This window comes from Xenorhabdus sp. NBAII XenSa04, assembly GCF_963866145.1.
In the GTDB taxonomy this organism is placed as follows: domain Bacteria; phylum Pseudomonadota; class Gammaproteobacteria; order Enterobacterales; family Enterobacteriaceae; genus Xenorhabdus; species Xenorhabdus indica.
The window spans coordinates 1-41,082 of the sequence record NZ_CAWMEB010000422.1; the positions used below are offsets into that span (position 1 = coordinate 1).

34 protein-coding genes and 1 tRNA gene are annotated in these 41,082 nt (G+C 43.9%); 20 read left to right on the top strand and 15 right to left on the bottom strand.

The window, feature by feature from the left end:
- Positions 1–18 precede the first annotated feature (18 nt).
- Positions 19–94 (top strand) — tRNA-Trp (locus tag AAC147_RS17445).
- A 161-nt stretch (positions 95–255) separates the two neighbouring features.
- On the opposite strand, the gene hdfR is transcribed toward AAC147_RS17445, so the two are convergent.
- Positions 256–1,092 carry an HTH-type transcriptional regulator HdfR gene (gene hdfR, locus AAC147_RS17450; protein ID WP_047683228.1) on the bottom strand — a complete coding sequence of 279 codons (837 nt, stop codon included), beginning with the start codon at positions 1,090–1,092 and terminating at the stop codon, positions 256–258.
- Positions 1,093–1,208: 116 nt separating this feature from the next.
- Here hdfR and AAC147_RS17455 point away from each other — a divergent pair, with 116 nt between their 5' ends.
- Entirely contained in the window at positions 1,209–1,547 is a 339-nt protein-coding gene (locus AAC147_RS17455; protein WP_047683230.1) for a DUF413 domain-containing protein, read from the top strand.
- Positions 1,548–1,603: 56 nt separating this feature from the next.
- On the opposite strand, the gene AAC147_RS17460 is transcribed toward AAC147_RS17455, so the two are convergent.
- Complete coding sequence (locus AAC147_RS17460; protein WP_047683232.1) at positions 1,604–3,130, bottom strand: YifB family Mg chelatase-like AAA ATPase; 1,527 nt, start codon at positions 3,128–3,130, stop codon at positions 1,604–1,606.
- Between the two features lie 563 nt (positions 3,131–3,693).
- Here AAC147_RS17460 and AAC147_RS20220 point away from each other — a divergent pair.
- The 6 genes from AAC147_RS20220 (at position 3,694) to ilvA (ending at position 10,275) form a co-directional block, all read left to right on the top strand.
- Positions 3,694–3,786: an IlvGEDA operon leader peptide gene (locus AAC147_RS20220; protein ID WP_145956602.1), complete on the top strand. Its 93-nt coding sequence runs from the start codon at positions 3,694–3,696 to the stop codon at positions 3,784–3,786.
- A 139-nt stretch (positions 3,787–3,925) separates the two neighbouring features.
- A complete protein-coding gene (gene ilvG, locus AAC147_RS17465; RefSeq protein WP_047683234.1) occupies positions 3,926–5,572 on the top strand; it encodes an acetolactate synthase 2 catalytic subunit in 1,647 nt (548 codons plus the stop codon).
- Positions 5,569–5,826: an acetolactate synthase 2 small subunit gene (ilvM, locus tag AAC147_RS17470; protein ID WP_038268543.1), complete on the top strand. Its 258-nt coding sequence runs from the start codon at positions 5,569–5,571 to the stop codon at positions 5,824–5,826. The genes ilvG and ilvM overlap by 4 nt, the downstream gene beginning before the upstream one ends.
- A gap of 24 nt (positions 5,827–5,850) precedes the next feature.
- Positions 5,851–6,777, top strand: a complete 927-nt coding sequence (locus tag AAC147_RS17475) for a branched-chain amino acid transaminase (protein WP_047683236.1) — start codon at positions 5,851–5,853, stop codon at positions 6,775–6,777.
- Between the two features lie 97 nt (positions 6,778–6,874).
- Positions 6,875–8,725 carry a dihydroxy-acid dehydratase gene (ilvD, locus tag AAC147_RS17480; protein ID WP_047683238.1) on the top strand — a complete coding sequence of 617 codons (1,851 nt, stop codon included), beginning with the start codon at positions 6,875–6,877 and terminating at the stop codon, positions 8,723–8,725.
- A gap of 2 nt (positions 8,726–8,727) precedes the next feature.
- On the top strand, positions 8,728–10,275 hold the full coding sequence (ilvA, locus tag AAC147_RS17485) for a threonine ammonia-lyase, biosynthetic (RefSeq protein WP_081989072.1): 1,548 nt from the start codon (positions 8,728–8,730) through the stop codon (positions 10,273–10,275).
- Positions 10,276–10,331: 56 nt separating this feature from the next.
- Here ilvA and ilvY read toward each other — a convergent pair whose 3' ends face one another.
- Positions 10,332–11,228, bottom strand: coding sequence for an HTH-type transcriptional activator IlvY (ilvY, locus tag AAC147_RS17490; RefSeq protein ID WP_047683240.1), 897 nt, complete (start codon positions 11,226–11,228; stop codon positions 10,332–10,334).
- Positions 11,229–11,413: 185 nt separating this feature from the next.
- Between ilvY and ilvC the strand changes: the two genes are divergently transcribed.
- Complete coding sequence (gene ilvC / locus AAC147_RS17495; protein WP_047683242.1) at positions 11,414–12,892, top strand: ketol-acid reductoisomerase; 1,479 nt, start codon at positions 11,414–11,416, stop codon at positions 12,890–12,892.
- A gap of 49 nt (positions 12,893–12,941) precedes the next feature.
- Here the strand turns inward: ilvC and AAC147_RS17500 are convergent, their stop codons facing one another.
- Positions 12,942–14,057 carry a class II histone deacetylase gene (locus tag AAC147_RS17500; RefSeq protein ID WP_047683244.1) on the bottom strand — a complete coding sequence of 372 codons (1,116 nt, stop codon included), beginning with the start codon at positions 14,055–14,057 and terminating at the stop codon, positions 12,942–12,944.
- Between the two features lie 725 nt (positions 14,058–14,782).
- Between AAC147_RS17500 and AAC147_RS17505 the strand changes: the two genes are divergently transcribed.
- The 4 genes from AAC147_RS17505 (at position 14,783) to AAC147_RS17520 (ending at position 22,272) form a co-directional block, all read left to right on the top strand.
- The gene (locus AAC147_RS17505) at positions 14,783–16,687 is read left to right on the top strand and encodes a type VI secretion system Vgr family protein (RefSeq protein ID WP_047683246.1); all 1,905 of its coding nucleotides are present in this window, start codon (positions 14,783–14,785) and stop codon (positions 16,685–16,687) included.
- 72 nt (positions 16,688–16,759) lie between these two features.
- A complete protein-coding gene (locus AAC147_RS17510; RefSeq protein WP_047683248.1) occupies positions 16,760–17,179 on the top strand; it encodes a DUF1795 domain-containing protein in 420 nt (139 codons plus the stop codon).
- Between the two features lie 13 nt (positions 17,180–17,192).
- Complete coding sequence (locus AAC147_RS17515; protein ID WP_081989074.1) at positions 17,193–21,674, top strand: RHS repeat-associated core domain-containing protein; 4,482 nt, start codon at positions 17,193–17,195, stop codon at positions 21,672–21,674.
- 7 nt (positions 21,675–21,681) lie between these two features.
- Positions 21,682–22,272: a hypothetical protein gene (locus AAC147_RS17520; RefSeq protein WP_047683250.1), complete on the top strand. Its 591-nt coding sequence runs from the start codon at positions 21,682–21,684 to the stop codon at positions 22,270–22,272.
- A 36-nt stretch (positions 22,273–22,308) separates the two neighbouring features.
- On the opposite strand, the gene AAC147_RS17525 is transcribed toward AAC147_RS17520, so the two are convergent.
- Entirely contained in the window at positions 22,309–22,569 is a 261-nt protein-coding gene (locus AAC147_RS17525; protein ID WP_047683252.1) for a SymE family type I addiction module toxin, read from the bottom strand.
- On the opposite strand from AAC147_RS17525, the gene AAC147_RS17530 reads away from it, so the two are divergent.
- Positions 22,544–23,521, top strand: coding sequence for a hypothetical protein (locus tag AAC147_RS17530; RefSeq protein ID WP_156115381.1), 978 nt, complete (start codon positions 22,544–22,546; stop codon positions 23,519–23,521). The two genes, AAC147_RS17525 and AAC147_RS17530, sit on opposite strands and share 26 nt — an antisense overlap.
- Positions 23,522–23,823: 302 nt before the next feature.
- Positions 23,824–24,714 (top strand): EamA family transporter RarD, encoded by an 891-nt coding sequence (rarD, locus tag AAC147_RS17535; RefSeq protein ID WP_047683256.1) that lies wholly within the window; start codon positions 23,824–23,826, stop codon positions 24,712–24,714.
- 83 nt (positions 24,715–24,797) lie between these two features.
- On the opposite strand, the gene AAC147_RS17540 is transcribed toward rarD, so the two are convergent.
- From AAC147_RS17540 to lptM, 9 genes are all read right to left on the bottom strand, one after another.
- Positions 24,798–25,223 carry a type II toxin-antitoxin system VapC family toxin gene (locus AAC147_RS17540; protein WP_047683257.1) on the bottom strand — a complete coding sequence of 142 codons (426 nt, stop codon included), beginning with the start codon at positions 25,221–25,223 and terminating at the stop codon, positions 24,798–24,800.
- Positions 25,220–25,447 carry a type II toxin-antitoxin system VapB family antitoxin gene (gene vapB / locus AAC147_RS17545; RefSeq protein ID WP_047683259.1) on the bottom strand — a complete coding sequence of 76 codons (228 nt, stop codon included), beginning with the start codon at positions 25,445–25,447 and terminating at the stop codon, positions 25,220–25,222. Before vapB ends, AAC147_RS17540 begins: the two co-directional genes overlap by 4 nt.
- Before the next feature lie 207 nt (positions 25,448–25,654).
- A complete protein-coding gene (corA, locus tag AAC147_RS17550; protein ID WP_047683261.1) occupies positions 25,655–26,605 on the bottom strand; it encodes a magnesium/cobalt transporter CorA in 951 nt (316 codons plus the stop codon).
- Between the two features lie 91 nt (positions 26,606–26,696).
- A complete protein-coding gene (uvrD, locus tag AAC147_RS17555; protein WP_047683263.1) occupies positions 26,697–28,862 on the bottom strand; it encodes a DNA helicase II in 2,166 nt (721 codons plus the stop codon).
- 65 nt (positions 28,863–28,927) lie between these two features.
- Positions 28,928–29,644 (bottom strand): 5-amino-6-(5-phospho-D-ribitylamino)uracil phosphatase YigB, encoded by a 717-nt coding sequence (yigB, locus tag AAC147_RS17560; protein WP_047683265.1) that lies wholly within the window; start codon positions 29,642–29,644, stop codon positions 28,928–28,930.
- The gene (xerC, locus tag AAC147_RS17565; RefSeq protein WP_047683267.1) at positions 29,644–30,558 is read right to left on the bottom strand and encodes a tyrosine recombinase XerC; all 915 of its coding nucleotides are present in this window, start codon (positions 30,556–30,558) and stop codon (positions 29,644–29,646) included. Before xerC ends, yigB begins: the two co-directional genes overlap by 1 nt.
- Entirely contained in the window at positions 30,555–31,259 is a 705-nt protein-coding gene (locus AAC147_RS17570) for a DUF484 domain-containing protein (RefSeq protein WP_047683293.1), read from the bottom strand. The genes xerC and AAC147_RS17570 overlap by 4 nt, the downstream gene beginning before the upstream one ends.
- Positions 31,260–31,322: 63 nt before the next feature.
- Positions 31,323–32,147 carry a diaminopimelate epimerase gene (dapF, locus tag AAC147_RS17575; RefSeq protein ID WP_047683269.1) on the bottom strand — a complete coding sequence of 275 codons (825 nt, stop codon included), beginning with the start codon at positions 32,145–32,147 and terminating at the stop codon, positions 31,323–31,325.
- A 40-nt stretch (positions 32,148–32,187) separates the two neighbouring features.
- Entirely contained in the window at positions 32,188–32,397 is a 210-nt protein-coding gene (gene lptM, locus AAC147_RS17580; protein ID WP_072032533.1) for an LPS translocon maturation chaperone LptM, read from the bottom strand.
- Positions 32,398–32,473: 76 nt separating this feature from the next.
- Here lptM and cyaY point away from each other — a divergent pair, with 76 nt between their 5' ends.
- Positions 32,474–32,791, top strand: a complete 318-nt coding sequence (gene cyaY / locus AAC147_RS17585) for an iron donor protein CyaY (protein WP_047683271.1) — start codon at positions 32,474–32,476, stop codon at positions 32,789–32,791.
- A 114-nt stretch (positions 32,792–32,905) separates the two neighbouring features.
- Here the strand turns inward: cyaY and AAC147_RS17590 are convergent, their stop codons facing one another.
- A complete protein-coding gene (locus AAC147_RS17590) occupies positions 32,906–35,497 on the bottom strand; it encodes a class I adenylate cyclase (RefSeq protein ID WP_047683273.1) in 2,592 nt (863 codons plus the stop codon).
- Between the two features lie 670 nt (positions 35,498–36,167).
- Here AAC147_RS17590 and hemC point away from each other — a divergent pair.
- The 4 genes from hemC to hemY are packed head-to-tail and all read left to right on the top strand — an operon-like array spanning position 36,168 to position 40,298.
- Positions 36,168–37,109: a hydroxymethylbilane synthase gene (gene hemC, locus AAC147_RS17595; RefSeq protein ID WP_047683275.1), complete on the top strand. Its 942-nt coding sequence runs from the start codon at positions 36,168–36,170 to the stop codon at positions 37,107–37,109.
- Positions 37,106–37,882, top strand: coding sequence for a uroporphyrinogen-III synthase (gene hemD / locus AAC147_RS17600; protein WP_047683277.1), 777 nt, complete (start codon positions 37,106–37,108; stop codon positions 37,880–37,882). The genes hemC and hemD overlap by 4 nt, the downstream gene beginning before the upstream one ends.
- Before the next feature lie 20 nt (positions 37,883–37,902).
- Complete coding sequence (gene hemX / locus AAC147_RS17605; protein WP_047683279.1) at positions 37,903–39,090, top strand: uroporphyrinogen-III C-methyltransferase; 1,188 nt, start codon at positions 37,903–37,905, stop codon at positions 39,088–39,090.
- Between the two features lie 2 nt (positions 39,091–39,092).
- On the top strand, positions 39,093–40,298 hold the full coding sequence (gene hemY, locus AAC147_RS17610) for a protoheme IX biogenesis protein HemY (RefSeq protein WP_047683282.1): 1,206 nt from the start codon (positions 39,093–39,095) through the stop codon (positions 40,296–40,298).
- The last annotated feature ends 784 nt before the right edge of the window (positions 40,299–41,082 follow it).

Consider the following 41,082-nt stretch of genomic DNA (forward strand, 5'->3'; position numbering starts at 1 on the left):
CGCACCGCCACCGTATTTAGGGGCGTAGTTCAATTGGTAGAGCACCGGTCTCCAAAACCGGGTGTTGGGAGTTCGAGCCTCTCCGCCCCTGCCAGTTAATAACTAGTAATAATTGAATAGTTTTCAGATTAATAGCCCAGCTAATTTTAGCTGGGTTTTTCTTTTTTATTCGTCGCATTATCAAAATCAGATCGCTATACACATCCGCTTAGATCTCCGGTACACACTATCCTTAAGACTTTTCGTAGAACGCTATCAGCTTGTTGCAGGTGCTTTTTCAACAGGTATTTTTAATAACTGTTGGATGAATGCATGCTGGTCACTATTTTGCAGCCAGACGGCATATAGAGGCCGTTTGATTGGCTCATTATTGGGAGCCGTGATGAGATTAGGGTAATCATCAAGCCAGTGTATGGGCAAGAATGTGGCAGCATTTACACTATCTAATAATTCTCTGGCGATATGGGCCGAAGTGGTTGTAATGATTGGTGGATGATCATTTTTCAAAATCTGTTGTTCTTGCTGGTGAAAATCAGCTCCCCACTCGAGTTTGATGTAATTTTCTATGCCTTGTTCGAGATTATGTTGTGTTGTTAATAAAACAAGTTGAATACTACCGATCACCTGACTTTGGAATTCGTCCATTTTTGGGGGTTCTGTCGTGATTAAAAGATCTAATTCACGCGAGTGCAGTTGTTTGACCAGAGACTGACGTGTAGAGACTCTTGATTCGATTCTCATTCCTTGGTTATCCCGATAAAACATATTTAACCAAGGAGTTAGGTAGGCTTCCCATAGGGATGCTGTAGCACCGATAGAGAGCTTTGTATGTTGTGAGACGTAGTTGATCTCTTTCTTTGCTAACTGCCAAGTATTCATTAACGATTCTGCATAGGGGACAAGGCGCTCGCCAGCCGCAGTCAGGCGAATATTATTGCGATGTCGTGTGAATAAATTAGCACCTAACTGATTTTCTAGTTGTCGGATCCGAAAGCTAACGGCGGATTGTGTTAGATAGAGTGATTCAGCTGCCCGACCAAAGTGACGAGTCTTACTGACTTCCAAAAAGGTTTTCAGTAATTCGGTGTCCACATGCATCTCCAATAGTTTTTGTCGTTAAGATTTAAATATTTTGTTTTACAGAATGTCAAGCCTCCCTAATACTCCGCGCCATAATTAGTATGACTGTAGAGTTAGGAGTGTGTCAGATGGCTGAAAGCTTCATCACGACTAATCGTTTTTTTGATAATAAAAATTATCCACGCGGGTTTTCTCGTCACGGGGATTTCACCATCAAAGAGGCCCAATTGTTAGAACGTCATGGTCATGCGTTCAATGAATTGGATCTTGGCAAACGTGAACCACAAACAGACGAAGAAAAATTGTTTGTCGCCGTTTGCCGTGGTGAGCGTCTCCCTGTAACAACAGAGGAAAAAGTATGGGCTAAGTATTTGGCGAAAATTAGCCGTCCAAAACGTTTCCATACTCTTTCCGGTGGAAAACCACAGTTAGATCCTTCTGAGGACTATACTGATTCTGATGATTAATATCATCATTGGGATGATGGGTCCATCAAGAGGGGCGAATTAGCCCCTCTTCTACGTCATCCAATCTGCTTTTGCAACTGAATAAGTAACCTATCCATACTTCGGTAACTAAGAGCTTCCATAATATCCGGCCTTTCTATCCTCTTTTGCTCTTTCAAATCTGCAATCGTACGTGAAACCTTTAATATCCGGTGCCAGGCACGTACAGACAGTCCTAACTTTAGTAAAGTGTTTTCCAGAAAAACGGCATCTTCCATTTTTAGTTTACAAACACATTCAGTTTGTTGACGATTAAGATGTGCATTTACATGCTCACACCGCTCTATTTGTATGTTTCTGGCATTTTGTACTCTCTTTTTGACTTCATGGCTACTTTCACCATGTTTTGTTGATGATTGACTCAAGATACCCGGCGGGAGTAGAGGAACTTCAATGGAGAGGTCAAAACGATCTAAAAAAGGACCTGAAAGCTTGGAAAGATAGCGCAATATTTGTTGTGGACTACTGCGATTGTGTAATCCCTGATGATATCCTGTCGGGCTTGGATTCATGGCCGCAATCAATTGGACTTGGGCAGGAAAACAAACTTTTGCCTTTGCACGAGATATGATAATTTCGCCAGATTCTAGTGGCTCACGTAATGCATCAAGGACACTCCGGTTAAACTCAGGCAATTCATCCAAGAATAAAACGCCATTGTGTGCAAGTGAAATTTCTCCGGGTTTAGGGATTGAGCCTCCACCAACGAGAGCGGCCATTGATGAACTATGATGAGGCGCTCTAAACGGTCGTATATGCCATTTTTTGGGATTAATTGACTGACCGACCAGACTATTGATAGCCGCGACTTCCAGTGCTTCCTGATGCGTTAGAGACGGTAATAGGTCGCATAACCGACTGGCTAGCATTGTTTTACCTGTACCGGGGGGACCAAGTAGCAGAAGATTGTGGCCACCTGCGGCAGTGATCTCCAGAGCACGCTTGGCTTGCTCTTGTCCAATAATGTCTCGTAGATCTAACAGTGGTGGCTCATTTTGTGGAGCAACAGGGGAGGGAGAAGATAATATTGCTTTTTCGCCATGTAAAAAATGGCAAACTTGTAGTAAGTGATTGGCTAATAACGTTTCACTTTGGGATAAGATAGCTAATTCTGTTTGATTTTCTGTGGATAAAATCAATTGTCTACCTGCATTTTTGGCACTGAGTGCTGCGGGAATGGCTCCCATAACTCTACGTATCTCACCTGAAAGCGCTAACTCTCCCAAAAACTCATAATTATGCAATTCATTTGGCGGAATTTGCTCAGAAGCGGCCAAAATTGCAATAGCAATAGGTAAATCATATCTCCCTCCTTCTTTGGGAAGGTCTGCCGGAGCCAGGTTAACTGTGATTCTTTTTGGCGGATAGGTAAAACCGCTATTGATCAAAGCACTTCTGACACGATCTCTGGCTTCTTTAACTGTCGTTTCCGGCAAACCAACCAGTGTTAAACCAGGTAAACCGTTACTGATGTGTGCTTCTATTGTGACGATGGGAGAATCAATACCTATTGTTGCCCGTGTATAGATGATTGCGAGTGTCATGTGCTCTCCTTAGCAAGAAAGCAATTATCATGAATTGATAAAAAATAATAAAAAGTCTCCTTTTGTTATTTTGCGAAGGTACTCGAAAATATATTTATTTTTTATTGTTTCTTTAAACTTACTTATTCTCAATATATTGTTATTTATGGTTTTTTGTTTGGAAATGATCTTTGTGGGATATGTGAAATAAGTTCATAAGGTATTATCATTTAGTTGATTATTTTATTCATTAGATGAACTAATTAGTTGTTTTTATTTTTTGTTTATAATGATACTGTCGCATAAAAATGTCTCTTTTGACACTTTTGTTTTGCAATTAGCTGATTAAATTGTATTTGTGTAATTTATCTTATTAATTATTTTATGAAACATATAGATAGTAATTTTTTATCTTCATTAAAGGAATGAGCGCTGTTAACTTTGCTGGACTTTTAGTTATCCACATGAAAAATATGAATAAAATTATTTTTCAAATAAAAAATTAAAATAATGATTGTCAACAATTATAGAAAGTGATACTTGTAAAATATACATCGAACATATGAATGAGAACGAAAAGAATTATGAGTAAATTTGTTCTAGTGATTAGCCTAATTATTAGCGTGGTAGTGATTATTCTACCGTGCGGGGCTGCACTTGAACGAAGGAAGGCGTAGACAGAAAGATAGCCAGATTTCACGAAGAAGCCCCCGCACCGAAAAGGAGCGGGGGCTTTTTTTTACACATACCAAAAAACGAACATAAAACAACATCACAACACTGGTACTGACAGAGTAAACGCAATAGGAGGATGGTATGAACGGGGCTCAATGGGTCGTACAAGCATTACGAAAGCAGGGAGTTGAGAAAGTTTTCGGTTATCCAGGCGGAGCTATTATGCCTGTGTATGATGCTTTGTATGATGGCGGTATTGAACATTTGTTGTGCCGCCATGAACAAGGAGCGGTTATGGCTGCCATTGGCTATGCAAGGGCAAGTGGTAAGCCTGGAGTTTGTATCGCGACATCAGGGCCTGGCGCAACAAATTTGATTACCGGGTTAGCTGATGCTTTGTTGGATTCTGTTCCCGTCGTTGCTATTACTGGTCAAGTAAGTTCTGAAGTTATTGGTACAGATGCTTTTCAAGAAATCGATATGTTGGGACTTTCTCTTGCCTGTACCAAACACAGTTTTCTGGTGGAATCGCTGGAAAAATTGCCTCAAGTTATGGCCGAAGCCTTTGCCATTGCCACGGAAGGCCGTCCTGGCCCCGTTTTGGTGGATTTACCGAAAGATATTCAGTTAAAACAAGGCGAATTCGCACCTTACTTAATGCCTGTCGTTGCCCTATCTTCTCTGCCTGAGCGTGAATTGGAACAAGCTCGCCATATGATGGCTTGTTCCAAAAAACCTATTTTGTATATCGGGGGAGGCGTTGGAATGTCAGATGCGGTGCCTGAATTACGCCGTTTAGTGACAGAAACGGGGCTGCCTGTTGTCTCTACACTCAAAGGATTGGGGGCTGCGGATGCTGAGCATGAATGTTATTTGGGAATGTTGGGAATGCATGGCACAAAGGCTGCCAATTTCGCGGTTCAATCCTGTGATTTGCTTATTGCTGCCGGAGCTCGTTTTGATGACCGGGTAACCGGGAAACTGAACACCTTTGCTCCGTACGCCAAAGTCATCCATTTAGATATCGACCCTGTTGAATTAAACAAGTTGCGTCAGGCAAATGTTTCATTATTGGGAAATTTAAAAACGTTATTGCCTCATTTACAGCAACCTTTGTCGATCAAGGCATGGCAACAAGAAGTGAAACAGTTAAAAAATGAATATGCATGGCGCTATGACCATCAGGGGGACAGTATTTATGCTCCCGCATTGTTAAAACAGATATCTGAGCGCAAGCCAACCAATACTGTTGTGACCACCGATGTGGGACAGCATCAGATGTGGACTGCCCAACATATGACATTCGATGGGCCTGAGAATTTCATTACTTCCAGTGGGTTGGGCACGATGGGATTTGGTATCCCGGCAGCGATTGGTGCACAAATGGTTCGTCCAGAGGATATGGTCATTTGTATATCCGGTGATGGCTCTTTCATGATGAATGTTCAGGAATTAGGCACTATCAGACGCAAAAAATTACCTATCAAGATGGTCTTGCTGGATAACCAGCGTCTGGGGATGGTTAAGCAATGGCAGGAATTATTTTTTGATAAACGCTATAGCGAAACTATCTTAACCGATAATCCTGATTTTATTACCTTGGCAAAATCCTTTGATATTCCAGGCCAACACATTACAGACAAGTCGCAAATTAATACAGCGCTAGATGCTCTTTTCAACAGTGAAGGTCCCTATTTACTACATGTATCCATTAATGAATTAGAAAATGTTTGGCCATTGGTTCCACCTGGCGCAAGTAACGCAAATATGTTGGAGAGATCATTATGATGCAGCATCAACTTGCTATTCAGGCACGATTTTGTCCTGAAATTCTTGAAAGAATTCTGAGGGTTACCCGCCATCGTGGTTTTCAGATATGCGCATTGAATATGGATCATACAATAGATAGTGATAATGTAAGTATTGAACTCACTGTCGCCAGTCAGCGTCCTGTGAATTTGCTTTTTTCCCAGTTGATGAAGCTGGTTGATGTTGCTGATGTTGAGATACAACACAAAAAATCACAATTGATAAGCGCATAGTGCGCATTTGAAGGAAACAAAAGAATGACAAAGCAAGCTGATTATATTTGGTTCAATGGGGAAATGGTTCCTTGGGCTGATGCAAAAATACACGTTATGTCCCATGCCCTGCATTACGGAACGTCAGTATTTGAAGGTGTCCGTTGTTACAACTCGCACAAAGGGCCTGTTATTTTTCGTCATCGTGAACACATGCAGCGCTTGCATGACTCAGCCAAGATTTACCGTATGCCCGTGAGCCAGAGTGTCGATGAATTAATGGAAGCTTGTCGTGAAACACTCCGCAAGAACAAATTAATCAGCGCTTACATTCGCCCATTGGTTTTTATTGGTGATGTGGGAATGGGGGTAAATCCTCCTGCGGGTTATGAAACAGATGTCATTATTGCCGCTTTTCCGTGGGGAGCGTATCTTGGAGAGGAAGCACTAGAACAAGGCATTGATGCGATGGTTTCTTCATGGAACCGTGCTGCGGCAAACACAATTCCAACAGCGGCAAAAGCGGGGGGTAATTACTTATCTTCTTTGCTGGTGGGGAGTGAAGCCCGGCGCCATGGTTATCAGGAAGGGATTGCTTTGGATGTTCATGGCTATATTTCAGAAGGTGCGGGTGAAAACCTATTTGAAGTCAAAAATGGTGTTTTGTTCACCCCGCCATTCACTTCTGCTGCGTTACCGGGGATCACTCGAGATGCCATTATCAAGTTGGCACAGGATCTCGGTCTGGAAGTTCGTGAGCAGACCCTTTCCCGCGAATCACTCTATCTGGCTGATGAAGTCTTTATGACCGGAACAGCAGCAGAAATTACTCCAGTCCGTAGTGTAGATGGTATTCAGGTTGGAATTGGTAAATGTGGGCCTGTCACCAAAAAAATTCAGAGTGCATTCTTCGGCCTATTTGATGGTTCGACAGAAGATAAATGGGGCTGGTTAGATCCAGTGAATCCTTAATAACCTGATTCCTTTATAACGAAGATAAAATTTAACAGGCGGCTCGTTCCCCGCCTGTTTTCTGATGCTGATTGGATAGACATGGGAGTGAAAAATAATGCCTAAATATCGTTCTGCCACGACAACTCATGGCCGCAATATGGCAGGGGCTCGTGCTTTATGGCGTGCTACGGGGATGACTGATGCGGACTTTGGTAAGCCTATTATCGCCGTTGTGAACTCATTTACTCAATTCGTGCCCGGGCATGTTCATTTGCGGGATTTGGGCAAGCTGGTGGCTGAACAGATTGAGGCATCTGGTGGAGTTGCAAAAGAATTTAACACCATCGCAGTTGATGATGGCATCGCAATGGGGCATGGAGGAATGCTTTATTCTCTGCCTTCTCGTGAGCTGATTGCCGATTCGGTCGAATATATGGTGAATGCACACTGTGCGGATGCGATGGTATGTATTTCCAACTGTGACAAGATCACACCGGGCATGTTGATGGCATCACTGCGTTTGAATATTCCGGTTATTTTTGTTTCAGGAGGCCCGATGGAAGCGGGTAAAACGCGGTTATCCGATCAGATCATCAAGTTGGATCTGGTTGATGCGATGATCCAGGGGGCTAATCCGAATATCAGTGATGAACAAAGTGAGCAAATCGAACGTTCTGCCTGCCCGACCTGTGGTTCTTGTTCCGGCATGTTTACCGCGAATTCAATGAACTGTTTGACAGAAGCACTGGGGCTTTCGCAACCGGGTAATGGATCGCTACTTGCTACACATGCAGATCGTAAGACCCTATTTATCAATGCGGGTAAGCGCATTGTTGAATTAACCAAACGTTACTATGAACAAAATGATGGCAGCGCTTTGCCACGTAATATTGCGACCAAAGCTGCATTTGAGAATGCCATGACATTGGATATTGCGATGGGAGGGTCGACAAACACTGTTCTGCACTTATTGGCAGCCGCTCAGGAGGGAGAAGTTGATTTCACTATGGCAGATATTGATCGTCTGTCTCGTCAAGTGCCCCATTTATGCAAGGTGGCGCCAAGTACTCAAAAATACCATATGGAAGACGTACATCGAGCAGGTGGAGTAATTGGTATTCTTGGTGAACTGGATCGTGCTGGATTGTTGCAGCGAAATGTGAAAAACATTCTGGGTTTGGACTTGCCACAAACGTTGGCTCAGTACGACATCATGCTGACAGGAGATGACGATGTTAAGAGCATGTACGCGGCGGGGCCAGCAGGAATTCGTACTACCCAAGCTTTCTCGCAGGATTGTCGTTGGCCATCTTTGGACACAGACCGGAAAGAAGGGTGTATTCGTGAACGTGCGCATGCTTACAGCCAAGATGGGGGACTGGCTGTTTTGTATGGTAACGTTGCCGCGGATGGTTGTATCGTGAAAACCGCAGGAGTGGATGAAAGTATTCTCACTTTCCGTGGCCCTGCTAAAGTTTATGAAAGTCAGGAGGAGGCAGTAGACGCGATTTTGGGCGGAAAAGTTGTTGCGGGGGACGTTGTGGTTATTCGTTATGAAGGCCCGAAAGGTGGTCCTGGTATGCAGGAAATGCTCTATCCAACCACTTACCTAAAATCAATGGGATTGGGGAAAAGTTGCGCTTTGATCACTGATGGACGTTTTTCAGGAGGTACATCTGGGTTATCGATTGGACATGTTTCTCCTGAAGCAGCTAATGGTGGCTTGATTGGATTGGTTCATGACGGCGATATCATCAATATTGATATTCCAAACCGTAAAATCCAGTTGGATGTCAGCGAAAAAGAGCTGACTGAACGGGAACAAGCTGAATTATCGCGTGGCGATAATATGTGGACACCTAAATCCCGAAAGCGTCAGGTCTCTTTTGCATTGCGAGCTTATGCTTCATTAGCGACCAGTGCTGATAAAGGAGCTGTACGTGATAAGACTAAGTTGGGGAGTTGATTGTGGCGGTTTATCCTCTTAATACTGAACCTAACGGAGCGGAATATCTCAAAGCCGCACTGAGTGCACCAGTTTATGATGTTGCTCAAGTCACCCCATTACAGGAAATGAAAAAAATCTCTGCTCGTTTAGAGAACACTATCTTGGTTAAACGAGAAGATCGTCAGTTGGTACACAGCTTCAAATTGCGTGGTGCATACGCGATGATTGCCCGCTTAACGGAAGAGCAAAGAGCTAAGGGTGTGATCACCGCATCTGCGGGCAATCATGCACAAGGTGTTGCATTATCGGCCAGTAAGGTTGGCGTTAAAGCCACTATAGTGATGCCGATAGCTACAGCAGATATTAAAGTTGATGCAGTACGCAGTTTTGGTGGTGAAGTGCTATTACATGGTGCAAATTTCGATGAAGCGAAAGCAAAAGCGATTGAGATGTCAAAAGAACATAGTTACACCTTCGTACCACCCTTTGATCACCCTGCTGTGATTGCTGGTCAGGCAACTTTGGCGATGGAGCTTTTACAGCAAGATGTTCATCTTGATCGCATTTTTGTTCCTGTTGGTGGGGGTGGATTGATTGCTGGTATTGCAGTGCTCATCAAACAACTCGTACCAGAAATGAAAGTTATTGGTGTGGAGGCTGAGGATTCTGCCTGTTTGAAAGCCGCGCTGGATGCTGGACATCCCGTTGATTTATCGAGAGTCGGGTTATTTGCGGAAGGTGTTGCCGTTAAACGTATTGGTAATGAAACATTCCGTTTATGTCAGCAATATGTTGATGATGTGATTACGGTAGATAGTGATGCCATTTGTGCAGCCATGAAAGATATTTTCGAAGATGTCAGAGCGATTGCAGAGCCTTCCGGAGCTTTGGCGCTGGCGGGGTTGAAGAAATATGTCCAGCAGCACCAGATTAAGGGGGAGCGACTCGCACATATTCTTTCTGGCGCTAATGTGAATTTTCATGGTTTACGTTATGTCTCCGAACGTTGTGAGCTAGGGGAGCAGCGTGAAGCTTTGCTGGCGGTAACTATTCCTGAGCAAAAAGGCAGTTTCCTGAATTTCTGCCAGATACTGGGTGCCCGCTTTGTGACAGAATTCAGTTACCGTTATTCAGATGCTACCGCCCCAGATAAAGCCTGTATTTTTGTTGGGATACGATTGGGACGTGGAAATGCTGAACGTATTGAAATCATTGAAGAACTAAAAACTGCGGGATATCAGGTATCTGATTTTACTGATGATGAAATGGCGAAACTGCATGTTCGTTATATGATCGGTGGAAGACCACCCAGACTATTGCAGGAGCGGTTATTTAGCTTTGCTTTTCCCGAATCACCGGGAGCATTGTTGAAATTTTTGCAAACATTAGGAGCACACTGGAATATCACACTATTTCATTACCGTAGTCATGGCACAGATTACGGACGTGTACTGGCCGCTTTTGAATTGTCAGGTTCGGAAATCTGTTTTGATCGCCATTTAGATGAGTTGGGTTATGAATACCATGATGAGACTGATAATCCTTCGTTTAATCTGTTGTTGAAATAGAAACAGTTAATATTATGAGAAATAGCACCTTTTAGAGTGCTATTTTTTTCATGGGATCACGTTATTTCATAAGATAATAATCCCCAAAATGCCTTTATCAGTGGTTCATGTAGCCGCTTGCCAAGAGCACAAACCCCTAATTCGAATGGTTCCACCAACGAAATATTTTCCAACAATAATATACGGTTGCGTACCGGCTCCGGGCTATTTTCAACGACAACCGCAGGGATTAACGCAATACCACAACCTAAAGCAACCATAGAAACAATCGCTTCATGACCAGAAACTGTAGCATAAATCTGTGGATGGTTAATTTTGTGCCGGCGGAACCAAAGCTCAATACGCTTACGGGAAGGGCCGTGTTCCGGCAAAATAAATGGGATTGCATTCCAGTCTGGTTGCTCTTGTGTAGCAAACGTTCGTACTGCACAAGGCAAAGAAGGTGCGATCAGTACTAGCGGAATTTCACCAATCTTGGTAAAGCGGACATTATCAGGCAGTTTTTCTGGTTTACCTGCAATGCCCAAATCTGCTTCTTCAGATTGCACCTTATAAACAGCGTCTGCGGCATCCCCCGTTGTCAGTTTAATTTCCACCAAAGGATGTTCGGCCCGAAATTTATCCAGAACTTGTGGCAGATGGCTATAAGCGGCAGTGACCGAACAGAAAAGGCGTAATTCTCCCGTTAAAGATGGGCTTTGGTGATTCAGTGAATGGAGTAATTGCTGATATTGCAGCAGAGTTTGTTGGGCAAATTGCTTTAACTGCTCGCCTGCGAAGGTCAGTTTTACTGTCCGATTATCTCGCAGAAATAGTGAGTGCCCCAATTGTTCTTCAATACGCTGAACTTGGCGTGAAAGCGTGGATGGACTGACATGCATAGCTTTGGCTGTACGACCAAAATGACAACTTTCTGTAAGATGCAAAAACAGTTTTAGATCACGTAAGTCCATCGTTCTTTTGCCTTTTTCTGGGTTTTTTCGCTATATATTCGTCGTATGGTGGAAGATTGTTACAAAAAAGACATGTTGCATAAATTGCAATATAGTGTTGTCAATATATCAATTTAAGCAATGGATTTCATGTCATATATTGACTTTATGCAAATAACATCACACCTCATTATATCGGAGTCACCATGGCTAATTATTTTGATACATTGAACTTACGCCAGAAATTGGCGCAGTTAGGCAAATGTCGTTTTATGACACGGGAAGAATTTGCTGACGAGGCAGGGTATTTAAAAGGCAAGAAAGTGGTGATTGTCGGCTGTGGTGCTCAAGGGTTGAATCAGGGGCTGAATATGCGTGATTCTGGCCTGGATATTGCGTATGCTCTGCGTAAAGAAGCCATTACAGAGAAACGTGCATCATGGCGTAAGGCAACTGAAAATGGTTTCAACGTTGGCACATATGAGGAATTGATCCCACAAGCTGATTTGGTCATTAACCTGACCCCAGACAAACAGCACTCTGCGGTTGTACAGGCCGTTCAGCCGTTAATGAAAGCCGGTGCGGCTTTGGGGTATTCTCATGGTTTTAATATTGTCGAAGTGGGGGAACAGATCCGTAAAGACATCACGGTTGTGATGGTTGCTCCGAAGTGCCCAGGAACGGAAGTGCGTGAAGAATATAAGCGTGGCTTTGGTGTTCCAACTCTGATTGCTATCCATCCGGAAAACGATGCAAAAGGCGAAGGCATGGCAATTGCGAAAGCATGGGCAGCCGCAACTGGAGGTCATCGTGCAGGAGTTCTGGAATCCTCTTTTGTGGCAGAAGTGAAATCTGATTTGATGGGTGAGCAAACGATTCTGTGTGGGATGTTACAGGCAGGTTCCCTGTTGTGTTATGACAAGCTGGTGGCTGATGGCGCAGATCCGGGTTATGCGGGTAAATTGATCCAGTTTGGTTGGGAAACTATCACAGAAGCCCTGAAACAAGGTGGCATTACCTTGATGATGGACAGGCTCTCTAATCCAGCAAAACTGCGTGCTTATGCCCTTTCTGAACAGTTGAAAACCATTTTAACTCCACTGTTCCAAAAACATATGGATGACATTATTTCTGGTAAATTCTCTTCCACTATGATGACTGACTGGGCGAATGATGACAAAGATCTGCTGACCTGGCGTGCAGAAACAGGTCAAACGCCATTCGAGAACTATCCTGATTACAACGGTCATATTAGCGAGCAAGAATACTTTGATCATGGCGTCCTGATGGTTGCTATGGTTAAAGCCGGGGTAGAACTGGCATTTGACACAATGGTCGATTCAGGCATTATTGAAGAGTCCGCTTATTATGAATCACTACATGAACTGCCATTAATTGCGAATACCATTGCCCGGAAGCGTCTCTATGAAATGAACGTAGTGATTTCTGATACGGCAGAATATGGTAACTACTTGTTCTCTTATGTTGCGGTGCCATTATTGCAGGAAAAATTCATGCCAACCCTACAGACCGGGGATTTAGGCAAGGCCGCTGTCGATAAAGGTATCGATAATGCCCAATTACGCGATGTTAATGACGCTATTCGTAACCACCCAATTGAGGTTGTAGGCCGGACTTTACGTGGTTATATGACAGATATGAAACGTATTGCTGTCGGCGGATAATGCCAATCTATTGTATGCCCGATATATTGTGTATCGGGCATAATTTCAGTTACAGGTTAAATCTTTGCTTCAGTTCATCAATTTCCTGGCGCTGGAATGTATCAAAATGCTCTCTCGGTTGTTGAGCCTTAATCATATTCAGTAAAGGATCCTGAACTTTAGTGCGGACACCGCTCAATTCTTCCAGTACGGCCAAGCCACAGAACGGCACATAGAGTTCGGAATAACCACCTTCATGTACGACAACCAGTTTTCCATCGCATAATGCATCTGCTGCCTGCTGTATTTTACGCGTCATTTCCCGGAAACTCTCACTATGGAGCTGCATTCTGGCAAGTGGATCGAAGGAGTTGGCATCATATCCACAGGCGACAATAATCAATTCGGGTTGATAATGCTGTAATGCGGGAAGAACGATTTGATCCATAGCATACATGTAACTATTGTGCCCGGCTCCTGCCATGAGTGGAATATTGATATTGAAGCCTTCTCCTTTACCTGCCCCGATATCATCTTCACCACTGTACCCTTCGGGGTAACAACCATCCTGATGCAATGAAATTGTCAAAACATCAGCACGTTCCCAAAAGATATGTTGTGTTCCGTTACCGTGATGAACATCCCAGTCAACGACTGCGACCCGGCCAAGCCCAAACTGCTTTTTGGCCCGCTCAATGGCAAGGGAGATATTGGCAAGGTAACAAAATCCCATGGCTTTATCTGGTAGACAATGGTGTCCGGGCGGGCGGGACAGACTATAAGCGTTGTCCAGTTCACCGTGCAGGACGGCTTCCACTGCCGCACAGGCTAATCCGGCAGATAATTTGGCGATTTCATAACTGCCTGGTCCTACAGAGGCTTCAGAACCAAGCATACCTGTACCATAGTCGCTCAGCGACTTAAAATTCTGTAAATACGCTTCTGGATGGATAAGCCTTAAGGTTGTTTCATCAATAGGATCAGCCCCTAACAGTTGTAATGAGTGGCTTAAGCCAGAAACATCCATTAAATTTTTCATTCTGCGCTTAGTTTCTGGTGATTCGGCATGACCTGGTCCGGATGGTGGTTGTACCCATCCGCCAACTGGAAGCGTTACGACATGTTGTAATCCGGTAGTGTGCCAGAAACAGCTTTCATCAAAGAAAAAACCTGTTTTACGTAACATATTGTATCCTCTTTGGCTGACGATTATAAAAATAAAATATTTATTATTGCTATACCAATCAAACAGATGAAATGGATGTTATTTTTACAATGTATTGATAGCCACTATTACATATAGAAAAGTAATAAATCTATGGAAGAACAGTGAATCTGATAACTACTAAAATAATTATTTTTGATTGATGGATATCATGATTAATGACCAATTGAGAAAAGCTAAGGTAATTAATTGGATAGGTTTTTTATTTATTGTTAACTCATTTTAAAATAAGACTATTTATTATTTTGGGGGAAGTATTTCCATTGAAATGGGGGTCGCTGTACTTTTATTTCTGTTATTTTAATATATCTTTTACGCGTACTTCCATCTTGTGAAAATAGCTAACTGAAGTAAATGATTATTTTATTTAGATACTCGTTTCATTCGCTACCCACAGATAAGCATCTTGATTTTCAACCCCATGTTCTGTTTTTAATCATTTGATTTATATAAATTATTGAGTGATTACAATCACATTATAATGACTGTTTTTTATACTAAATAAAAACCTATTATATCTTGTCGATTATTATCTGAGCGAAAAAAATTTAAACAATACCATTCCTGATCGCCCTTAATATTCCCACATTAAATATTCCCGGCGAATCGTTGGTTAAAAGAGAAATTAAGGATAACAGCTACCCAAATATCGCACTAATAGCGACATTAAATAAGGACGAATAATTATGTCACTGAAAAAGAGCATTATTTCTCAGAATAGCCGTAAAACTGGCGGTCATTCATCCGGCGGACTTTTATTTACTCTGACAGCAGGCAGCCTGCCGCCCCAAACTTTTGTTGTCACTGATTTCGCACTGACAGAAGGTTTTTCACAGCCTTTTCAACTTGATATTGGGTTGGCAAGTGCTAATCCCTCTATCGATTTTTCTACTGTGCTCGATCACACTGCCACACTCACGATTTTGCAGGGAGAAACCGAACAACGAAGCATCAGTGGTATGGTATCCAGCTTTGAACAAGGGAATACCGGACTACATCAAACCACCTACCAGATGACTATCCGTCCTGACTTGTGGCGTACAACACTACGCCAAAATTCACGCATCTTCCAACAGCGGGATATCGTTACCATTATCACCACTATTTTAAAGGAACACGGCATTCGTGACGTGGTATTTAGTTTGCGCCAGCCACACCCAGAACGTGAATTTTGTGTGCAATATCAGGAAAGTGACTTCACTTTCATCCAGCGTTTGACCGCAGAAGAAGGCATTTTTTATTTTTTTGAGTGTGGCAACGGGCGTAATACGCTGGTCTTTGCCGATGATGCTGGTTCAGTACCGTTGGGTATCGAACTTCCTTACCAACCCAGTGAACAAAGTCCTACAGGTGATGTTTCTGTTAGTCACATCACTAACCGCGCACAGGTCCGGCCGGCACAGGTACAACTTAAGGATTACACTTTTAAGAATCCGGCCTGGGCAGCAGAATTCAGCCAGCAAATGAAAGAGGACAATCTCCAAAAGCTCTATTACGAGCATTACGATTATCCCGGACGTTTCAAAGATGAACAACATGGTACTGCTTTTACCCGCTACCGGCTCGAAGCACTACGTAATGATGCGCTGACAGGACATGGCAACGGTTATGCCATCGCCATCCAACCGGGGCGGCTATTCACCCTGACCAACCATCCGCGTGAAGAGTGGAATCAACCGTGGCAGGTGATTTCCGCCAGCCATACGGGTTATCAACCACAAGCGTTAGAACAGGAAATCAGTGGCAGCGGTACGACACTAAACAGCCAATTTAGCTTTATTCGCCAAACCCAGACCTGGCGTCCTTCTCCATTGCCTAAACCGATCGTTGATGGGCCACAAATTGCCAAAGTCGTCGGCCCTGCCGGAGAAGAAATTTTTTGTGACCAATATGGTCGTGTTCGACTCCAGTTTCCGTGGGATCGCTATGGCCGCAGTGACGATCAAAGCTCTTGCTGGATACGGGTTACTCATCCGTGGGCGGGACAAGGCTGGGGAATGCTCGCTATTCCCCGTGTCGGCCAAGAGGTTGTAGTTGACTTCTTACATGGCGATCCAGATCAACCCATCGTTATCGGCAGAACCTATCACGCCAGCAACATTCCTCCCGGCGGCTTGCCGGGCAGCAAAACCCAAATGGCGTTTCGTTCCAAAACCCATAAGGGAGAAGGCTATAACCAAATGTTGTTTGAGGATGCGAAAGGCAGTGAACAACTCGCTCTTCATGCCCAGAAAGATATGAATACCACCGTTCTGAATGATATGAACACCACTGTCCTCAAAGACCGTACCACACAGGTGATGCACGACCACACCGAAAACATCGGCAACAATCAGGTGATATCCGTCCGTAAAGATCGCATCAAAGAAGTGACCGGCGAGGAGACCAGTACTATTCACGGTAATCGGCAAGTTACAGTGGAGAAAAAAAGTAAGCTCAGCGCCAAAGAAGACATTGCTATCCAGTCTGTCAACGGTGGCATCCAAATCAGCGTAGGCGGTGCCAGTATCACACTGGACAAAGAGGGCAATATCCATATTTCCGGCAGAAATATCATCATCAACGGCAAGGAACAGGTTCAACTGAACTAGCCGAGCCAATCAAAACACACGTGGAACACGATAGCTACATAGACCAAAAAAGAGTGATAAAGGAAGACACCCATGAATAAACAACCCTATCAAATGAATGAAGGAACCTTAACTATTCCATCTGACTGGCGTGATGAATCGATGCAGGTATTTGTCCTGCCGGATGACAGTGGCGTTAATTTGGTGATTAACCGTACACCCGTACCGATGGGTTCCGACCATACCGCCTACTACGCCCAAACATTAACTCAGTTTGAAACCCATCTCCCCGGTTATAAAGAGCACCAAAGGCTGGAGATGAAACTGAGCGGTGCACCCGCCTGGCGGCTGGACTACCAATGGCAAAGCCCGGAAGGTGAGATGCACCAGACTGTTGTGCTGCAAATATGGGGGAATTTGCTGTTGGCTTTTAACCTGACTTCTCCACAGCCGTTTGAGGAAGGGCAGCGTAACGCTCTGCTGGCAATCGTCAGTAGTTTTCAGGCGACATGACAGGAGGTCAGTTATGGGATTAATGGATGAAATTGTCCTTCGTACTGCAAGAGTGGGCGCAACTCATGCAAGCCAACAGCCCCAACCGGCAGCACGAGAGCCAGGCCCGGCGGCGGCACGTAAAGGAGACCCCATTCAGCATAAAAGTTTTTTAGGGGCACTTGCGGGGGCGGTTGTAGGTGCATTGCTCGGTGCAGCAGTATTTGGCGCGGCTGCACTTCTGATAGGTGCAACCGGGGGGCTGGCTACATTTGCAATTATGGCTGTCGGCACGATGTGGACTATGGCGCTAGGTGATGTGATAAGTAAAGCCAGCTCAGCGGTTACGGACGCCATTGATAGTTGTAACCCGCCAGCCGGTGTGATCGCCACGGGTTCACCTAATGTCTTTATCGAAGGCAAGCCCGCCGCGCGGGTGGAGTTAGACACAGCAGCTTGCAAAAATCATCCCGCGCCACGCATCGCTCAGGGCAGTGAAAGCGTCTTTATCAACGAAAAGCCCGCCGCGCGGATTAAGGATAAACTGGAGTGTGGCTCAACTATCAAAGGCGGTGCCAGCAAAGTCTTTATCGGCTCAGGTCAAGAAACCTATCTTGAGATACAGGAAGAGTTTTCAGCCTGGCAGCGGGCATTGCTCGTTGCCGTGGAGTTTCTCGTCCCGCCATCACGAGGAGCCGTAAAAGGCATTGCAAAACTAACTACCAAAGCAGGCCGGAAAGCTGCTATCAACGGAGCTAAAAAAGGTGCCGAAATGGCCGCTAAAAAAATCAAAAATGTCCCCGGAAAAATCAAAGAAATCGTCACACTCAAAACCATCAGTTGTGCCAAACACGCTTTCAAACATAATAAAGGCCTGAAGCGTTATACGGAAAGTGTCAAAAGATTCTTTACGGGAGACCCGATAGACGTTACCACCGGCGCTCTGTTTGATCAGCGTATCGATATCGAGTTAGGGCAGACGATACCACTGCAATTTATCCGTAGTTGGTCACCCGGTCATCGCGGATTGCTAGGGGAAAACTGGCTGGATAACTTCTCCGAATGTGTCCTTGTTACAGGGGATCGAATAGAAATTCTGACAACCGAAGGTGCCTCACTCTTTTTCGCCCTGCCAGCCAGTTACGATCACAGCATCAACCCTGAACACCCCAATTTCAGACTGAGCCGGTATAAGCAAGGCCTTATCCTGAGTGATCGCGACAGTTTAATCAGTAAATATTTTACCTTCCCCGCGACTGTCTTTCCTACAACGGTCTTCCCTACAACCACGGAGGCTGACCCAGACAAAGAGAGCACCCAACGTTTGTGGCTGACCGAATACCGCGACAATAACGATAACACCATCCAGTTTCATTACAGTGAACAGCAGCAACTGGTTAAGGTTACCCATAGCGATGGCCCAGAATTAGTGTTGCTATACCGCGCAAATGGATTACTGGAAGAGATCCGTCGTACCGATAATGGCCTGAATGAAATGCTGGCGCGTTACGGTTATCACGATAACGACTGGCTGGCTGATGCAGACAGTACACAAACCTATCACCTGTTTTATGAATACAACGAACAAGGCTTAATAAGCCAGTGGTCTGATCATGATCAAACTGCGGTGGATTACGTTTATGATGAGCAGGGGCGCTGTATTTATAGCGTCGGATCTGGGGGTTTCTATCCGGTTCATCTCTCCTATGAACCAGGCATCACCCATTCAACCACGCCACAAGGCCATACGACGACCTGGCATTACAATGATGAGCAACAAGTCACGCAGGTGGAAACACCATGCGGTAGTGTCACGCGCTATGAATACGATGAATGGGGAAATTTGCGCCGCCAGATTTTACCAAAAGGCGAAATTATTACCCTTGATTACCTCGCAGATACCGGATTAGTGACCGCTTTTACTAATGCCATCGGGGCAACATGGCGTTATCACTATGATGATGCCGATCGCCTTATCAGCATGACAGACCCACTCGGACGAGTTTGGTGGCAACAATTCGACAATAAAGGTAATCCTGAATGTTTTATCGCACCAGATGGGCATAAGACCACTCTGACCCGTAACGAGTTTGGCTTGATCACCGCCGTAGAAGACAGTGATGGCAATAAGCGCAGTTGGGAGTATGACCGTCATCAACGCCTGACTAAGTTGTTTGATGAAGAAAACCGCAGTCTGCAACTGGGTTATGACAGCCAGGATCGTCTGCGCCGAATGACGACTAGCGGTGGTGCCCTTTGGCGTTGGGATTATGATCGTCATCACCGCATTTCTTTAAGTGACCGACCCAATAACAGTATTGAGCGTTTCCGCCATGATCGTCACGGCAATCTGACCGAATGGACAGATGCTCATGGCGTAAAATGGCAGATTGAATACGGGCCATTTGATTTACCTCTCGCACGTGTGGATGGAGAAGGAAACCGCTGGCAGTACCGTTATGACTCTGACAGTCTGCAATTGTTGGAAGTGATCACGCCACAAGGGGAAAGCTACCGCTATACACTGGATGCAGACGGGCAGGTGATTACTGAAACCGACTATGCGGATACCCAATGGCATTACGCTTATGACCTTAACGGAAACTGCATTGAAAAGCGTGATGCACCAGGCAATATCACTCGCTACGAATACGATGCCGCACAACGACTGACAGCCGTACATACACCGGAAGGAACCACCAACTACAGCTATGACCTCATCGGACGTCTGCTGGAAATCACCGCGCCTGACACTACTCCTTTAACATTCGAATACGATGAGCAAGGCCGTATTATCCGGGAAACCCAACCACACGGGGAAATTCGCCGCGAATATCCTGATAACACCACAACAGAAAGGCAGCTTCATACACACGACGGCCGACTCTGGCAGGCAAAAACCGCTGTTAATAAGGTTGGAGAACTGAATTTACTGGCAATCAATGGTGATCATTCTCTGACCTTCGAGCGGGATAAGGATGGTAACGAATGGCATCGCCAGTCTGATAAGGGCTTTATCCTGCGTCAGGAGCACTCGTTAATGGGGCTGCTCACTTCCCAGCGTGCCGGACGTAATACTGAGTTTTTTGCCGCCCATGAAGTGGCGGATCTCCCGCAACCGACATTAGCAGGATTAGATCGTGAATATCGTTATGACGATGCACTTAATTTAGTAGCGGCGAATGATGAACGGCAGTGGCTACGTTATGTAGTCAATGGTAATGGACAAGTGACCTCAGTCAGTGATGGTGATCGGCTGCGGGAACATTATCAATATGACTCCTGCGGTTATCCATCCCGCCGTTTCGACGGCATCAATGACATTGACGGAGAACGGCTTTATCAAAAAGGACATCGATTGAGACACTTGGGTCAGCATCTATTTGAATATGACGATGCTGGCCGAATGACGGCGATGCAGTTATGGCAAGAAGGCCATCGCCCGCAGCTCACCAAATTCCGCTGGAACAGCCAAAATCAGTTAATTGGCGTACTAACACCGGGTGGTCAGCAATGGGACTATCGCTATGATGCCTTTGGGCGGCGTACTGAGAAAATTTGCCAGCAAGCCGGAATGCGCACAACATATTTGTGGGATGGCGATGTGCCGGCGGAAATCCGCGAGTATCGGCACAACCGCCTGCACTGCATCCGCCATCTGGTGTTCGACGGCTGGCAGTTACTGGCGCAGCAGGTTCAGTTTTTCACGCCTGATCCAGAAAACCGTGATGAATTGATTGCAGGTGAAATCCAGACTCACTATGCAGTCTGTGCCCCAACGGGGGAGCCACTGGCATTGTTTGATTCGCAAGGGCATCGAGTCTGGCGCCAACCTGTGCATTCTTTGTATGGAATGCGCCTTGGAGTAGCGGGAGAAAATTCACAATTTGATCCAGGACTAAAATTCGCCGGCCAGTGGCTGGATGAAGAGAGCGGGCTGGTCTACAATCGGTTCAGGTATTACTCGGCGGTAGCGGGATGTTATTTGACGCCGGATCCCATAGGATTAATAGGCGGATTAAATCTCTACCAATATGCACCAAATCCTCTTAAGCATATTGATCCATTAGGATTGAGTCGTCGTGGTAATGCTGCAACAAGAACTCATATGGAGAAGATTAGAGATCAAATATTGACTGAAAATCCTGGTATTCAGCATATGCAAGGCGGACGCGAAAAAAACTCTAACCCGGTTAGAGAATTAAGAGAAACGTATTTAAAACCCCTTTCTGGTAATACAGGTCGTAAGGGAGGATCATATACAGATATGACATTTGTGGATGCTAATCAGCGTACTATTTATGTTCAAACGGTAGACACGGGAAATATACAGGGAATGTCTCAACGTGAGTGGAATAATGCGGTGCGTATTACTCATCAAGATCCAAGCGCAATCGTGATTACTGTTCGTAAGGAAAATACACCTCCACCAGGGAGTCTTAGAATATCAGTACCGTGTCCGAAATGCGGGAAGCCTGTACAAGCGATGTTTCCTGGTCAGGTTACAATAAGGTAAATATGACATGTCTAATAAAACACCGGGAATAGAATTGTTTATGACCTCAACTGACGAGGAGCAATTTTCTATTGCCTTGAAAAATAAAATAGATTCAATAAAATTTATAGAGCAATATGTATGGGATGATAATACGTTGCCTATTTCTGATATATTAAAGTTTGGTGAAACAATAGATAAATCAAATTTTAGCATTATAAATACTAAAATTCTTAGTGTTGAAATGTATAAAAATCAGTATATTACACCACATCCATCAGGGATGGGTTATATTGGTGGGTGGGTTGGGAAAGGATTAATTCAGTTTTTACGCTCTAAGACAGCTAATTATGCAACTAACTGCTTAAGAAATGGAACTCTGTCTGCATCATACGACCCTATCCAGGATCCAGAAACCGATTTATTTGTAAAAACAGTCTGGAAAATATTTAAAAAAGGTGCACAAAAAGTTTATTTAATTGATCGAGAGACTGGTAAAGTAGCAAATAAATCAGAGACTAAATTTTTTGCTTGGCCAGATGCAGCAGAGAAGTACAACGGTAAAAATGAAAATTATCTGACTAATAACGCTTTTTCTTATTTTATTGCAAAGAAATAATTATGTTATTCGAGTATATCTGAGCCGAGATATAAATTATTTCGGCTTTTTATCATTATCCTGCCTGATAATCTCCCGCACTCTCAATTTAATATCACTGAGCTGGTCTTGCTGGCGCTGGTACTGTTGCTTGATGTTGCGAGTGTCGTCGCTGTCAGGGATCAGCACCAAGCAGCCGTCCATAATCTTGACTGTCAGCGTGCAACCTTTATCGAACTCTGCCGCCTTAAGCCACTGGCCTTTAAGGTGGATTGCAGGTGGGGCACTGATCTTGTTATTTTGCGGCACGTATCTCATCTGTGGTAGTTCCCCCAATCACCTATTAACATACCACCACTCTGGGTATATGATACCTTTACTTAATAAACAAACTGTACTGTATCAGTCATTACACCGAGCTCATCTTAACAACCACCAATTTCGGCAATACCAAAAAGTCGCAACAAATTGTCTTATAAAGTTATTAATTGAATCATTAATCAATAAACCAGCCAGAGAACCAACCATGACCCCAAGAACCAAAGCAGAACAAAAAATACTCGCAGGAACCCCTGTCTCTGCCGTTGTCTATATTTGGTATCCCTGCCACAGTTTTGTTGCAGGGCATGCCTCTGTTTATATCGGTGGAATGCCAAAATGCCCCTGGCCAATTGGGGTTACGGAACCCTCAACACCGACCAATTCCACACCAGCAAGCCCCTTACCTCCAAATGAAAGGAGACGTTCAGCTTCTTCCATTTTTTCAAGACATGAAAGAAGCCCTTCAACATCCATACAGCATCCACCATCTCCAACAGATAATAATTATGTCAGTTTCTATTCTGACCCCGACATGCCTCGAGGAGGTTTATCATTTGCAGGAACCTTCGGTAAAATTCAGACAGATTTTATCTTACAACCCCATCTGGAATATTTGCTTATCAACTTAGATATTGAAAAAATGCAGAAAAAAAAGGATGAAATCTATATTGGAAAAACATATGGCAACTATCATGTGAGCCATAGTTATAGTACTTTCAGTAAAAATTGCGCCACAATAGTTGCCAGAATATTAAAAGCAGGTGGTGTGGAAAGTTTATTAAACCCAATTCAGAGAATAGGATATGGAAAAAACATTTATTGGACTCCGAAAGACATTGCACAACTATGTAATGAGTTGAGAAATAACGATCTTGCGGTCAAAATACGAGGACTGGATTGCCCTGATAAATCTGAATTACCAATTAGAACGATGATGGGATTCAGATAATTTGATGATGTAAATGTGTAAACTTCACTTACCAGCTTAGAACATTTTTATATCCTATCTGACGTCCAAATTATTTATGTAATAAACACATCACCAGGCTAAATGCAGGATATTATTTTAAAAACAAACACTGATATAGCATATAAAACCAACAATACAGGCGGAAAGTTTTTCTTTCTTATTTACGCCATTAATTTCTTGTAAATTACTTAACCCAGTGACACATTGTATGGCTCTATGGGCTAACATCTAACAAGCTCTTCTCATTTTTTCTGAACACTCTCTGAACATTCAAGGATATTATGAACAAACCACAGACAGCCAAAGGTATCCTGTATGCCTTAGGTGCCTACCTGATTTGGGGGTTAGCTCCTATCTACTTCAAAAGCATACAATATGTTCCCCCCGATGAAATCGTATCGCACCGTGTTATATGGTCTGTATTTTTTATGGTGCTGATGTTAACAGTAACTCGTCACTGGCGTCAGGCCTGGGTCGTTGTCCGTCAACCCAAGATCTTGCTACTGTTAGGTTTTACTGCCTTCACAATTACCAGTAACTGGCTGACTTATATCTGGGCCGTCAATAATAACCATCTCATTGAAGCAAGTCTGGGGTATTTCATTAACCCTTTAGTGAGTGTGTTACTTGGTATGCTATTCCTCGGTGAGCGGTTCCGGCGTATGCAGTGGGTTGCCGTGGCTTTAGCCTTTACAGGCGTACTCATTCAAGTCGTGCAGTTTGGCTCTGTACCTGTGATTGGCCTGTACTTAGCGACAACATTTGCCGTCTACAGTTTGATCCGCAAAAAGCTAGGGGTGGATGCACAAACAGGCATGTTAATTGAGACAGTCTGGGTATTTCCTGTCGCGCTGAGTTACCTGCTGTTCTTCACCGACAGCCCGACCAGCAATATGTTGGATAATACCTATTCCTTGAATCTGATGCTGATTGCCGCCGGTATTATTACGACGGTGCCACTGTTGCTTTTTACCGCAGCGGCGGCACATCTACGTTTGTCCACGCTAGGATTCTTTCAGTATCTTGGTCCAACCATAATGTTCTTGTTAGCAACACTGGTTTATGGTGAGAAGATTGGGCCAGATCGTTTGATCACTTTTGGTTTTATCTGGGCTGCATTGATTCTATTTACGCTGGATGCGCTTTATACGCAACGTCGTTTGCGGAAGTAGTCCATTATCTTCAATCATTTTAGAACTGACCCAATACCTTATCGAAAATTCGGGTCAGTTTTTTGATTAATTTATCCACAATTTTATTGATATATTTCAGTCCAATCTTCTAATGGCAATCCAATTACACGCGAAAATTCACGGGTATTATTTGTGACTAATATAGCTCCCACAGACAGGGCGTGCCCTGCAATGGCGGTATCATTATGTCCGATTGATGTGCCCGCAGAAGTCAAAGCAACTTTTACTTTTGTTGTTGCGTCCACCGCAGATTTATCCCACGGTAAGATCCCATCCAAACGTTTACAAAATTCGTCCACTAATACACCATGTTTCGGAGAAGCTTTTTTCCCAATTGCCCCGAAACGTATTTCCGAATAAGTAATAGCAGATACCACAATTGGATAGTTATTCATTACACATTTCTGTAATTGGTTTATCACCGCAATAGGCTGCTCACGCATAATGAATGAACAAATGTTAGTATCCAACATGTAAAGCTTTTTCATAACGTAAAACGTCCTTCCTCAATAATATCCGGTCGTTCAGATAGAAAATCTTCGTCCGCCTTATCCTCTGATAAAAATGAATGCCAGCTAGGTTTTACTGGGCGTAATATAATGGTCTCTCCTTCTCGGATAATCTCCAATTCATTAACGCCCTCAAAATCCAGATCTTTAGGTAAACGGATAGCACGATTATTACCATTTTTAAAAACAGCCACAGTTCTCATATGAGATCTCCTACACTGGAAAACATATGCATAGCATATGTTAACAATCAAAGCAGGTCAATATACGAACAAATGCGAGTACGAGAATATACTTTTTCAGGTTGTAGTATAACGAGAGACAGCCCCCAGAAATATAGCTGACTATGTAACTGGAGGGTCTTTAGAAATAGCCAGCAAAGCGGCTATAAAGCATGGAGATCGGAATGATTACAGCCAGTTTTTTCGCTTAAAGTAAAGGTAAGGTGCCAATCCTGCGGCAATCATCAACCCAATGGCCGCAGGGTAGCCGAATGTCCAATTCAGCTCCGGCATAAATTTGAAGTTCATTCCATAGCTGGAAGCCACCAGCGTTGGCGGCAGAAATACCACGGAAACAACGGAGAAGATTTTGATAATCCGGCTCTGTTCGATGTTGATAAAACCCATCGCCGCCTGCATCAGGAAGTTAACTTTCTGGAATAAGGATTCGTTATGTGGCAACAAGGATTCGATATCCCGCAGGATCTCACGTGCCTGTTCTAACTGGTTGGCAGGCAAACGGGCACGGCGCACAAGAAAGTTCAGGGCGCGCTGGCTATCCATTAAACAAAGGCGCACTTTCCAGCCAATATCTTCCTGCTCAGCAAGATTCGATAGAGCGGAATCGAATTCATCCCCTTGTTTACCGTTCATAATCACCCGGCTCAGGGATTCCAGTACGCTATAGATATTTTCAATCACATCTGCCAACTGTTCGATCTTGGTTTCGAACAAATCCATCAGCAGCTCATAGGCATTTCCGTCAACCATCGTCTGGTTACGGGCGCGCATTCGGTATAATCGAAATGCAGGGAGTTCACGCTCTCGCAGTGTGTAGAGACGACCGTCACGAATGGTAAAAGCGACTGTCGAGTTGCCAGCATGGTCTTCAGCGTCTTCAAAATAGAAGAATGAGTGGACGTGCATACCGTCTTCATCTTCAAAAAAACGGGCCGAAGCCTCGATATCATCCAATTCAGTGCGGGTCGCCAGAGCTTGTCCTAATTCGTTCTGGACTCGGAGCCGATCATTATCTCCCAGTCCAACCAAATCTACCCACATAGAGTCGGATAACTTATCACCTTCTTCAAGTTCGAGACGGAGCAGGCGATTATTCTCTAATTTAAATGCGTTCAGCATGTACCATAAGTCTCCTTATACTCCCTACGTTTATCGTAAGGCGCGAATGTTACGCTTAGAAGAAAAAGCCTGTCAACATTCGACCGGATTATTATTGGCCGGTTTCAAGCCTGGCATAAGCAGCCACCAGCCACTTGATGCCTTCACCCTGAAACGCGATTTGCAAACGGCAATGTTCCCCACTGCCTTCAATATTGATAATTGTCCCCTCACCAAATTTAGGATGGCGGACACGTTGTCCCAGGGCATAACCGCTATCATTAGTGCTGATCGGTGTTCCCAGTCGTTTATGATTCACCGGACGGGACACTGTTGCCCGCAGACGCACCTCAGTGACACATTCTTCCGGTAACTCCCCGATAAAACGAGACGGGCGATGATACACTTCTTTCCCATACAGGCGACGACTTTCGGCATAGGTCAGGGTCAGTTTTTCCATCGCCCTTGTCACCCCCACATAAGCCAGCCGGCGCTCTTCTTCCAAACGCCCCCCTTCCTCAATGGACATTTGGCTTGGGAACATCCCCTCTTCCATACCGACAATAAAAACTTGCGGGAATTCCAACCCTTTCGCCGCATGCAGAGTCATCAACTGGGCAGAATCCTGATAGGCATCGGCCTGCCCTTCACCCGCTTCAAGCGCAGCATGAGATAAGAAAGCCTGCAATGGCATCAAATCTTCGTCTTCATCCTGATAGCTGAATTGGCGGGTCGCCGTGACTAATTCCTCAAGGTTTTCGATACGCGCCTGCGCTTTTTCGCCTTTTTCCTGCTGATACATCGCCCACAAGCCAGAATCACGGATAATCCGATCCGTCTGTATATGGAGTGGCATCTCTTGTGTTTCAGTTTCTAGTGCATCAATTAACTCAATAAAACGCTGTAAGGCAGATGCGGCCCGCCCTGCCAGCACTTTTTCCTGGATCAGCATCAGACTGCTTTCCCACAGTGTTTTCTGTTGATCTCGCGCCATCTGACGCACAACATCTAATGTTCTGTCTCCAATTCCCCGCGTAGGTGTATTGACCACGCGTTCAAAGGCAGAATCATCATTACGGTTTGCGACCAGACGCAGATAAGATAAAGCGTCTTTGATTTCCTGACGTTCAAAGAAGCGTTGGCCGCCATAAATACGGTAAGGTATGGAAGCCTGCAACAAGGCTTCTTCCAATACGCGGGACTGGGCATTACTGCGGTACAGGATCGCACACTCTTTTAATGCTCCGCCATTGTCCAGCCAATGCTTGATGCGGCTAACAACATAACGTGCTTCATCCAATTCATTAAAAGCAGAGTAAAGTGAGATCGGTTCTCCTTCGCTGCCTTCTGTCCATAAGTTTTTGCCCAACCGGTCATTGTTATGAGCAATCAGGGCATTAGCTGCCTTAAGGATATTGCTGGTGGAACGGTAATTCTGTTCCAGACGAATCGTCTTCGCAGCCGGGAAATCTTTGAGGAAACGCTGAATGTTTTCTACTTGCGCTCCCCGCCAACCGTAAATAGATTGATCATCGTCCCCGACAATCATCACCTTACCGGAATCGCCGGCTAACAAGCGGATCCAAGCATATTGAATGCTGTTGGTATCCTGAAACTCATCTACCAAAATATTAGTAAAACGATCACGATAATGTTGCAATATTTGCGGTTTGTTCAACCACAGTTCATGAGCACGCAACAATAACTCAGCAAAATCCACCAATCCGGCACGATCACAAGCTTCCTGATAGGCCTGATAAATTCTCAGCCATGTTGCTTCCACCGGATTGCCGTAACTTTCAATATGCTGAGGGCGTAATCCTTCATCTTTTTTGCCGTTGATGTACCACATACCCTGACGTGCAGGCCACTGTTTGTCATCCAGATTCATCGCCTTGACGATACGTTTAATCAGACGGTGCTGATCTTCACTGTCCAGGATCTGGAAATCCTGCGGTAAGTTGGCATCAAGATGATGGGCACGCAGTAAACGATGAGCCAGACTATGAAATGTTCCAATCCACATGCCCCCCTGACTAGTACCAATCAGATTTTCAATGCGGTGGCGCATCTCTGCTGCTGCTTTATTGGTAAATGTTACTGCCATAACAGAGAAAGGTGAGGCATGTTCAACTGACAGTAACCAGGCGATACGGTGCACCAATACGCGAGTCTTACCGCTGCCAGCACCTGCCAGTACCAGCATATTGGTACGGGGTACAGCAACAGCTTCACGTTGTTTATCATTCAAGCTTTCGAGCAGATAAGAGACGTCCATAATTACCATCAGTTGTTAACAATGACTTTTGTCACTGTTTTTTTATACAGAATTACAGTTTGAAATTATATCAGTGCGATCAAAGAATCCAAGTCAGAAATCTCAATATGTGGAACCCGCCGCCCTTCAGGCTCTTGCATCAGATTTTTATTTTCAACATTCATCCAACAAGCCTGCATACCGCTGCAAAGGGCTCCTTCGACATCGGTCTTCAAATTATCACCAACATGCAGAATTTGATTTGCTGGCAGCCCCAATTGTTTAGCCGCCAGATGATACATGTCTGGACATGGCTTGGAACGTCCATCCACTCCTGCTTTGAGAACAAATTTAAAATAACGGGCAAGACCACATTCAGCAGGTTCAACATTCCCATTGGTGATCGCCACCAGCGGCATCTTTTCTGCCAGCACCGATAAAGTGTTATGTGTCGATTCTGGTATGGTGATCTGATTACGCCAATAGGTGAAACAAGACATAATCTCATCCGCGCCACGTATGGCTGCCTCACGGTTAAAACCGTGGTAGCTGAACATCAGTTCTGCGGAATGCCGTCGCCATGCTGTCAGATCATGGTAAATTTCTGGTTCCATCTCAAGAACAGCCTGACGGTATACATGCAGATCTTCGCTGTCAAAATGACTGAATTTGGCATCGTACTGCCTGATAAAACACAATACTTCTTTTTCGGTTTTATCGATGACTGGATGATTATCGTAAAGTGTATCATCCAGATCGAATGTCATCGCAGCAAATGGCGCGAGAGGCCGATAAAAACGCATTATGATTTCCCTCTTTTTGCTCTAGGGTGAGCCACATCATAAACTTTGGATAAGTGTTGAAAATCCAGATGGGTGTAGACCTGGGTAGACGATAAACTTGTATGGCCTAACAATTCTTGCACAGCCCGGAGATCACCACTGGATTCCAGAATATGTGTAGCAAACGAATGGCGCAGTTTATGGGGATGAATATGATTGTTTATCCCCTGCCGAATCCCCCACTGCTCAAATCGTTTTTGTACATTGCGGGTTGAGATCCGTTTCCCGCTTCGGGTGGAAATGAAAACAGCATTACCTTCCGGTTCAAATAGTTCCCGCATTTCCAGCCAACGTTGCAGCCATTGCAATGCAATTCTCCCGACCGGAACTTTACGTTCTTTACTGCCTTTACCCTGCACCCAAATGTCACCATTTTTCAAATCCAGATGCTGGCAATCCAGGCCAACCAGCTCAGATAGGCGTAAGCCCACACCATACATGACTTCCATCATTGTTCTGTCACGCACAGACAGAGGATCATTCAGGTTAATATTGAGTAGTTGGTTAGCTTCGTCCACATCTATGTTTTTGGGTAAATGGTGCTTTTTGCGTGGTGTACTGACAATTTTAGCAGGATTAGCTTCTATTTTTTCCTGTGTCACCATCCAATCCAGAAAACTACGCAAGGAAGAAAGACGCAGTGCAAGGCTGGCAGACTGTAACCCAACCCGACGGCTACGGGTAGCGAACATTCTGACTTTAGTCGCATCAAGCGATTGCCACTCTGTTACCCCCATTTCCAGTGACATTTCTGCCAATACCGTGAGATGACGACGATAATTGGTTATTGTCATCAGACTTAGACGACGCTCAACTCGCAGATGGTGCAAAAAGGCTTCTACTGGCTCAAGGAGTAAATCGATTGGCTGGTTCATACTCGTTTAATCCAACGGGACAATAACCTTGGCAGCAGTTTCACTAACTGATCTAACAGGTCAGTTCCCATTCCTTCGTGATAGTGTCGTTTATCATGGCTATTGAAGATCACCATGCCCAACTCTCCTTGTCCTCCTAAAAGAGACACAGCCACTGAGCCGACATGACGAGCCTGAGGCATCAACAATAAAATTTCCGGGCCGTGTAACATACCAAGATAATGGTTATTGTCACCGAATCGTTGGATCCGAATTGGCTCAAAAGCATTGCGGGATATCGCTAAATCCGGCGCATTCAATGGGGCACCAAGAAACCACTTGTCAGAAAACAACCGGATATAACAGTTGCTCAGACCCAGTGTTTTTGACCATGAGCTTAAACGGGAAAGAAAATCCTGCAAACTTTCGACAGCAGAAAGTTCAGTAAGCAATTGCAACAAGCGATTAAACAATATTTCATTTTGTTTTGCCTGTTCCACCAGATGTATCAAGTCTTCTTCCAGGTAGCGGATTCGTTTTCTTTGACGGTTCATATGCCATTCCATCAGAGAAACACACTCACGTACTGGATGAGGAACCTCTATCCTATCGACCGCATTAGCATTGCGGATAAAAAAATTGGGGTTATTCAGCAGATAATCCACCACGATCTGATCATCCAATTCATTTTCGGTGTGCAATGGTTTGTTTTCTTTACCCATTTTCCAATGCCCCATATTTCAAAAATAACTCCTGCCACACGGAATCAATGACACATGAATCAATTACACCTGAATTGTGCCGTCATAAACATGAGTTGCCGGCCCGGTCATATAAAGTGGCTGCCTTGGCCCATCCCAACGAATATTCAGGGAACCGCCTGGCAAATCAACGCGAACCTGCTTATCTAATAGATTTTGCTGGATACCAACAGCAACAGCGGCACAAGCGCCACTACCACATGCCCGCGTTTCTCCGGCACCTCGCTCAAAGACACGCAATCGGATATGGCTACGATTCACGACCTGCATAAAGCCAATATTCGCTCTCTCAGGAAAACGTTCATGGCGTTCTAAAATGGGGCCAAGCACCTCAACCTCTGCGGTGTCCACATTCTCAACCTGAATAACACAGTGAGGATTCCCCATTGAGACAACACCACAGAGCACCGTACGATCCATGACCCTGATAATATAAGTTTTTTCTGCTTTGTTAGCGCGGAAAGGGACGGACTGTGGTTCAAAGACCGGCTCGCCCATATTGACACAGACCTGATCATCGTATGTCACGCTCAGCGTCATATGACCAGACCGTGTACTAACCTTAATCTCACGTTTATTCGTCAACCCTCTTAAACGGACAAAACGAGCAAAACAACGAGCCCCATTACCACATTGAGAAACTTCACTGCCATCCGCATTAAAAATACGATAGTGAAAGTCTAGGTCAGGATCATAGGGCGCTTCAACAACCAGCAGTTGATCAAACCCTACACCAGTATGTCTATTTGATAACCGGCAGATTAATTCCGGCGAAAAATAAACATTCTGGGTCACTGCATCAACGACCATAAAATCATTGCCAAGACCATGCATTTTGGAGAATTGCATATACTACTCCAAGTGAAATTCCATCACCTGCTTACGCTTATCAAGCATCCGCCGAGGTATTGTTTTTAATGATATCGTTTTTAGAGAGGTTATTTTGAGAAAAATTTCCCGTCGGCTGCGCCTTATTCAATGAAGTTTGAGGTGCAACAGACTCTGCTGGCGGGAAATAAAGAGGGCCTTTCAAGCCACAGCCCGCAATAGAGAGTAGTGTTATGATAGCAAGTGACCAACGGAATTGTTTGTTCATCATGATTAATGCCTGTGATTCATACGCCAATACTCTCTATAATCGCAGTTAGGCCCTGAAAAGCAAATAGGAAATAAATATGAACGATAGCGAATTTCATCAATTAGCTGATCAATTGATGCTTTATCTTGAAGAACAACTGGATAACTATGAAGGTGATGCCGATATTGACTGTGAAACCAATGGTGGCGTAATGACACTTAGCTTTGAGAATGGCAGCAAAATCATTATCAATCGCCAGGAGCCTTTTCACCAAATCTGGCTGGCAACTAAAAATGGGGGTTATCATTTCGATTACCGGGATAACAAGTGGGTTTGCGACCGTAGCGGTAACGATTTTCTTTCCATGCTGGCACAAGCAATTACAGAACAGAGTGACGAGCCATTTCAGTTTTAGTGAAGTTTTTATCCCCCTTACTTAAACAACTGACATCTTGTGCCGTATCCAAAATACGGCACTTTTACTGACTACAGCTACTGACTACAGCGATGACCTAACTATGACCCATTCTCAATAGTGGTACAAAGAATGAAACGGGTCGCTATTTGCCCTGAACGCCTCATCCAGTTCCAGATCAATAATATTCCTTGTCTCATTATCTAACGGCGATTTACCATCCATAAATGGCGCTACATGAGTACGTTCGCCTTTCTTAACGATTTGATAGAACTGTGGCAAATTAAAATTGATAAAACTGGAGCCATAGGTAAAACGGTCATGCGATGAAGAATAAAAACGGCTGACATCACGCACCAATTCTTCTTTACTTCCTTCACAATGGAAATAAATTTCTACCCGGTTTGATTCATCCAGAATATAGATATTGAACCCTTGGTTACCTTCAATATCTTCAAAGAAAAACTGAATGATCCCTTCACAGGCAAATCCATCAATGACAGGGGGCAGATGTTTTTCTTTAGTATCAATTTTAACTGGCAGACCATGTAGCTTGGTATTTGAAATTGCACCATAGAATTCCACCGCATTTTCCAGTTTTTGCACTGAAACGTTGAGCCGTTCAAAAAATAGCCCCCAGGTTTGACCAGAAATGCGCAATGCTTTGAAGCGGTTAGGATCCTGCCGGTTACTGGAGAGACGCAACCCGATACACTCTGAAACCAATTGCTGGATGCGGGTGCGAATCAATCCACACAAATGCTTGCTATAACAAAAAACTTCAACACTCGCTGGCGGTGCTGCATCTCTGTGCATTTTTCCCAGTATTGTTTTCAATGCTTCCAGCATGGATTGTTCACCGCTGAAATGCAGTGTCCTCACTTCATTCCATGAATTACGGTAAAGCAAGTCGATACTATCCACCAGACATTGCTGCGATTCACCGAAACTGAACACATCTAAATTTCTGAAATCAAAATGTACAATTTGATCGGAAAAATTTATGGTTGGATCAGTTTCCAAATTCACAATAATTGCCAGATGGCGGATTTCACAAGGGCTGTATAATGCCTTTGGTGTTGGAGCGGGCAAGCGGATAGGGAAATGAGTAGAAATATCACTCACCAAATCGCGTAGCTTCTTTTTGTCAGTTTGAGATTCTCCATGATGAATATGAATACGGGTTTTTTCCGCCAGCAACCCGTTGAAATATGTCCATGCCACCAATTTATTCAAATAACGATTATACTCCAGCGGTTGATGACCAATGATGGATTCTATTGCGGGCGCTCGATTATAAAGATACCAGCCACTACGATTTGCCCGCCCTGGTGGAACATAAATAAATGTCAAATCTTGTTCTGACAAATCCAGCGAAATTTGCGGGTTTACCAACGTGATTTTGCCGGGCAGGGCCTCAAATGCAGCATACAATTTACGGGTCAATACACCAATGTCTTGTGGACTCGCACTCACACTTAAATTGTTACGCCGGGCAAAACGGATAAGATTGCGATAACTCTGCATCATGGTATCCAGCAGTTCATTATGAGCTGCACGTACCTGCTCGATTTTCCATGAGTTACGGTTATTCAACATGGCCAGTTTATCGCTATTCCAGCCCCATTCCTGCGCTAACTGAGAGATAATCTGCTGTCGCCATCCTGAATACCCTTTATCATCACCGCTTTCCTGAATTTTTTCGCAAACCTTCAGGTAAAAACAGCGGCGCGCCAAATCCAAACGCGTCGTGTCATTAGTATCAGTAAGGTATCGGGTAACACGATCAAGCATCATGCTGTAAGCATCAAGGCCAAAAGAAACAATCGAGCCATCATGGAAATGCTGTTTCATCTCCATTGCCAGCAACTTGCCATTCGGGTATTCCCACGAATAGGCTTCCAGCAACAGGCTCTTCAATACGGACTTATAAGGAGAATCTACACTCTTATAAAGTTGCCACAGGCTGGCACCAAAATATTCTTCTGCTGACAACTCACCTAAGCCGCCCAGATCCAACCACTCATTCGGGGTTAAAACACCCTGTGCATATAAAGAAAGCACATATTCATCGTAATTTACCTCCTCTTCCACAGGAACCATCGCCCACAACAGGCGTTTACCCGCCATGCAGACCGCAGTGCGATAAAATTCATCCAGCAGAAGGATATGCTGAGTTGAGCCACAATCTTCGCCATTCAGGCTGCCGCAGGTGTTATGGCGAAAGCGATTCTCATCAATCAAAAAGAAGGTTACTTCAATACCCAGTGAAGCAGCCCATTGTTCTATTAAAATACATTTCTGTTCCAGTAGCGCTTTTTCACCACTATCCAGCCAGGATTGATGACAAACCCAAATATCTAAATCAGAAAAATAGCTCTGTCCGATAGAAGAAGTACTGCCCATCGAGTAAATACCCGTAATTGGCAGTTCACCATTAAAGGAGGGGGAGAAAACACCAGTAAACTGGTATTCCAGATCATTAATCCAAAATTGCTGAGTTTCATCAGGTACAAAAAAACAGACACCATGAGGAACGTCATCTTTGATATAACCCGGCATCATTGGATGATGATAGTGTAATAATACTGGAATTAAATTATAAACCTGCTTAAATGCGGCGCTCATTGAGTTAGTCGCACGCTCTAACCTAAGCTGATTAATTGCATCCAGTCGCTGCTTCAGCGTTTCAATATAAAGATACAAGAGTTTCGCCTGCTTCAGTTTCAGTGCTTACAATCGCCAGTTTCCGCTAACGCTCAGCCACCGTTAACGTCTGATACTCGTTAACAGGTCGTGTTACAAGACTATTTTTTAGAATTTTTTTACAAACTTATTATCGGAAACGTGATCAATTTAACACCTTGCAGTCAAGGCGTAAAGTCCGCAATATCATCTTTTCACCTTCCATACAACACCTAAACATCAATTAACTCATTGTAAAGTATTAAGTTACTCACAAATTTGATACTAAAATATGTTTTTTTGAAATAGGTATTATAGCTGACCATTTTCTGTATCGTTGCTGTAAGGTATTGTAAACGCCGAATTTTGCATAACTGTTTCATTAATATTACTTTTAATTGATAAATATCTTTCTCTTTTTTCGAAAAAGATAAATTTCAAATAGCAATTTGATTTTAATTCAATCTATTTGTTTATTTACTCCATTTAATTAAAACATTATTTTAATGTTTAAAATTATTTTTATATTTTCGAGCTGTATATTTATATACTATTCTGGTTTTTTCTTAACTGGAAAAAAAATTATTGAAGTGTTAAAACTGAGCCATTTTTACTGTTCTATTTTTTCACTCTTTGGAGATAAAAATCTCCAATTGCCGTTAATTAATACAATTATCCAAGATAATTACCCATGACAATGAAAACCATTCGCATTGCGACTCGCCAAAGCCCTTTAGCTATGTGGCAAGCTCGATACGTTCAAAAGCAACTAGAACATTTCCATCCTGAATTGAAAGTTGTATTAGTTCCAATGATCACTCGCGGTGATGTCATCCTTGATACGCCACTCGCCAAGGTTGGCGGTAAAGGGTTATTTGTGAAAGAGCTAGAGTTAGCGATGCTTGAAAATCGGGCAGACATCGCTGTTCACTCCATGAAAGATGTCCCTGTCGAATTTCCTGAGGGTTTGGGATTGGTCACAATCTGTGAAAGGGAAGATCCACGAGATGCTTTTGTTTCAGTAGAATACGCCTCGATTGATGAACTGCCCGCTGGCAGTATTGTTGGAACATCCAGCTTACGCCGCCAGTGCCAGCTTCGCCATCTGCGTCCTGATCTTGTGATCCGCGACTTACGTGGCAATGTCGGCACCCGTTTGAGCAAACTCGATAATGATGATTATGACGCCATTATCCTTGCAACTGCGGGCCTGAAAAGACTAGGGTTGGAAGAGCGTATCCGAATGCCGTTGGCACCGGAATTGCTGCTTCCTGCTGTCGGTCAAGGCGCTGTTGGTATTGAATGTCGCCTGAATGATATGCAGACTCGTGAGCTGCTTGCTCCCTTAAATCATCAAAGAACAGAGATTTGTGTCCTCGCTGAACGTGCCATGAACACCCGCCTTGAAGGGGGATGTCAGGTTCCCATTGGTAGCTATGCCATTTGGCAGGACAGTAACATCTGGTTACGTGCCCTTGTTGGCGCACCTGATGGCAGTACCATTATTCGTGGCGAAAGACTTATTCGTAGTGAAGAGGCCCGCCAGGCGGGTGTGTCATTGGCAGAAGAGTTATTAGAGAAAGGTGCACGCCAGATCCTGTCTGACGTATATCAAAGGAACCCACCTGCATGAGCATCTTAGTCACCCGTCCTGCCCCCGCAGGAGAAGCGTTGGTCAATCAGTTAAGATCTATCGGTAAAACAGCATTCAGTGCGCCACTTATTGCAATTTACCCTGGTACTGAGCTGCCCTTACTGACACAAAAACTGCGACAGCTATCAGCGGGTGATTTCGTTTTTCTGCTATCCAAAAATGCCGTGCATTATGCCAACGAACAGCTTGTACAAGAAGGCCTCTCATGGCCTGACAAGCTATCCTATTATGGTATCGGCAAATCGACGTCCTTGCTCTTTCATCAACAAACGGGAAAAAACATTCTCTGGTCAGAGCAAGGAGAAACAAGTGAAGATCTCCTGCAACTCCCTGCTTTACAAAAAATGGAGAATAAAAAGATTTTATTACTTCGCGGCAATGGTGGCCGAGAGGTGATTGCTTCAACCTTAAAGATGCGGGGAGGAGCAATTGATTACTGTGAATGTTATTCACGTCAGCCAGTCAAATATCGTACAACTGAGTTCAATCATCATTGGCAACAATGTGGTATAAGAACCATCGTTGTTACAAGTGGCGAAATGTTGCAACTGTTATATAACTTAGTTACTGAAGGTGATGACAGTGAAGATGGTAGCACTGAGAGTAGTGGTAATGGCAAAGCGTGGTTATTAGGTTGCCGGCTGATTGTGGTCAGTGAACGCCTCGCCAATATTGCCCGAACACTGGGCTGGCAAGAAATAAAAGTCACTAAGAGTGCAGATAATGACGCCTTAATGCAGGCGCTGGAATAAACCAATATGGGATGTCCATTATGACGGAACAAAAGAAATCCACTGATGCGGTTGAGACAACACTCCCTCAGAAGCCTAAAAAGGCTCCTCGTAAATCCAGAAGTGACGGGTGGGTGGGCAGTACACTCTCAATTGCTATTACGCTGGCAGTAGGTGCGGGTGGAATTTATCTTTTTTATCATGGTAAACAACAGAATGCAGCATTAGAAGCCGAAAACCTCGCGCTACAACAGCAAGTGGCTTCTTTCGTGCAACAACAGTCTGCGGATAAACAAGATGCAGATGACAAAATTGAAGCAATGAAAAATGCCCTGGAGCAAGCCAATACGCAAAGACAGCAATTAGACAGCCGCATGGCAGAACTTCAGGATCGAATGTCCGCAATTACAAATTCTGATATCGAAAACTGGCGGTTGGCACAGGCAAATTTTCTCGTAAAAATGGCAAGCCGCAAGATATGGAGTGATCAGGATATTGCTACCGCGATCGCTCTGCTAAAAGATGCAGACAGCAGCCTTACAGAAATGAATGATCCTAGTTTATTGCATGCCCGCTCAACGATTATGCAAGATATCGACATGCTATCCAAAATCAATCAGGTAGATATAGATGGCATTATTCTAACCTTGAATCAGCTATCAAATCAGGTAGATAACTTGCCGCTGGTTGATAGTGTGGAACAAGGGAAACCGATGGATGGAGACGATAAAGGGATTAGTGCTTCACTCTCTGATTGGCGAGAAAATCTGAGCAAAAGCTGGCACAGCTTTATGGATAATTTCATTACCATCAAACCTCGTGATGGCTCTAAAGAGCCACTGTTGGCACCAAAACAGGAAATCTATCTACGGGAAAATATCCGCTCCAAGCTGTTGATAGCAGCCCAGGCAGCTCCTCGCCGACAAATTGATACTTATAAGGAATCACTAAAATCTGTTTCAACCTGGGTAAGAGCTTATTTTGATACATCTATGCCAGATACGGTAACTTTCCTGAATGAGGTAGATAAACTGGAAAAACGACCACTTTCCATTGATATACCGGAACAATTAAATAGCCAGACTGTGCTAGCAGATTTAATGCGCAAGCGTATTTATAACTTGCCACACCAGCCGCTTTATCAGCCCCAAGTTCAACCAGAAATTCAGCCTCAGCCGAAATCTGAAGAAGGCTCTAATCAGGCTGAAACATCCACTAAGGAGGGCTGAACATGCTAAAAATATTATTGCTGTTCATCGTCCTTATCATAGGTGTTGTGCTTGGCCCTTTGTTATCCGGGCATCAGGGATATGTTCTTATTCAGACAGACAATTACGATATCACTACCAGCGTTACTGGTTTGGTGATTATGTTCCTCTTACTGCAATTCCTGCTGATTCTCATTGGTTGGTGTTACCGCAGATTAAAACGTACCGGTACTTTTACTCATAGCTGGATCTTTGGTGGATATAAGCGCAACCGGGCTCGGTTACAGACTAAGCAAGCTTTGCTTAAGCTGGCTGAAGGAGATTTTAAACAGGTAGAACACTTATTGACCCGCAATGTTGATCATGCAGAAAACCCTGTCGTTAACTATCTGCTTGCTGCGGAAGCTGCCCAACAACGTGGCGATTATTTTCGTACCCATCAATATATCGAGCGTGCCGCAGAAATGGCTGATAAAGATCAACTCCCTGTCGATATTACCCGTGTGCGTATCCAATTAGCGCAGGGAGAAATTCATGCAGCCCGTAACGGTGTGGATAAATTACTCAATCAAGCCCCACGACATACTGAAGTGTTGCGGCTGGCTGAGCAGGCATATACACGTTCAGGTGCTTACCAATCCCTGATTGATATTTTACCTTCGATAACAAAAATTAGTCTGCATGATGAAGAATATGTGGCTCAATTGCGTCAGCAAGCTTATATCGGCTTGATGAATCAAATCATGGCAGAAAAAGGCAGTGCTGGACTGAAAGTATGGTGGAAAGATCAAAGTCGCAAAGTTCGCAATGACATTGCATTACAGGTTGCCATGGCTGAACACCTGATTGAATGTAATGATCATGAAACTGCACAACAGCTTATTCTCAATGGATTAAAACAGCAATACGATGAACGGCTGTTACTGTTACTCCCTCACTTAAAGGCAGATAATGCTGAGGCTGTGCAAAAATCGCTTTCACATTTGTTGAAACAACATGGTGCAACACCTTTACTTAACAGTACGTTGGGGCAAGTGGCATTGCGTCATGGGGAATGGGCAAAAGCAGAAACCGCCTTTAAGGCAGCTCTTGCACAACGTCCTGATGCTCATGATTACGCCTGGCTTGCCGATGCACTGGACAAATTACACAAACGTGAAGAAGCCGCTCAAATACGCACTAAAGGCTTTATGCTGACACTGAAACGTGAAAGTGATACAGAAGAATAAATCTTTTCCTTTAAATTAAAAATAGCCATGGTTAACAATAATTCTTAATCTGAATTGTTAACCATGGTAAAAATGTCGATACACATGTACATATACATATAAAGATAAAAAAACACCTGTCAAATAAGACAGGTGTATAAATACAATCAGGTCTACAGACGATATAGTGCCTCACTCAACGTTGTGTCCGGTTTGTGATGAAAAGACCATACGCTTACTCATCTATAACGTGGACCATAGGCACTGGCAATTAGCTCTACATCATCCTGAGGTTTATGAAGCTACGCTGTCATAAGGAGTCGGATGAGTATCTACAAATTTAATAAAGCACTTTTCATGCCAATTTTCTTATACCTCGCGAATCTCCTAACCTACTATCAAGATACAACAATAATCATAAGAAAATTTCTTCCAGATTATATGGCCGGAATATGAGACTGATATGTCACCTTTTCATAAAACATGCTAAATACCGTCTCTTATTTGAGACGTCCATTCCAGAAGTTAGATATAGGTAAATTCAATCAATTAGTTAAATGTCTCTAATTGGAGACACAAGAGGGTATGGTTTGTCGTTGAAATACAACACTGAACATCGAATAACTTTAAAAACAAAAAGTTAATATAATTGTAAACATATAGAAACAATTAATTTCAAAATAATTAATTATAAGAAAGGGAAGAAATGGCAAGAAAAAAGAGAAGATTTTCTGTTGAATACAACGAGAAAAGCCCTGTTTTTTACAGGGCTATTTCTTCATAATCTGGTCGGCGAGAGAGGATT

Excerpts from the sequence above, each read along its gene's own strand:
- AAC147_RS17455 (WP_047683230.1), top strand. The coding sequence starts at position 1,209 with ATGGCTGAAAGCTTCATCACGACTAATCGTTTTTTTGATAATAAAAAT.
- AAC147_RS17460 (WP_047683232.1), bottom strand. The coding sequence starts at position 3,130 with ATGACACTCGCAATCATCTATACACGGGCAACAATAGGTATTGATTCT.
- AAC147_RS20220 (WP_145956602.1), top strand. The coding sequence starts at position 3,694 with ATGAGTAAATTTGTTCTAGTGATTAGCCTAATTATTAGCGTGGTAGTG.
- ilvG (WP_047683234.1), top strand. The coding sequence starts at position 3,926 with ATGAACGGGGCTCAATGGGTCGTACAAGCATTACGAAAGCAGGGAGTT.
- ilvM (WP_038268543.1), top strand. The coding sequence starts at position 5,569 with ATGATGCAGCATCAACTTGCTATTCAGGCACGATTTTGTCCTGAAATT.
- AAC147_RS17475 (WP_047683236.1), top strand. The coding sequence starts at position 5,851 with ATGACAAAGCAAGCTGATTATATTTGGTTCAATGGGGAAATGGTTCCT.
- ilvD (WP_047683238.1), top strand. The coding sequence starts at position 6,875 with ATGCCTAAATATCGTTCTGCCACGACAACTCATGGCCGCAATATGGCA.
- ilvY (WP_047683240.1), bottom strand. The coding sequence starts at position 11,228 with ATGGACTTACGTGATCTAAAACTGTTTTTGCATCTTACAGAAAGTTGT.
- ilvC (WP_047683242.1), top strand. The coding sequence starts at position 11,414 with ATGGCTAATTATTTTGATACATTGAACTTACGCCAGAAATTGGCGCAG.
- AAC147_RS17500 (WP_047683244.1), bottom strand. The coding sequence starts at position 14,057 with ATGTTACGTAAAACAGGTTTTTTCTTTGATGAAAGCTGTTTCTGGCAC.
- AAC147_RS17505 (WP_047683246.1), top strand. The coding sequence starts at position 14,783 with ATGTCACTGAAAAAGAGCATTATTTCTCAGAATAGCCGTAAAACTGGC.
- AAC147_RS17510 (WP_047683248.1), top strand. The coding sequence starts at position 16,760 with ATGAATAAACAACCCTATCAAATGAATGAAGGAACCTTAACTATTCCA.
- AAC147_RS17515 (WP_081989074.1), top strand. The coding sequence starts at position 17,193 with ATGGGATTAATGGATGAAATTGTCCTTCGTACTGCAAGAGTGGGCGCA.
- AAC147_RS17520 (WP_047683250.1), top strand. The coding sequence starts at position 21,682 with ATGTCTAATAAAACACCGGGAATAGAATTGTTTATGACCTCAACTGAC.
- AAC147_RS17525 (WP_047683252.1), bottom strand. The coding sequence starts at position 22,569 with ATGAGATACGTGCCGCAAAATAACAAGATCAGTGCCCCACCTGCAATC.
- rarD (WP_047683256.1), top strand. The coding sequence starts at position 23,824 with ATGAACAAACCACAGACAGCCAAAGGTATCCTGTATGCCTTAGGTGCC.
- AAC147_RS17540 (WP_047683257.1), bottom strand. The coding sequence starts at position 25,223 with ATGAAAAAGCTTTACATGTTGGATACTAACATTTGTTCATTCATTATG.
- vapB (WP_047683259.1), bottom strand. The coding sequence starts at position 25,447 with ATGAGAACTGTGGCTGTTTTTAAAAATGGTAATAATCGTGCTATCCGT.
- corA (WP_047683261.1), bottom strand. The coding sequence starts at position 26,605 with ATGCTGAACGCATTTAAATTAGAGAATAATCGCCTGCTCCGTCTCGAA.
- uvrD (WP_047683263.1), bottom strand. The coding sequence starts at position 28,862 with ATGGACGTCTCTTATCTGCTCGAAAGCTTGAATGATAAACAACGTGAA.
- yigB (WP_047683265.1), bottom strand. The coding sequence starts at position 29,644 with ATGCGTTTTTATCGGCCTCTCGCGCCATTTGCTGCGATGACATTCGAT.
- xerC (WP_047683267.1), bottom strand. The coding sequence starts at position 30,558 with ATGAACCAGCCAATCGATTTACTCCTTGAGCCAGTAGAAGCCTTTTTG.
- AAC147_RS17570 (WP_047683293.1), bottom strand. The coding sequence starts at position 31,259 with ATGGGTAAAGAAAACAAACCATTGCACACCGAAAATGAATTGGATGAT.
- dapF (WP_047683269.1), bottom strand. The coding sequence starts at position 32,147 with ATGCAATTCTCCAAAATGCATGGTCTTGGCAATGATTTTATGGTCGTT.
- lptM (WP_072032533.1), bottom strand. The coding sequence starts at position 32,397 with ATGATGAACAAACAATTCCGTTGGTCACTTGCTATCATAACACTACTC.
- cyaY (WP_047683271.1), top strand. The coding sequence starts at position 32,474 with ATGAACGATAGCGAATTTCATCAATTAGCTGATCAATTGATGCTTTAT.
- hemC (WP_047683275.1), top strand. The coding sequence starts at position 36,168 with ATGACAATGAAAACCATTCGCATTGCGACTCGCCAAAGCCCTTTAGCT.
- hemD (WP_047683277.1), top strand. The coding sequence starts at position 37,106 with ATGAGCATCTTAGTCACCCGTCCTGCCCCCGCAGGAGAAGCGTTGGTC.
- hemX (WP_047683279.1), top strand. The coding sequence starts at position 37,903 with ATGACGGAACAAAAGAAATCCACTGATGCGGTTGAGACAACACTCCCT.
- hemY (WP_047683282.1), top strand. The coding sequence starts at position 39,093 with ATGCTAAAAATATTATTGCTGTTCATCGTCCTTATCATAGGTGTTGTG.